The sequence below is a fragment of the Merdimmobilis hominis genome (assembly GCF_900104615.1).
Lineage (GTDB): Bacteria > Bacillota > Clostridia > Oscillospirales > Ruminococcaceae > Merdimmobilis > Merdimmobilis hominis.
This window is the reverse complement of the sequence record NZ_LT629939.1, coordinates 335,116-392,786: the sequence shown is the minus strand read 5'-3', so window position 1 is coordinate 392,786 and position 57,671 is coordinate 335,116. Positions and strand designations below refer to the sequence as shown.

Sequence of the window (57,671 nt, the reverse complement as noted above, 5' to 3'; positions counted from 1 at the left end):
CTTCACCTGGGGGAGGAGGGGCTTTCCCTCCGACCAGGCGACCAGTTGATGACCCAGGGGGCCTACATCTATTACCAGCTGACCGGACAAGCTGTGGAATCGGTTTCCATGGCCTCGGGCAGCGGGTTTTTAAACCTCCACAGCCGCACCTGGGATGGGGAGCTGCTGGAGAGGGCCTCCCTGGGGGAGGAGAATTTCCCCCGGCTGGAGGAGCACACCTACACCTCCTCTTTACGGGGGGATATGGCCGGCATCCTCGGCTTGCAAGCGGGAATACCGGTCATCCCCGCCCACCCGGACGGTGCCCTCAACCAGGTGGGCAGCGGCGCTTTGGGGGATGGGGTCATGACTCTTTCTGCCGGTACCAGCGGGGCAATCCGCATGGCCTTTGACCGGCCTTACCTGCCGGTGCACCCATCCATCTGGTGCTACTGCGCCCCGGGAAAGTATCTGGCTGGAGCCGCTACCAGCGGCTGCACCAACTGCTTGGACTGGTTTGCCGGTCAGGTGTTGGGCGGGCGGTATTCCCTCCGGGAACTGGACCAGATGGCTGAGGCCAGCGGGCCGGATACTCCGGTTTTCCTACCTTTTTTGTTTGGGGAGCGATGCCCAGGCTGGCATGACAGCCGCTTGGGGGGATTTTTAGGGGTGAAGGGGAGCCATTCCCCTGGGCAGCTTTACCGGGCAATCTTAGAGGGGGCACTGTTCAACCTCTACCAGTGCTATGAGGTGCTGACCAGGGAAGCTTACTCCCCCAGGGAGATCCGCGCCTCCGGCGGCGTGATGAAGTCCCCCCTGTGGCTCCAGATGCTGGCGGACATCTTCGGCCGGGAGATCACCGTACACCCCAGCGAACAGGCCTCTATGCTGGGTGCAGCGGCCCTGGGGCTCACTGCCTTGGGAGCGATGGATTCCCCGGAACGGTTCCCGGTGGGGGAGGGGAAGGTCATCTGCCCCAACCCGGAGAACCGGGTGCTTTACCAAGAAAAGTATGCCCGCTACCGGGAAAGCTACGCCCGTGTTCTTTAAGGGGCGTTGTGTCAAACAACAGAAGGGGGGAAGGGTCTTGTGCGATCACGAGGAGCAGAACGCGCTGCGGGTGGTGACATCAGCCATCCGGAACTGCGAAAAGGTACAGCCCAAATTTGAGAAAGGGACACCCCAGCACACCCTTCTCCAAAACCGGCTGCGTGCGCTGTATCTGGCAAAATCGTTGCTGGCAGGGGAAGGCGCCGGGGCATACTCCAAGGGGGATTTGGAACAATCGCTGCCTCCAATTGCCTCCATCCTTCACAAGTGCAGCACTGCCCAGCGGAAATTTTCCGCGGACAATCCCAATTACCTGCGCCTGGAAAAGATGATCCGGGCTATGGTTGTAGTGGAGAGGTTGATCCGCGGGGAAATCGCCAAGGGAGGCGGGCAGGACCAATCATAAATGCAAGAGTATTACAGGAAAGGGGGAAAACCATGGCCGGCTTTGTGGAGATGAACCATGTGTACAAGCGCTATCAGATGGGGGAGGTGACCATCACCGCCCTGTCTGATGTGAATTTCTCCATCCAACAGGGGGAGTTTGTGGTCATTGTAGGGCCCAGCGGCGCAGGGAAAACCACCGTCCTCAACATCCTTGGGGGCATGGACCAGTGCGACGAGGGGGAGATCCTGGTGGATGGGGCCAAAATCAACGAGTACCGGCCCAAACAGCTGATCGGCTACCGCCGGTATGACATTGGGTTTGTGTTCCAGTTTTACAACCTGATCCCCAACTTGACCGCCAAGGAGAATGTGGAGCTGGCTTCCCAGATCTGCAAGAACCCTCTAGACGCCAAAGAGGTGCTGACCCAGGTGGGCCTGGGGGAGAGGATGGACAACTTCCCCTCCCAGCTCTCCGGCGGGGAACAGCAGCGAGTTGCCATCGCCCGGGCCTTGGCCAAGAGCCCCAAATTGCTGCTCTGCGACGAGCCCACCGGCGCTTTGGACTACAACACCGGCAAAAATATTCTGAAACTGCTGCAGGACACCTGCCGCCGGGATGGGATGACGGTGATTGTCATCACCCACAACTCAGCCCTGGCCCCCATGGCCGACCGGGTGATCCAGTTTAAAAACGGCCGGGTGGATAAAGTGGAGCTCAACCCCCATCCCACCCTGGTGGAAGATATTGAATGGTAGTCCCCCGGCATGGGTTCCCTCTAGGGTTTGGGGAAGAGGTGTCTAAGGAAAAATCCCCTATCCCCATATGCCATGGGGCCAGGAAAGGAGGAAAGGGTTATGAAATCCGCGCTGTATAAAGACATTTGGCGGGAGATCCGCCGGACCAAAAACCGCTTTCTCTCCATCTTCGCCATTGTGGCCCTGGGGACCGGGTTCTTTGCGGGCATCAAATCCACCTGCCCAGATATGCTGCTCACTGCCGACCAGTATTTTGCCGTCCAGCAGCTGATGGATGTCAAGATCCTCTCCACCTACGGCTTTGATGAAAAGGACGTCGCCGCCGTCCGGGAGAGCGGCCAGGCTCACGGCTTTTATGCAGGGTACTCCGCTGATTTGTTCCTCAAAACCGCTGGGCAGCCGGATGTGATCGCCAAAGTTTACTCCCTCCCCAGGCAGCGGGAGGGGAAGGATTTCCTCAACCAGCCCGTCTTGCTGGAGGGCCGGATGCCGGAAGCTCCCGGCGAATGCCTGGTGGAAAACAACATGCCCATGGATTATGCCTTCTCCCTAGGGCAGACGGTCACCTTAGCCTCCGGCGACCCAGAGGAACCGGTTTCCGACCGCCTCGATCGGGATACCTACACGGTGGTAGGCATTGTCCGCAGCCCCCTGTACCTCAATTTTGAGCGGGGTTCCGCCAGCATTGGCAACGGCGCGGCGGACTGTTTTGTCCTCATTCCAGAGGAGAATTTCAACCTGGAGGTCTACACCGACCTGTACCTCACCTTGGAAGGGGCCCAGGGCCTTTCCGCCTTCTCCCAGGAATATAAAGACCTGGTGAAGGAACAGATGGATTCCCTGGAAGAATTGGCAGACCGCCGGGAGGAGGAACGGTTCCAGGAAATTCTGGAGGAGGCTTACGGGGAGCTAAACGACGCCAAGGAGGAACTCCGGGATGGGGAGGAAACCCAGCGCCGGGAACTTGCCGACGCCCAGGCGGAATTGGAGGATGCCTGGCAGAAGATCCTGGATGGCCGGACAGAGCTGGAGGATGGCCGCCGGGAATTTGAGGAAAAGATTGCCGAGGCACAGGAGGAGATTGCCAAGGCGGAAGAGGAGCTGGCCGATGGCGAATCGGAGTATTTGGCGGGGTATCGGGAATATCGGGAAAACCGCCCCGACGCCATCCAGGAGCTGATCGACGGCCACGAACAGATCAAACAGGCCGAGGTGGACATCCGCAACAACACCTACACATTGGAACAAACCGAACAGACCTTGATTGCCGCCCGCACCCAGTTGGAAATGGGAAAAGGGGAGTTGGCCCAGAAGGAAGAGGAGCTCCAAGCCGCCCAGACGCTGGTTTCCGGCGCCTTGGGCGTAGCCACCGGGCAGATCCCGCCGGAAGCTCTGACCCCTGAACTGGTTGCCCAGCTCTCCGCCGGCCTTTGGGAACTGGATGAGAACCTGGGCCTCTTGTTTGATGAGGCGATGGCCGGGAACCAGGAAGCTTCCGCCCAGCTTGTCCCCCTCCTTCTGGGGCAGCAGCAAGCCCTTTTGGAAGCCGGGGCAGCGCTGGAACAGGCCAAACAGACCCTCGCCCAGCAGGAACAGGAGCTGATCGCTGGGGAGAAAGCCCTTGCCGATGGAAAAGTACAGCTCTCCCAGGGGGTTCTCGCCCTGGAAAAGGCCAAGCGGGATTGGGAAGATGGCAAAGAGGAGCTTTTGGAGGCCCAAAAGGAGTTGAGCCGAGCCCGCAAGCGATTGGACAGAGGATACAAGGCATTGGACGAAGCCGTCGCGGAACTGGAGGAGGAGAAAGCCAAGGGCCTCCAGGAACTGGCAGACGCGGAGCAGGAGCTGCTGGACGGGGAGCGGGAATACAATGACGGGGTGGCGGAATATTGGCAGGCCAAACGGGATTCTGACGCAGAACTGGCGGACGCCCGGCAGAAAATCGCCGACGCGGAAAAAGAGATCGCCGGCCTTAAAGCCCCGGAGTGGTATGTCTTTGACCGCTCGGTCAACCCGGGATACTCCAGTTATGAGGACGATGCCCAGCGGGTGGATGCCATCGCCAAGGTGTTCCCGGTGTTTTTCCTGTTGGTGGCGGCACTGGTCTGCCTCACCACCATGACCCGCATGGTGGAGGAGCAGCGCACCCAGATCGGCACCCTGAAGGCCCTGGGCTACAGCGAAGGGGCGATCATGCTCAAATTCCTGGTGTATGCGGCCGCAGCCAGCCTGCTGGGCAGCGCCTTGGGCTTGGGGGTGGGCTTCCAGCTGTTCCCCAGGGTCATCTATGCCGCCTATGGCATCAGCTATGTGACCCCGCCCCTTATCGCCCCTTTCCGGGCAGATTATGCGGTCTGGGTCACCTTGGCCGCCCTCGCCTGCACCTTGAGCGCCGCTTTCTTTGCCTGCCGGCAGGAGTTGCGGTCCCAGCCCTCCCAGCTGATGCGCCCCAAAGCCCCCAAATCGGGGAAACGGGTGCTGCTGGAGCGGATTCCCCCATTGTGGGATCGCCTCTCCTTTTTGCAAAAGGTGACGGTGCGAAACCTGTTCCGGTATAAAAAGCGGATTGTCATGACGGTGCTGGGAATCTCCGGCTGCACGGCTCTGATGCTCACTGGCTTTGGGCTCAAGGAGTCGATCTCCACCATCGTCCTCAAGCAGTTTGACGACATCTTCACCTATGACGCCCTGGTGGTGGTGGACGACACATCCAGCCGGGAGGAACTGCTGGCGGTGGAAGAATCCCTTGGGGAGAGCCCTCAAATCCTGGGGTGGATGCCGGTGCGCCAGCAGACTATGGACGCCGGGGGAGAAGGCCGTTGGCAGCAGGTGTACCTTTTTGTCCCCCAGTCGGTGGAGGAGATGGGGGAATACGTCAGCCTGCGCACCCGCGGGGAGGAGACGCCGGTCCCTCTGACCGATGAGGGAGCGGTGATCACCGAGAAGTTCGCCAAACTGGCGGGGCTCTCTGTCGGGGACAGCCTCTCCCTGCGGGACAGCGATAACCAGATGGTGGAGGTCCCGGTCACCGGCATCACCGAGAACTACGCCATGCATTATGTATACCTCTCCCCCAGGGCCTATGAGCGATTGTATGGAGGGCCGCCGGTGTACAACGCCTACACGTTGCAGTTAGCCCAACTGGACAAGGAGGGGAAGAACCATCTCTCCACCCAGCTGACCGCTTGGGATCCGGTGTTGGCGGTCAGCTACTCCCAGGACAGCAAGGACAATTTTTCAGATGTCATCAGCAGCCTCAACTATGTGGTGCTGGTGCTGATCTTCTGCTCTGGGGCGCTGGCTTTTGTGGTTCTGTACAACCTGACCAACATCAACATCACTGAGCGCATCCGGGAGATTGCCACCATCAAGGTGCTGGGGTTCTACGACCAGGAGGTCTCCGCCTATGTCTACCGGGAAAATCTCATCCTCACAGTGTTGGGGGCGTTGGCTGGGTTGGGGCTGGGCATCCTCCTCCACGGGTTTGTCATCCAAACTGCTGAGATCGACACGGTGATGTTTGGCCGGGTGATCAGCCTGCCCAGTTACCTTCTGTCCTTCGCTCTTACCATGGTCTTTGCCGCACTGGTCAACTTCTTGATGTACTTTAAGCTGAAAACTATCAGCATGGTGGAATCGCTGAAATCCATAGAATAAGGAAAGCCCCCGGCCGCCGATTTATCCGGCGGCCGGGGGCTCTTTCTCTATGCCTATTTTGTGCCTTGGGGATATGCCACCATTTCCCGTTCGCAGGTATACCAACTGGGCAGGAGGAAAAAGGCTTGCAGGGGCAGGGCGATCAAAATGAGGTAAAATAGTTTCCACTTCATAAAAGATCCCTGCTCATCAGGAGAAAGCGGATTGCGGGTTAAGGTTGATCCGGGTGCTGATGCACCCCGAACCCATACAATACCAATAGCCCGGAAAACAACAGAAGGGAGACGGCATAGCCGGCGTAGTAAGGCAGGCTTTCCTCAAACAGCAGATCTAGCGCCCAGCAGAGGGACAGGTGTGGGATTTGCAAAGGCGGAAGCAGGTACCGGATTACGGGAATGGAAAACTCCAGCCCCAGGGCTGTCTTGACGCCCAGCAGAAGATTGGCCCCCAGCAATGCGAGGAAGAACTTCCTGTGGTACTTGCCGCTGGGGTAAGCCAGGGGAAGCCAGGTGAACAGGATCAGCGCCAGGAGCAGAAGGCAGGCCAGGATGCCAATCCAGCGAGGGAAGGTGAAACCGATCAGCCCCGCCTGGGTGATGAAGAAACACAGCACGGTCGGAAGCACCAGATAACACAAAATCACCCAAGAGATGCTCGCTTGGCTGCCGTCAAATTCACGTTGGATGTCTTGCACCATAATCTTACCCCTCAAACCCTCGATCTCTTTATTTGCCCTTGATAAAATCCAAAAGATTTTGGATGGATTTTTCCGAAAGCCGCTGGGTGCACTGCACCGAGCTGCCGGCGCACACAGGGGAGTAAATCACGTTGTCAAACCCGTCCCATTCTCCTTCGGTGCCTAGGATCCCCACATCTTCACAGATGTAGAAGTTGCCGGGCCGCCGGAGCCATTCCTTTATGGCGTCAAGGTCAAAGGTGGGGCCGATGGACATGTTGAGAAGGATTTTCCCATCCCCCAGCAGCTGGAATTCCCGCCGGCCCAGCAGGGCGGTTTTTTTGGGCAGCTGGGTGACAACCACTTCCGCCCAGGGAAGGATTTCCTCCAAGGGGCAGAGGGAGAAGCCCTCCGCTTCCGCCTCCGGTTTGGGGTGGCGGCTGTAGTAGCGGACACTGCACCCAAAGAACTGGAGGGCCTTGGCCACCAATTGGCCGGTAGTTCCCATGCCCAGCATGGCTACCTTGATGCCTCCCAATTCGTAGGGGCGTTCCCGCCACTGTTTGCCATGGAACCCGTGGAGCAGATCCACCAGGGAAGCAACGGCGAATTCATACACCCCTACATCGCCGTAATCCCGGATGCCGGTGACCACGATGCCCCATTCCCGGGCGGCGGCGATGTCCACATTGGCGCTTTTTTCATTGTAGAGAGTGCAGCACATGCCGATGTACCGCAGGTTGGGCGCAGCCTCAATGGCTTCCCGGGGGATCAAGGTGTTGTAGGAGACCATGACGCAGTCCGCATCCTGGATGCGGCGAATGACCTCGGCGGTGTCCTTGGGGAAGTCGTCGTAAAATACTACTTCCCGGGAAAGCGCCCGCAGCTGGTCTTTGGCCCAATCATTCATACCAGTGAAGTCCACCACAACTGTTTTCTGAAACATACCATCACCCTTTCCAAAAATTCTGGCAAATATTACAAAATTCTCTACTATAAGTTTATCAGATTTGGAAAGATATTACAACCCCTTTTGCTTAGATTATCACATCGGAAAAAGTAGCCCGGCTGATCGCGGCCAGATCCGCTGGGGATAGGGTGACTTGAGAGCCGATCCGGCCTCCACTGACTGTGATAGCGGGGAAGCCCTGAGCTGAAGCATCGATGACGGTGGGATAGGCTTTTTTCATCCCCACTGGGCTGCAGCCGCCCCGGATATAGCCGGTCAGCTTGTTGATCTCCTCAATTTTCACCAGCTCAATGGATTTTTCTCCCACCGAACGGGCTGCTTTTTTCAGGTCCAATTCCTTAGCTACTGGCAGCACAAAGACGTAAATCTCCCGGCTGGCGCCCCGGGTCACTAAAGTTTTGAAGACGGTATCCGGGTCCAGCCCCACCTTGCGGGCTACGCTGATCCCGTCGATCTGGCCATCGCTGTGGTCGTAGGTGTGCATCTCGTAGGGTATTTTCGCACGCTCCAGCATCCGCATCGCGTTGGTTTTGGCCTCTGCCATGGACAACTCCTCCTTATAAGGTATAGGGAAAGCCCTAAAATCTTTCCGCTTTATCCTACCTCTTTTCCCCGGAAAATGCAATTTTAACAAAAAGTTTTCTCCCTTTCTATTGCCTTTTTGGCCGCAAAAGGGTAAACTGTTTTACAGATTTGATAAATATATTATCGGAAAGGAGTTGTTTTTATGAAAATTGACAATCAAGCGGTTTTGGATCGGTTTTCCGGCATGATCCGGTTTGCCACCGTCTCCAACCCAGACCCGGAAAAGATGGATTATAAGGAGTTCTACAAATTCCACCGGTATCTGGAGGAGACTTTCCCTCTCATCCACCAGCACCTGGAGAAAGAGGTGGTCAGCCGGGCCAGCCTCCTGTACCGCTGGAAAGGGGATGGTTCCAGCAACCGGCTGCCTATCGCCCTCACCGCCCATCAGGATGTAGTCCCAGTGGGGGAGGAAAGCCAGTGGGAACATGGGCCGTTCTCCGGCGACATTGACGACACCTACATTTGGGGCCGGGGCACCCTGGACACCAAGTGCCAAATTTCCGCCCAGATGGAGGCGGTGGAACATCTGTTGGCCGAGGGTTACACCCCGCCCTGCGACGTCTATCTCTGTTATGGCCACAACGAAGAGGTGATGGGTGCGGGCATCTCCGGAGCCAAGGAGATAGTCAAACTGCTGGAGTCTAGGGGCGTGCGGCTGGGCTGCGTCATCGACGAGGGCGGTGCTGTGGTCAACGGGACCATGTTCGGCATTCCCCAGAACATTGCCACTGTGGGTTTGGCGGAAAAAGGCCACGCGGATTTTGAACTCTCGGTCACCGATGCGGGAGGCCACTCCAGCGCCCCAGGCAAGGGGACTGCTTTGGGCAAAATCTGCCGGGCGGGCGCGGCCATTGAGGCCAATCCCTTCCCCCAGCGGCTGATTGACGTAGTGGCTGGAACCGTTGCGGCCATCGGCCCGGCGATGGGGCCCCAAGTAGCGGCAATGGCAGCCGACCCTAAGACCTATGCGGGGCAGATTTTGGCCGTGTTGGATCAGGCGCCCACCACAGCGGCCATGACCCGGACCACCATGGCGCTGACTATGGCCTCGGGCAGCGCCCAGTCCAACATCCTGCCGGAGCGGGCCACCTTGACGGTGAACTGCCGCCTGCTGCCGGGGGATACCCTGGAATCGGTGAAGGCCCACATCCAGTCGGTGGTGGGGCCGGAAATCACAGTGACCCTGGTCAAAGGGAATGACCCCTCCCCGGAAAGCCCCAGCGATTCCCCGGAGTTTGCCCTGCTCAAAGAGGTGACGATGGAGAAGTTCCCCGGTGCCATCTTCGCCCCCTATCTGATGGTAGGCGGCTCCGATTCCCGGAATTACTACCCTATCTGTGATAATGTATTCCGATTTGCCCCCTTTGTGGCGGATGACGCCACCCTGCCAACTACCCACTCAGTTAATGAGCGGATGCTGAAGGATGGGTTTGCAAACGCGGTGGAATTTTATGTGGAAATAATCCGGCGTTACGGCAGTTGCTAACAGAATAGCCAGGCCAGTAAGGCGCAGCCATGCAGCTGGCTGTGCCTTTTTGCATTTGTGTTTTCTGTGACAAGCTATCCAGTGTTTTGCCCTACAATTTCCAAATATATAGATGAAAACCCCCCTAAAAGATGCTATAATGGTACAGAAACAACGGGGAGGAGGCGCGAGAATGGCGGGAATCAACAATGCTGATATTTCTAAAGTCCAAATTACCATGTTGGGTAGCTTTGAGATTCGACGGGGCGACAAAGCTATTGGAGATAATATCAGCAGAACACATAAGATTTGGAATCTTTTGGAATACCTAATCACTTTTCGGGATAAAGATCTTTCCCAAAATGATCTGATTTCCGCATTATGGCCGGATGGCAGCAGCGATAATCCGGCAAATGCACTGAAAAACTTAATCTATCGCATTCGCACCACTTTAGCGGCAAGTGGGATTCAGACGGATGAAGAGTTTGTCACTTACCGGCGAGGTTCTTATTGTTGGAACAAAGAGATAGACTGTCAGATTGACGTCAGTCTGTTTGAGAACCTCTGTAAGGAAGCCCAGGAGGCCGGCCTGGAGGAAGAAGCCCAGATTCAAAAGTACCTCCAGGCAGTAGATATTTACAAGGGGGATTTCCTCCCCAAATCCTCCTTTGAAGAGTGGGTAGTCCCGGTCAGTACCTATTACCACACCCTTTATTTGAATGCGGTCCACCGCCTCTTGGACCTTTTAATGGACCGGCGGGATTACCAAAAGGTGGTGGAGGTCTGCGAGAAGGCGATCATAATCGACCGCTTTGATGAGAAGCTCCACGAGCAGCTGATCCTGGCCTTTTACAATGTGGGTTGGCAGCAGAAGGCGTTGGAGCACTACGACTATATTACCAACCTGTTCTACCGGGAGCTGGGGGTCAAGGTATCCGACCGGCTGCGCTCTATCTACCGGGATATCATCAAGACCGAAAAAAGCGTGGAGACCGACCTGGACATCATCAAAAATGACCTGCGGGAAGCTACTTCGGTGGAAGGGGCTTTCTTCTGCGAGTATGAAATCTTCAAAGATGTGTACCGCTTACAAGCCCGCTCCATTGCGCGCAATGGGCAGACTGTCTACATTGGCCTTTTGACTGTCACCGACTTCAACAGCGGCATCCCGGACTCCAAGCTGCTCAACAACGCCATGGACCATCTGGAGGGGGCCATTCGCCTTAGCCTGCGCAAAGGGGATGTGGCCGCCCGGTTCAGTGCAGCCCAGTATGTGGTGCTCCTGCCAACGGTGACCTTTGAAAGTGGGTCCAAGGTTCTGGAGCGGATCGTCAAGCGATTCTCCCGGGAACACCGCAATATCCCGGTGATTATCCACACAAAATTGCAGCCATTGGACCCTATTCCGCTGTAACAGAATAGCGGGAGGTCACAAACAAAGAGCGAAATGTGAAACTGTATTGTAATTGTTTTGAATTGTTTACCTCAGCATGACCATTTGTTGGTATATTGATTACGATTGGGAGGCGAAGCCGTGGCTGTTCCGTACTTGAAATCTACCTTTAAGGTCTGTGTGGATAATGTTCTGGAACAAGAGATTTCAGGCAGGGTGTACAACCCTTTTGTCCCCCGTATGGCAGAATTTCCCAATATCTATCTCCTTATTGATCGAATGGAAAGGATAATAAACTATCTGGGATTTCCCCAAAGCGCCCAAGATTACCGCAGTTTTGGGAAATCCAAGGCCATTGATGGCCAATCCAAGGGGAAAGGGGACTTTAATAAAATTATGGATGATGAGACCTTTGAGAATCTGATAGGGGAAAAAGCAACTTTTATCGTTCAGGTACAGTTCCGGCAAAACGCCACTTGGCAGGGATCCATTTCCTGGGTAGAGCAGAAAAAAGAGCAAAAGTTCCGCAGCGCCCTAGAAATGATTAAGTTGATGGACAGCGCCCTCAACGAATGTACAAAAGAAGAATAACTAAGTTTGAGGGCGGCACAACAGCCGCCTTCTTTCTTTTTAAGGTGAGCCGGCCGGCCTGGAAAATCCGAGGCAGGTATTGGTAAAATCAATACAAGCGCCCCGTGGGATAGAAATTACCATTGGCTAGTTGCTTGCAATGGGCTGGCAGCGAGGGGTATAATGGAGCCATGAGCAAAGGACGATCCGCCCTTTGGGCGCGATCCCATATAGGAGGAGACAAATATGACCAAACGGATTGATGCCAAAGGCAAAGCCTGCCCCATGCCGGTAATCTTGGCGAAGAAAGAAATCGACGGCGGCTGTGCTGCTTTTGTAGTGGAAGTGGACAATGAAACCGCAGTGAAGAACCTGCAGAAACTGGCAGAAAGCCAGGGCTATGCTTCGGCAGTCTCCGGTGGGGAAGGCAGCTATGAAGTGGCCTTTTCCGGCGATCCCAACGCAGTGCCGGAAGCCGCGGTGCCGGATCGGGCGGAAGCGGGCGGTTCCTGGGCTCTCTTTGTGGGCAAGGAGACCATCGGCGCCGGCAGCGATGAGTTGGGCGGCAACCTGATGCGGATGTTCTTCTACACCTTGTCCCAAGGGGATGACCTGCCCAAATCCATCCTGTTTATGAACGGCGGCGTCAAACTGCCCGCCCTGGATGAGCAGGTGGTTGGCCACCTCAAAGAATTGGAGCAAAAGGGATGTGAGATTCTGGTCTGCGGCACCTGCCTCAATTTCTTCGGCATCGCCGATCAGCTGAAAATCGGCACCGTCAGCAACATGTACGACATCACCAAGCGGATGTTCGACGCGGCAAAAGTCATCAGCTTGTAGGGATGGACGGAATTATGAATTTTGAGTATTGTTTGATTGTGTTCAATTCCACCCATGCCGCCATGGCGGCGGAAAAAGCGCTCAAAGGGAGTTTTGAAATCACCATCATGCCCACCTTGCGGGAAATTTCCCAGTCCTGTGGGATTTCGGTTCGGTTCCTGCCCGGGGATTATGATGCGGTGAAGGCTTTCCTGCCCGGTTCCCCGGTGCCGGAGGGCAGCTATACCATCTATGGGGTAGCCCGCGTGGATGGCAAGGTGATCCCCCAGCAGCTTTACCCGGAATTGGCTTAGAGACAAAGAAAAGCACCGGCAGGTTTGCCGGTGCTTTTTGCATTTTGCCATCAAGTCCGGGGAGAGGGGGATGGTTCCGCCTGTTCCAGCTGGTCCAGGTTAAGAAGGTAGATCTTCGCCGGCCGCCCCCGCAGGTTGATTTGTTCCTTGTAGGCCAGCTCCGCTGCCCCGGCGTCCACCAAATGGTTCAGGATGCGGCTGGCACTGCGTTGCTCCACCCCTAGGTAATAGGCCAGTTCTTCACTGGAGATGTGGGGGGAGCGTTTGGCGATGGAGAGGATTTTTTGCATGTTGCCGGAGGAGATGGAACACCGTTTGGCCAGGGCGCGGGCCTTGGCGCTGATGCCCCCCAGTTCCACTGACAGGGTTTCGCTTTCCAACGGAGGGGAGAGAATCCCCTTTTCATCCAGGATAAAGGCCCGGTGCTGCCGGTCGCCCCGGGACTCCAGCAGGGCCTGGGAGGCATTTTTCCGGGCGGAGGCCAGTTCACGGCCCACCCCCCAGCCCACGCAGACTTCAAACTCAAGAACCTTTTTCAGGTAGGCGGTTAGGCGGCACTCCCTGCGGCCCGCGGTCAGCTCCGAGAGGCGGGCGTTAGAGGTGGTAAGCTCAAATACCGATTGGTTCCGGCGGATGACCAGCACCATGGAGGATAGTTTGTTGAAATCCCGCAGGGCTTTGGAGAGCTGGGTTTTGCGCAGGTCGTCCAGCTCATCCAGAGCCGATACCACCCCGGAGACGGTCAGAGCCCCGTCCATCTCCACCGCTTTCAGATGGGAAAGGACGTCCAAGGCCGCCCGCTGAATGCTCTCTTGGGAGGGGTGGACGACACGGCAGGGGATACCCGCCCGCGCGAGGGGCTCCTCCAAGGCGAACAGCTGGGTGATAATCAGTTTCAGATCATCCCGGCGGCAGAGCTGGCGGTAGCGGGCGAGAATCTCTTCCTGGGACGGAAAAAGGCCGCCCTTCTCCGGCTTGGAGAGCTCGATCACCGGGCTGTGCCCTTCGGGGAAGATGCCATTCATCTTTAGGTTGAGCTGGGTTAGGCCGATGAGGACCTGGGCAAAGTCCAGTGTGGGGTACTCCACCGCCACCTGGAACAGGGTGCGGTACAAGTCGCACTCGTCGATGGAGAGGCAGCCGCAGTACCGCTCCAGCTTGGGGATGCGGTGGAGCACGGCGTGGTAAAGCAGCGGGTTGGAAAACACAAAGCCTTGGCATCCCGCCTGGTTTTCCCGGTAGAGGGCGGCGGCCTTGGCGGGGTCGGTACAGGGGAGGAAGAGAAGCTGGCAGCGGCTTGCAAGGCCGGGCCGAGCCTCCTCCAAAAGCGGGGCCAGCTGGACAGGCCCGATCCATCCAATTTGCGGCAACATCTGTGCCCCTCCTTTCCCTCAAATCTCTTTTCCCCATTATACGGGATAACAGGGGAAAATGCAAAGGGAAATGTCCGTAACCTGTCTCTAAATCGGGGCAAAATTGCCATCATCCCCCCTTCTGCCGTTGACAGCCCCTAGGGGGAATGCTACAATTAAAAACAGATTTTTGTGTGGATTTTGGTGGAAACCCCTCCGTTTTGCCGGAGTTTTCCCCCCAAGATAAATGCCATTGTCAGCCGCACTGCGGCGGAAAGAGAGGGACCCAATTATGGACAAAATGCAAGCGCTTGCTGTCATCGACGGCAAAAAAGATTGGCTCGATCATCTGGGAGACCAGGTTTGGGATTGTGCGGAAACTGCGTTCCAGGAATTTGGATCGATGAAAATCCTGTGCGACGCCTTGGCAGAAGCGGGGTTTGAAGTCGCCCAGAATGTGGGGGATGTCCCCACTGCCTTCACCGGACGGTATGGCTCCGGCAAACCGGTCATCGGCTTTTTGGGTGAGTTCGACGCCCTTTCCGGCCTGAACCAGAAGGCCTGCTGCACTTCGAAAGAGGCGTTCCAGGCCGGTGCCCCCGGACACGGATGCGGCCATAACAACTTGGGTGTGGGCTCCCTGGGCGCTGCTATTGCGGTGAAGGAGTACCTCTCTGCCAACAATCTCCCCGGCACCGTCATCTACTACGGCTGCCCCGGTGAGGAGGGCGGCTCCGGCAAAGCCTTTATGGCCCGGGAAGGCGTCTTTGACGAATTGGACATCGCCTTGACCTGGCATCCCGGCGATGTCAACTGCGTGGCTTCCGGAAGCAGCTTGGCCAACTACCAGGTCTCCTATAAATTCAAGGGCATCAGCGCCCACGCCGCCGGCTGCCCCCACCTGGGCAGAAGCGCCCTGGACGCGGTAGAGTTGATGAACGTGGCGGTCAACTTCCTGCGGGAACACGTCATCCCCGAGGCTCGGATGCACTACGCCATCACCAATTCCGGCGGGTTCTCCCCCAACGTGGTCCAGGCGGAGGCGGAGGTTCTCTACCTGCTGCGGGCCCCCAAGACCCCCCAAGTGGCAGAGATTTACGACCGGGTCAACGACATCGCCAAAGGCGCTGCTCTGATGACCAGCACCCAGCTGGAAACCCGGTTTATCAAGGCCTGCTCCAATGTGGTGCCGAACAATGTGCTGGAGCGGCTGATGCACAAAAACCTGAGTGAACTCCCCTTGCCCACCTACACGGACGAAGAGATGGCCTTTGCCAAATCCATCCGGGAGAGTGTGGAGAACCTGAGCAACACTCTGGAGAGCAAGGCCGACAAATATGGCATTGAGGGCAAACGGCTGGCCAAGGAGCACAAGGACGACATCATCAACAACTTTGTGGTCCCCTATGTGCCGGATGACACCGCCATGCCCGGTTCTACCGATGTGGGCGACGTCAGCTGGGTCTGCCCCACCGCACAGGTCAACACCGCCACCTGGGCCTCCGGTACCCCTGGACACTCCTGGCAGGTTGTTGCCCAGGGCAAGTCGGAGATCGCCCATAAGGCCACCATTCTGNAGCTTTACCCGGAATTGGCTTAGAGACAAAGAAAAGCACCGGCAGGTTTGCCGGTGCTTTTTGCATTTTGCCATCAAGTCCGGGGAGAGGGGGATGGTTCCGCCTGTTCCAGCTGGTCCAGGTTAAGAAGGTAGATCTTCGCCGGCCGCCCCCGCAGGTTGATTTGTTCCTTGTAGGCCAGCTCCGCTGCCCCGGCGTCCACCAAATGGTTCAGGATGCGGCTGGCACTGCGTTGCTCCACCCCTAGGTAATAGGCCAGTTCTTCACTGGAGATGTGGGGGGAGCGTTTGGCGATGGAGAGGATTTTTTGCATGTTGCCGGAGGAGATGGAACACCGTTTGGCCAGGGCGCGGGCCTTGGCGCTGATGCCCCCCAGTTCCACTGACAGGGTTTCGCTTTCCAACGGAGGGGAGAGAATCCCCTTTTCATCCAGGATAAAGGCCCGGTGCTGCCGGTCGCCCCGGGACTCCAGCAGGGCCTGGGAGGCATTTTTCCGGGCGGAGGCCAGTTCACGGCCCACCCCCCAGCCCACGCAGACTTCAAACTCAAGAACCTTTTTCAGGTAGGCGGTTAGGCGGCACTCCCTGCGGCCCGCGGTCAGCTCCGAGAGGCGGGCGTTAGAGGTGGTAAGCTCAAATACCGATTGGTTCCGGCGGATGACCAGCACCATGGAGGATAGTTTGTTGAAATCCCGCAGGGCTTTGGAGAGCTGGGTTTTGCGCAGGTCGTCCAGCTCATCCAGAGCCGATACCACCCCGGAGACGGTCAGAGCCCCGTCCATCTCCACCGCTTTCAGATGGGAAAGGACGTCCAAGGCCGCCCGCTGAATGCTCTCTTGGGAGGGGTGGACGACACGGCAGGGGATACCCGCCCGCGCGAGGGGCTCCTCCAAGGCGAACAGCTGGGTGATAATCAGTTTCAGATCATCCCGGCGGCAGAGCTGGCGGTAGCGGGCGAGAATCTCTTCCTGGGACGGAAAAAGGCCGCCCTTCTCCGGCTTGGAGAGCTCGATCACCGGGCTGTGCCCTTCGGGGAAGATGCCATTCATCTTTAGGTTGAGCTGGGTTAGGCCGATGAGGACCTGGGCAAAGTCCAGTGTGGGGTACTCCACCGCCACCTGGAACAGGGTGCGGTACAAGTCGCACTCGTCGATGGAGAGGCAGCCGCAGTACCGCTCCAGCTTGGGGATGCGGTGGAGCACGGCGTGGTAAAGCAGCGGGTTGGAAAACACAAAGCCTTGGCATCCCGCCTGGTTTTCCCGGTAGAGGGCGGCGGCCTTGGCGGGGTCGGTACAGGGGAGGAAGAGAAGCTGGCAGCGGCTTGCAAGGCCGGGCCGAGCCTCCTCCAAAAGCGGGGCCAGCTGGACAGGCCCGATCCATCCAATTTGCGGCAACATCTGTGCCCCTCCTTTCCCTCAAATCTCTTTTCCCCATTATACGGGATAACAGGGGAAAATGCAAAGGGAAATGTCCGTAACCTGTCTCTAAATCGGGGCAAAATTGCCATCATCCCCCCTTCTGCCGTTGACAGCCCCTAGGGGGAATGCTACAATTAAAAACAGATTTTTGTGTGGATTTTGGTGGAAACCCCTCCGTTTTGCCGGAGTTTTCCCCCCAAGATAAATGCCATTGTCAGCCGCACTGCGGCGGAAAGAGAGGGACCCAATTATGGACAAAATGCAAGCGCTTGCTGTCATCGACGGCAAAAAAGATTGGCTCGATCATCTGGGAGACCAGGTTTGGGATTGTGCGGAAACTGCGTTCCAGGAATTTGGATCGATGAAAATCCTGTGCGACGCCTTGGCAGAAGCGGGGTTTGAAGTCGCCCAGAATGTGGGGGATGTCCCCACTGCCTTCACCGGACGGTATGGCTCCGGCAAACCGGTCATCGGCTTTTTGGGTGAGTTCGACGCCCTTTCCGGCCTGAACCAGAAGGCCTGCTGCACTTCGAAAGAGGCGTTCCAGGCCGGTGCCCCCGGACACGGATGCGGCCATAACAACTTGGGTGTGGGCTCCCTGGGCGCTGCTATTGCGGTGAAGGAGTACCTCTCTGCCAACAATCTCCCCGGCACCGTCATCTACTACGGCTGCCCCGGTGAGGAGGGCGGCTCCGGCAAAGCCTTTATGGCCCGGGAAGGCGTCTTTGACGAATTGGACATCGCCTTGACCTGGCATCCCGGCGATGTCAACTGCGTGGCTTCCGGAAGCAGCTTGGCCAACTACCAGGTCTCCTATAAATTCAAGGGCATCAGCGCCCACGCCGCCGGCTGCCCCCACCTGGGCAGAAGCGCCCTGGACGCGGTAGAGTTGATGAACGTGGCGGTCAACTTCCTGCGGGAACACGTCATCCCCGAGGCTCGGATGCACTACGCCATCACCAATTCCGGCGGGTTCTCCCCCAACGTGGTCCAGGCGGAGGCGGAGGTTCTCTACCTGCTGCGGGCCCCCAAGACCCCCCAAGTGGCAGAGATTTACGACCGGGTCAACGACATCGCCAAAGGCGCTGCTCTGATGACCAGCACCCAGCTGGAAACCCGGTTTATCAAGGCCTGCTCCAATGTGGTGCCGAACAATGTGCTGGAGCGGCTGATGCACAAAAACCTGAGTGAACTCCCCTTGCCCACCTACACGGACGAAGAGATGGCCTTTGCCAAATCCATCCGGGAGAGTGTGGAGAACCTGAGCAACACTCTGGAGAGCAAGGCCGACAAATATGGCATTGAGGGCAAACGGCTGGCCAAGGAGCACAAGGACGACATCATCAACAACTTTGTGGTCCCCTATGTGCCGGATGACACCGCCATGCCCGGTTCTACCGATGTGGGCGACGTCAGCTGGGTCTGCCCCACCGCACAGGTCAACACCGCCACCTGGGCCTCCGGTACCCCTGGACACTCCTGGCAGGTTGTTGCCCAGGGCAAGTCGGAGATCGCCCATAAGGCCACCATTCTGGCAGCTAAGGTTATGGCAGGTACGGCCATCGACGCCATCCTAGACCCCTCCATCATCGAGGCGGCCAAGGAGGAACTGAACGACCGGCTGGACGGCGGCAAATACGTCTGCCCCATCCCCAAAGGGGTGAAACCCGCCGCTATCAACCCCGGCAAATAGCACAGCTGTCCGCACATTGTTTATGATGATATCCTTAGAAGGGGGCCGGCTTCCCATAGCCGGTCCCCTTTTTTATTGGCCCTGTTTGGGAGAGACAAGGGGCTTCCCTTGACTTTTCCCCCGTTCTGTACTACACTTTTTAAGAAAAAGAAGATATGTGCTTTGGGTCTTCGCTTTGCGAAGGGAAGAGGGAAGCGGGTGAAATTCCCGCACGGTCCCGCCGCTGTGTGGTGGAGCCTCCGGCAATGGGCCACTGGTTTACGGGAAGGCTGTCGGAGGCGAGGAAGCCAAGTCAGAATACCTGCCCAAAGCCCGGCTGACCGCCGGCAGAGGCGGCCCCTGCGAGAGACAGTGTGCAGCCCAAGATCTCCGGTGTTTTGCCGGGGATACGGGATTTTTTGCGCTCTCCCTGGCAAATGCTGCCGGGGAGGGCTTTTTTATTTGAAAAAGGGGAGTGAGAGGATGGGTATACCGCGCCTTATGATCGCCGGGACGGGCAGTTCCTGTGGCAAGACCACCATCACCTGCGCCCTGCTGCGGGCTCTGGCCACTCGTGGGAAACGCCTATCTGCCTTCAAATGTGGGCCGGATTACATCGACCCCATGTTCCACACCGAAGTCACCGGCGTGCCCTGCCGGAACCTGGATCTGTTCCTCATGGGGGAAGAGGGAGTCCTCGGGGCCCTTTCCCGCTCTCAGGGGGACCTGGCAGTAATAGAAGGGGTGATGGGCTATTACGACGGGGTGGGGGAGAGCTCCTTTGGCAGCGCCTGCCACCTCTCTCAAGTGACCGATACCCCCGCTGTGCTGGTTTTAGGGTGTAAAGGCATGGGACTTTCCGTCGCTGCGGTGGTGTCCGGATACCAAAATTTTCAGGAAAACAACATCTGCGGGGTGATTTTCAATCAGATTTCCCCGGGGATGTACCCCTATTACAAAAAGATTGTGGAGGAAAACACCGGCCTGCGGGCCTATGGGTTCCTCCCTCCGGACCCGTCGGTGACCCTGAAAAGCCGCCATCTGGGGCTGGTCACCGCCCACGAAACCCAGGAACTGAAATCCGTTTTGACCTGCCTGGGCAACCTTGGGGCCAGGTACCTGGATTTGGACGGCCTCCTGGAGCTGGCCCAGTCCGCGGGGGAGCTTCCCGCCTGCCCCGAGAGGGAACTCCCCTCCGGCCCCCCAGTGCGGGTCGCCGTGGCCCGGGACCGGGCATTCTCCTTTTATTATGCCGACAACCTGGAACTGCTGGAACGGCTGGGGGCAGAACTTTGCTTCTTCTCCCCTATGAAAGATGAGGAGATCCCCCAAGGCTGTCAAGGGCTCATCCTGGGGGGCGGCTACCCGGAACTCTATGGGGCGGCCCTCTCGGACAACCATCCCATGCGGTCCAGCGTCAAAAGGGCGGTGGAGGCGGGGATGCCTACCATTGCCGAATGCGGGGGGTTCCTCTATCTCCAAGAGAGCCTCACCGGGCCGGATGGCCGGGCATATCCCATGGTAGGAGCGCTGCCGGGCAGGGCCAGCATGACCAAAAAACTGGTCCGGTTTGGATACCTGACTTTGGAGGCCAAGGAGGATTCCCTGCTTTTGGCCGCTGGGGAGCGGATACCCGCCCATGAGTTCCACTATTCCGATAGCGACTGCTGCGGCGACGGGTACCTGGCACAGAAGCCCAGCGGCAAGTGCTGGGAGTGCGGCGTGGTCAACGAGAACCTCTACGCCGGATATCCCCATATCCACTTTGGGGGGAATCCCCAGGCGGCCCACCGCTTTTTAAACCGCTGCCGCAGATTTGGAGGAATGTAACATGACCCTGGAAGAAGCACTTACCCTTTTGCGGGACAAGCGCCCGGATGCCTCTGCTCAGGGGGAGGCCCAGGCCCGGCTGGACGGCATTGCCAAACCGCTGCACAGCCTGGGCCTTTTGGAGGATATGGTGGTGAAGATCGCCGGCATCACCGGGTCAGCGGAGCTGGACCTCTCTAAGAAATGCGTGGTGGTCTTCTGCGCAGACAACGGGGTGGTTGCCGAAGGAGTGACCCAGACCGGCAGCGAGATCACCGCCTTAGTGGCGGAAAACCTGTCCAAAGGGATCACCACTGTCAACCGGATGGCGGCCTGTGCCGGGGCGAAGGTTCTCCCGGTGGACATCGGCGTCGCCCGGGAGGTGAAGGGCCCCCTTTGCCGAAAAATCGCCTTTGGGACCAAAAACCTGGCTGTGGAACCGGCCATGACCCGGCAGCAAACTACCGCAGCCTTGGAAGTTGGCATCCAGCTGGCTGGGGAGCTGAAACAGGAGGGCTTTTCCATCCTTGCAACCGGGGAGATGGGCATCGGCAACACCACCACCAGCAGTGCGGTGCTGGCCGCTTTGCTGCAAATCCCGGCAAGGCAGGTCACCGGCCGGGGGGCAGGGCTCTCCACCCAGGGCTTAGAGCGGAAAATCCAGGTGATTGAGCAAGCCCTCGCCCTCCACAGGCCCGACTCCGGCGACCCGCTGGACGTCCTCTCCAAGGTGGGGGGGCTGGACATCGCCGGGATGGCCGGTCTGTTCCTGGGCGGCGGGGTGTACGGCATCCCGGTGGTGATCGACGGCTTGATCTCCGGGGTGGCGGCCCTCATCGCCCAGCGGCTCGCCCCTGGCATTGAGGCGTATATGCTCCCTTCCCACCAGTCGGCAGAGCCCGCGGGGGAGCTGGTCCTCTCCGCCCTCGGCCTGACAGCGCCTCTGCGGTGTGGCATGTGCCTTGGGGAGGGGACAGGCGCGGTGGCCTTGTTCCCCCTGCTGGACATGGTGGAGGCGGTCTACCGGGAGACCAGCACCTTTGCGGAAATCTCTATGGAGCCCTACCGGCCCCTTGTTTAGGAGGATGTTATGATCGCCCTTGTCACCGGCGGCGCCGCCAGCGGAAAATCGGAATATGCGGAGTCTCTCGCCTGCCGGTGGGGGGACGGTCCCCGCATCTACTTGGCCACCATGGAGGCGCGGGACGGGGAGAGCCTTTCCCGGGTGGACCGGCACCGGCGCGCCCGGGCAGGCAAGGGGTTTTGTACGGTGGAATGCCCCCGGGATTTGGAGAGGCTTTCCATCCCTTCCGGTTCCACTGTACTGTTGGAGTGTCTGACCAACCTACTGGCCAATGAGATGTATCCCCAAGGGGACTTTATCCCCGACCCCACAGGGAAGATCCTAGCGGAGCTGGAACACCTGCTGGAGCGGGCCGCCCACTTGGTGGTGGTTTCCGGGGAGGTGTTTTCCCAGCCGGCGCCGGAGGGGATGGAGGCTTACCTCTTTGCTTTGGGAACCCTCCACCGGGAGCTGGCCCGCCGGGCGGATCTGGTGGTGGAATCGGTCTATGGCATCCCCGTATACGGGAAATGCCCGAAAGGATGGGTGGAATGAAGGGTTTTTGGGAGACTGTCGTGGTGGCGTTTTCCCTCTATTCGGCCCTGCCTATGCCCCAAATCCCTTGGAATAAAGGGAACATGGGTTATGCCATGGCGGCTTTCCCCTTGGTGGGCCTGTTGGTGGGCGGGGCCCAGGTTTTGTGGGCATGCCTCGTCCCCCAGATGGGGTTTAGCACCCCTTGGGTCGCCGCAGCGGTGGCTGCCATCCTGCCGGTGGCAGTGACCGGGGGCATCCATCTGGACGGCTTTTGTGACGTTTCAGATGCCCTTGCCTCCCACGCCAGCCGGGAGAAAAAGCTGGAAATTATGAAGGATTCCCACGCTGGGGCCTTTGCCCTCATTGCGCTGGGGTGTTATTTTGTCCTAACCTTTGCCCTATGGGCGGAGCTGTACGCCGCCCCCTCCCGACGGGCGGAGATCCTAGTGGGCTTGGGGTACCTCCTCTCCCGGGGGATGGCCGCCTGTTCGGTGGTGTCCTTCCCTAAGGCAAAGGACAGCGGCCTTCTGCGCACCTTTTCCGACAGCGCCCAAAAACGAGGGGTATTCCTGTGGGGGATCTCCTGGTCGGCTTTGGCCGCTGTGGGTATGGTTGCCCTCCAGCCGGTGCAGGGGGGGATCGCCCTTTTGCTGGCAGCCCTTTGGTTTTGCTATTATTTCTACAAAAGCCGCCGGGAATTCGGGGGGATCACCGGGGATCTGGCCGGTTGGTTCCTGACGGTGTGCGAACTGCTCATACTGGCAGGGGTTCTCATTGGGGGGAGGATTCTGGGATGATATTGCTGATTGGCGGGGCTTTCCAGGGGAAAACCGCCCTCGCCTTAGAAAAACTGAACGGTTCTCCCACGTGGATTCTGGGGGAGGAAACCGCTTGGCAGGGGGAAGGGCAGATTGTCTCCCACCTGGAGCGGTTCATCCGCCGGGAGATGGAGGCGGGCCGGGACCCGAAAGAGGAGGTGAAGGCCCTCTTAGAGCGGTCCGATCCCCGGGTTGTCATCGCCGATGAAATCGGCTGCGGCCTGGTCCCCATCGACCCTTTTGAACGGGCTTGGCGGGAGGAAACCGGACGGATCCTCTGCGCCCTGGCCCGGGAGGCGGAGGCGGTGGTGCGGGTACACTGCGGGTTCCCCCAGGCCATCAAGGGGGAGTGGCGATGAAGGTTCTCCTGCTGCGCCACGGCGAGACCCCGGGCAATCGGCGGCGGGCCTACATCGGTTCCACCGATGAGCCCCTCTCTCCCCAAGGGCGGGAACAGGCCCAGGCTGTGGCCGTCCCGCCGGTGGAACGGGTCTATGGAAGCCCCATGCTCCGCTGCCGCCAAACAGCAGAGATTTTGTTCCCCGGGGCGGAGTATCACCCGGTTCCCGATTTGCGGGAATGTGATTTTGGAGCTTTTGAGGGCAAGTCCTATGAAGAGTTGAAGGACGACCCTGCTTACCGAAGTTGGATTGATTCCGGTGGGGAAGGGGAGATCCCAGAGGGGGAATCCGCCCCAGCATTCCGCCTCCGCTGCACAGAAGCCTTTGCCTCCCTTGTGGAGGACGCAGTCGGAAGGGGCCTTTCCTCCTGCGCTGTGGTCTGCCATGGGGGGAGCATCATGGCAATTCTCGCCCACTACAGCGGCGAGGGGGATTTTTACCGCTGGCAGGTGAAAAACGCCGCCGGCTATTTCATTCTATGGGAGGAAAGCGCCTGGCGGGAGGAAAAGCGGGTCAAGGTTTTGGGCCCCTTCCCACCGGTGCCAAAGTAACCGATGTTGTATCACACGGCTGCCTTAGCAGCGGGCTTTTTATTGGATCAGATTTTGGGAGATCCCCGCTGGATGCCCCATCCGGTGCGGGCCATGGGGTGGTGTATCCAGCGGGGGGAGGCCCTTCTGCGCCGGGCGTTCCCCCAAACGCCTGGGGGAGAGCGGTTGGCTGGGGCGGTTCTCGCCCTCTCGCTGCCAGTGGGAACCTTCTTTCTCGCCGCTGGGGCAATTTGCCTGGCGGGCTGGGTTCACCCCTTGGCCGGATTTTTGCTGGAAGCGTTTTGGTGCAACCAGATCCTGGCTGCCAAGGGCTTGCGGCAGGAGAGCGGCCTGGTGTACGACGCCCTGAAGCGGGGCGACCTGGAGGGGGCCCGCAAAGCGGTGTCAATGATCGTGGGACGGGACACCCAGCACCTGGATGAAACCGGGGTGACCAAGGCAGCGGTGGAGACGGTGGCGGAGAACACCTCCGACGGGGTGGTAGCCCCCCTCCTGTTCGCGGCCATCGGAGGGGCGCCCCTGGGCCTGGCCTACAAGGCGGTCAACACCCTGGACTCGATGATCGGCTATAAAAATGATGCGTACCTCCACTTTGGCCGCTTTGCCGCCCGGCAGGACGACCTGTGGAATTTTTTGCCGGCCCGCATCTCCGGCGTTGCCATGGTGCTGGCTGCTTATCTTTTGGGATTTGATGGGAAAAACGCTGCCAGGATCTTCTGCCGGGACCGGCTTTGCCACAAAAGCCCCAACAGCGCCCACACTGAGGCCGCCTGCGCCGGGGCGCTGGACATCCAGCTGGCTGGAGATGCCTATTACTTCGGGGTGCTTCACCACAAGCCCACCATCGGTGACCCGCTGCGCCCGGTGGAGGCGGAGGACATCCCTCGCGCCGGGCGGCTGATGAACGCCGCAGCGGTGCTGATCCTGACGGCAGTGGTGCTGATTCGAATGTGTCTCTATTTCATGTAAAGGGGGATTTTTATGGATCTGACCGCCCACGGCGGGGACATTTACACCTTGGCCCGGGAGCTGGGCCGCGCCCCGGAGGAAATTTTGGATTTTTCCGCCAACACCAACCCTTGGGGCACGCCGCCCCAGGTGAAGGAGGCCATCAAGCGGGCGGCGGAGTTCTGCTGCCCTTACCCAGACCCGGCCTGCCGGGCCCTCTGCCAGGCCATCGGGGAAAAAGAAGGGATTCCGCCGCAGGCTGTCCTCTGTGGGAATGGCGCCGCCGATCTCATCTTCCGGCTGGTTTGGGCTCTTCGGCCCCGTATAGGGCTGGTTTTGGCCCCCACCTTCAGCGAATATGAAAAGGCCCTCCGGTCGGTTGGGGCCGCCGTCCAGTATATCGGCCTGTCCCGGGAGGAGGACTTTGCCTTGGCCGGTTCCAACCTGGAAGTCCCGCTGGATGGGGTGGAGCTGGCATTCCTGTGCAACCCCAACAACCCCACCGGCCAGTGCACAACCCGGCGGGAACTCCAGCCCTTTTTGGAGCGCTGTCGAGGGCTGGGGCTCCCCGTCCTGGTGGATGAGTGCTTCCAGGACTTTCTAAAGGACGGAGCAGGCTTCACCTTAGTCCCCTTGTTGGAGGAGTTCCCCAACCTGGTGGTGCTCAAAGCTTTTACCAAGATGTATGGGATGGCTGGAGTCCGGCTGGGGTACTGCCTCTGCTCCGACCCTTCCCTCCTAGATAAGATGGCTGCTGCTGGGCAGCATTGGGGGGTCTCCACCCTGGCCCAGGAGGCGGGTTTGGCCGCCCTCTCATTGGAAGGTTATGCTCAGCGCACCGCTGGCTACGTAGCCGCAGAACGAGAAATCCTCCGCCAGGGATTGGAAAGACTGGGTTTGCGTGTCGTTCCCTCCCGGGCCAATTACCTGCTGTTTCACAGCCATGTTCCCGACCTGGATAGGAGGCTTCGGCCCCATGGCATCCTGCTGCGCAGCTGTGCCAACTACCGGGGCCTCGGGCCCGGTGATTACCGCTCGGCGGTGAAGGACCGGGAGAAGAACGGAGCCCTATTAGCCGCCCTCCAAAAGGTGCTCCTCTAACTGGAAAGAGCATTGGCTGGGGGCGGTTTTTCCCTTCGCGTTTGCAGGGGCGCATCCCTGCCAAGGCGAAGGGGAAAACCCGGACGGCGGCAAAATGCCAAGCCCTCCAGCTCCCAAAAGGCGTATGGGGGAGGGGATAAGAACCAAAAGGGGAACGGGGGATTTTTCCCGTTCCCCAGACGAAAATCGATCGATCCATCAAAGGGGGAGCAGCATGGCAAAATCCATTATGGTGTGCGGCACTATGTCCAGCGCCGGCAAGAGCTTTGTCACCGCAGGGCTGTGCCGGGTGTTCCGGCAGGACGGCCACCGGGCCGCGCCCTTTAAATCTCAGAATATGGCCCTCAATTCCTTTATCACCCAGGAGGGGCTGGAGATGGGCCGCGCCCAGGTGATGCAGGCCCAGGCGGCGGGCATCCGCCCCCGGGTGGAGATGAACCCCATCCTTCTAAAGCCAACAGGCGACCGGATGAGCCAGGTCATTGTAAACGGCGAGGTCTTTGGAACCATGGAGGCCAAAGAGTACTACACCAAAAAACAGGAGCTGATCCCCCATATCCTGGGGGCGTACCGTAAATTGGAGGAGGAGTACGACATCCTGGTCCTGGAAGGGGCGGGCAGCCCGGCGGAGATCAACCTGAAAGAGCAGGACATCGTCAACCTGGGGATGGCCAAGCTCTCCCGCAGCCCGGTGGTGCTGGTGGGGGACATCGACCGGGGCGGGGTTTTCGCCTCCCTGGCCGGCACCCTCCTTCTGCTGGATGAGGAGGAACGCAGCATGGTCAAAGGGATGGTCATCAACAAGTTCCGGGGGGATGTCTCCATCCTTGAGCCCGGCCTCAAGATGCTGGAGGAGATCACCGGGGTGCCGGTGCTGGGGGTCCTCCCCTATGGGGATATCGACCTGGACGACGAGGACAGCCTCTCCGACCGGCTCACTGCAAAGGGGAAAGGTGGGTTGGTGGACATCGCCGTGATCCGCCTGCCCCGCATCTCCAACTTTACCGATTTCAACCCCTTGCAGATGCTCCCCCAGGTGAACCTGCGGTATGTAGCCCGCCGCCAGGAACTGGGGAACCCCGACCTCATTATCCTGCCGGGCACCAAAAACACCATGGCGGACTTGAAGTGGATGCGTCAGAATGGCCTGGAAGCAGCGGTGCTCAAACACGCTGCCCGGGGCGGTGCGGTGCTGGGCATCTGCGGCGGTTATCAGATGCTGGGGAAGGCCCTCCACGACCCCGATGGGGTGGAGGAAGGGGGATCCCTTTCTGGAATGGGGCTCCTGCCGGTCACCACCCGCTTTTTGAACGAGAAGACCCGCACCCAGGTCACCGGGCAGTTCCGGCGGTTGGAAGGGGCCTTTGCAGGGCTGTCCGGCCGGGAGCTGGCAGGGTATGAAATCCATATGGGGGCTACCGAAGGGGACTTCTCGCCGGCGGTGGAGCTCACTTCCCAAACTGGGGAAAGCAAAGGGGACGGCGCCCAGGCAGGCAACGTGCTGGGCTGTTATGTCCACGGCCTGTTTGACCGGGAGGACGTAGCCCAGGGGCTGCTCCAATCCCTTTTGGCGGCCAAGGGCCTAGACCCGGAGGAGGCAAAAGCCTTTGATTTGGACTCCTACCGGGAGGAACAATACGACAAATTGGCCGATTTGGTCCGGCAAAACCTGGATCTGCCATCCATTTACCGAATTATGGAGGAGGGGATTTGATGGAGAATCAACAGGGCCTTGTCCACCTGTACTGCGGCGATGGCAAAGGAAAGACCACAGCGGCCATCGGCCTTGGGGTGCGGGCAGCGGGCCGGGGTCTAAGGGTGTTGCTGTTCCAGTTTCTCAAGGACAGCGGCACCGGAGAGCTGATCCCCCTCCAAAAGCTGGGGGTGCGGGTGCTGCCGGGGGTGGAAAAAGCGGTGTTCACCTTTCGCATGACCGACGCCCAAAAGGCGGAGAGCCGACGGTTTCACGACCATAGGCTGCGGGAGTGCATCGACCTCTGCCAGCGGGGGGAGGTGGACCTCTTGATCTTGGACGAAGCAGTGGGGGCCTACAACAAGGGCCTCCTGGACCGGGAGATGCTCCTAGCCTTTCTGGATAACCGCCCCCAGGGGTTGGAGGTGGTGCTCACCGGCCGGGACCCTGCACCGGAGCTCCTCTCCCGGGCGAATTACATCACCGAGATGAAAAAGATCCGCCATCCCTTTGAACAGGGGATCCCCGCCCGCTTGGGTATTGAAAAATAAGGGGAAGAGGGTGGGCCTTTCTTTGGCCGCCCCCCATAGACATGGATAGAATTGGAAGTTCCACTGCGCAGTGGGACAAGGAGGTTTTGCCATTGAAGATCGAACGCATCCCCCCAGGGGAGATTGAGGCTCGCAGCTTTGCCATCATTGGGGAAGAATTGGGAGGCATCCATCTCGATCCCAGGGAAGAGCCCATTATTAAACGGGTGATCCACACCACGGCGGACTTTGAGTTCGCCCGGACCTTGGCTTTCTCCCCTGGGGCGGTGGAGAAGGGGATAGAGTCCCTGCGGGCCGGGGCCGCGGTTGTCACCGACACCAACATGGCCAAAGCGGGCATCAACAAAGGCAACCTGGGCAAATTGGGCGGGGATGTCTTTTGCTTCATGTCTGACCCCGATGTGGCGTCGGAGGCCAAAAGCCGGGGTGTCACTCGGGCGGAAATCTGTATGGAGCGGGCAGCGGCCCTCCGGCGGCCGGTGATTATCGCGGTGGGCAATGCCCCCACAGCGCTGATCCGCCTTTCGGAACTGATGGAAGAGGGGAGAATTTCCCCCGCATTGGTGGTGGGGGTACCGGTGGGGTTTGTCAATGTGATTCCTGCCAAGGAGCTGATTCTGCAAAGCGCCGTCCCCCACATCGTCATCAAAGGGCGCAAGGGGGGAAGCAATATCGCCGCCGCCATTGTCAACGCATTGATGCTGCAAGCCCTCGCCCAGGGAGAGGAATCCTCCATTTTGTAAGTCGGCTGTCTTTTTGGAGAAAAATGTGGTATACTTATACATAAGGCGTGTAGTTTGGCAAATGTGAGTCCAGTTGCCAGCCTGCACGTTTTTCTTTGAGGAGCCCCCTGCGAAAAGGAGCAGAAGGGGAGCCATCCTGGAAGCAGAAACGGAAGGACTTCATGGAGGTGTGACCAGTGTTTGCAGTAGGAGATTGGATCATGTATGGGATCAGCGGTGTGTGCCGGGTGGCCAAGATCGGCAAGCCGCAGTTTGCCAGCGGCGATCACAAAAAGCTATACTACACCCTGGTTCCCGAATATGGGACTGAAACGATCTATGCGCCAGTGGATACTACCGTATTTATGCGGCCTATCTTGACCAAAAAAGAGGCGGAGGAGCTTGTCTCCAAAATCCCCGATATTCCAAAAGGCGACTGCAGCGGCCGTAGCATATCGGTGATCAAAGAGCGGTATGAATCTGCCCTCAAAGCCCACCGGTGCGAGGATCTGGTGGGGATGATCAAAAGCATCTACGCCAAAAGCCGGGAAGCGGCCCGATGCGGGCGGAAGATCGGCCAGGTGGACCAGCGCTACATGAAGCGGGCCGAGGATCTTTTGTACGGTGAACTGGCGGTCTCTTTGGGGATTGACCGGGAGGAAGTTGTGCCCTATATTGAAAAGGCGGCAGGCGTCGCCGGCGAATAACCAGTGTTTGCTGCATAAAAAGGACCTTTCCTTTTGGGGAAAGGTCCTTTTCTTTTTGCTTTTAATATTCCGCAGTGCCCACAGTCCGGGGGAAGGGAAGCACATCCCGGATGTTGGATATGCCGGTGATGTACATGATTAGCCGCTCGAAGCCCAGGCCGTAACCGGCGTGCTTAGTGCCGCCGTACCGCCGCAGATCCAAGTACCAGCTGTAGTCCTCTTCTTTGAGGCCCAGCTCCGAAATGCGGCTGGTCAGAACATCCAACCGCTCCTCACGCTGGCTTCCGCCGATGATCTCGCCAATGCCGGGGACCAGAAGGTCCATCGCGGCAACGGTTTTGCCGTCGTCGTTGAGCCGCATGTAGAAGGCTTTGATCTCCTTGGGGTAATCGGTGACAAACAGGGGCTTTTTGAACACCTGCTCGGTGAGGTAACGCTCATGCTCAGTCTGCAGGTCAATGCCCCAGGAGACAGGGTATTCAAACCGGTCGCCGGCCTGCAGCAACAGGTCGATGGCCTCGGTGTAGGTCACATGGCCAAACTCGGAATGGATGATAAAGTAGAGGCGCTCCAGCAGCTCCTTGTCGTAGAAGTCGTTGAAGAACTTCATCTCGTCAGGGCAGGTCTCCAGCACATAAGAAAGGACGTATTTCATCATGGCAGTAGCCAGCTCCATGTTGTCCTTCAGGTCGGCAAAAGCGATTTCCGGCTCAATCATCCAAAACTCGGCGGCATGGCGGGCGGTGTTGGAATTTTCTGCCCGGAAGGTGGGGCCGAAGGTGTAGACCTTGGAGAATGCCATAGCCATAGCCTCCGCTTCCAACTGTCCGGAGACGGTGAGGCTGGTGGCTTTGCCGAAGAAATCCTGGCTGAAATCCACTGAACCGTCGTCGCAAAGGGGCGGATTGACCGGATCCAGGGTGGTCACCCGGAACATCTCGCCGGCGCCTTCGCAGTCGCTGCCGGTGATCAGGGGGGTATGGGCGTAGACAAAGCCGTTTTCGTTGAAAAATTTATGGATGGCAAAGGCAGCGGCCGAGCGGACTCGGAACACAGCGCTGAAGGTGTTGGTGCGGGGGCGCAAATGGGCGATAGAGCGCAGGAACTCTAAGGAGTGGCGTTTCTTTTGCAGGGGGTAATCGGGGGTGGAAGCACCCTCAATGAAAACATCGGTGGCATGAATTTCAAAGGGCTGCTTGGCATCCGGGGTGAGGACGATATCGCCATCCACCACAATCGCCGCGCCCACATTGAGCTTGCTGATCTCTTTAAAATTGTTCAATTTATTCTCCTCAAAGACCACCTGCAAATTCTTGAAGCAGGTGCCGTCGTTGAGTTCGATGAAGCCCAGGGACTTGGACACGCGGATGGTCTTGACCCAGCCGCAGACCGTCACCGGTGCGCTTGTGTAGCTTGCAACGTCACTGAACAATTTTTTCAGTTCTGTTTTGGTCATGGTGATACCTCCAATGATTTTTCTTTGTTTCCATCCTCTTCCCAGTGGGGGAACGGAGGCGGCCGGGCGTCGCCGCAGCCTTTCTAAAGATAAGTGCGCGCTCCCTCCTGCATAAAAAAGAGTGCGCACCAACAATAGCTTGCAGAAAGCTATTGTTTATTATAGTACAAATCCGGATAGGGAACAAGGGAAAAGTGATTTTTTTCAGGGAAAAACAGGCAATCCTCTCCATTTTTTTCCGGCAATGTGACGGATATGAGCTGGTTTGCTGCAAAAAACCGGCGGCACCGGCGGATTCTCTTGATTTTTGCCCCCACAAAGCATACAATGAAGCCAAGCAGACGATTTTGGGAAGGAGAGGGAACACTATGGCATATAAGGTGCTGATCCCCGAGGAAATCGCCCCAGAGGGCAAGGAATACCTCCGGGAAAAAGGGTATGAAATCAAAATGGGCAGCGGCCTCACGGAGGATGACATTGTCCGGGATGTGGCGGACTGCGACGCCATTTTAATCCGAAATCAGCCGCTGACCCGCCGGATTATCGATGCCGCCCCAAAACTGAAGGTGGTGGGCCGCCATGGAGTGGGGGTGGATGCACTGGATATCCCCTACGCCACTGAAAAGGGGATTTGGATCACCAACGCCCCTTTGTCCAACTATAAAGCGGTGGCGGAGCACACCTTGTTTTTGATGCTGTCCTGCGCCAAATACATCCATGTAGTGGACCGGGAATTCCACGCCGGCAACTTTGAAATCCGCAACAGCTTGATGACCATTGAATTGGAGGGCAAAACCCTGGGCCTGTTGGGCCTTGGACGCATCGGCCGCTCGGTTGCGGAGAAGGCCCGGGTGTTTGGGATGAACATCGTCGGCTATGACCCCTATCTCCCCCAGGAGCTGGTGCCTTCCTATGTCAAGCGGCTCTCCACCAAGGAAGAGGTGCTGCGGGAGGCGGACTTTGTCTCGCTGCACATGCCCTCCACCGCCGAGAACCGCCATTTGATCGGGGAAAAGGAACTCTCCCTGATGAAGCCCACCGCCTTTTTGATCAACACCGCTCGGGGCGGCATTGTGGAGGAAGGGGCCCTCACCCAAGCGCTGAAGGCGGGGACCATCGCCGGGTGTGCGCTGGATGTCTTTGAGCAGGAGCCGCCGGACACCACTGCTGAGCTTTTCCAGCTGGAAAACGCCATCCTCACCCCCCACAACGCGGCCCACACCTGGGAGTCCACCGCCCGCATGGGCTTGCACGCTGCCCAGGGCATCCATGAGGTGCTTTCGGGGCAAGAGCCCACCTGGCCGGTGAACCATCCCCAAAAATAGTTTTTTAAAGGTTCGTTCTTTCGCGGAACGGGCCTTTCTTCGGATTTTCTAGAAATTTATCGGCCCTATTTGCAGGTTTTAAAATATTATCCTGCATATTGCAATTTGACTGGAGAGCCAGTATAATGGAACAAAGACAAAGAAACACCACGGTTAGGAGGAACACTATGACCTATCAAGAATGTTCCAAAGAGGAGCTTGCTTCCCTTTTGGAAGAGACCAAAGCCGCCTATGAAGCCTTAAAAGCCAAGGGGATGAAATTGGATATGTCCCGGGGCAAACCCAGCGAGGAACAGCTCAATTTCTCCAATGGGATGTTTGACTTGTTTACCAGCTCCACTGATTTTAGAGATGAAAACGGGGTAGATGTGCGCAACTACGGCAACCTGGACGCCATGCCCGAGGCCAATCGTCTGTTCGCCGCGCTCCTTGGCGTCGGGGAGGATGAGGTCATTGTGGGGGGGAGCTCCAGCCTGACCCTGATGCACGACGCCATCTCCCGGGCGGTGACCAACGGGGTTTTAGGCGGCCGGCCCTGGGGCGAGTGCAAAGACCGCAAATGGCTCTGCCCTGTGCCTGGCTATGACCGCCATTTTGATATCACCGAGTTTTTTGGCTTTGAGATGATCAACATTGAGATGGATGAAAACGGCCCGGACATCGCCAAGATCGAGGAATTGGTCTGTGCCGACCCCTCCATCAAAGGCATTTGGTGTGTTCCCCAGTACTCCAACCCGGGCGGGGTCACCTATTCCGACGAGGTGGTCCGGCGGTTGGCAGCCTTAAAGCCCGCCGCTCCGGATTTCCGCATCTTTTGGGACAACGCCTACTGCGTCCACGACATCTACCCTGAACAGAAGGAACGGGTGTTGGACATCCTAAGTGAGTGCAAAAAAGCTGGAAATCCCAATATGGTTTATCTGTTTGGCTCCACATCCAAGATCACCTTCCCGGGCAGCGGTGTGGGGGCCATGGGTGCCTCTGCTGAAAATATCCGGTTTATCAAATCCCAGATGACCGTCCCGGTGATCAGCTGGAACAAGGTCAACATGCTGATGCATGTCCGCTTTTTTAAGGATAAAGCGGGAATTGATGCCCACATGCTGCGCCACGCGGCCAGTGTCCGCCCCAAGTTTGAGGCAGTGGAAAACACATTAACACGAGAGCTGGAAGGCAAGGGGATCGCCCAGTGGAGCCACCCCAAAGGGGGCTATTTTGTCTCGGTCGACCTGATGGACGGCTGTGCCAAACGGACCTATACCCTCTGCAAGGAGGCGGGTGTCGCCCTGACCGACGTGGGGGCCACCTACCCCTATTTCAATGACCCGCGGGACCGCAATCTGCGCCTGGCTCCCACCTATCCCACCTTGGAAAATTTGCAGGCGGCTTTGGATATTTTCTGCGTGGCGGCCCGTCTTGCCTGCTTGGAAAAATTGATGGCCCAGTAAGAAGTTTTCCACATTTTTTTCACAACCTAGATTCCACAGCTAGCGTCTGGGTGGCTTTGGCCACACAGGCGCTTTTTCCAAGTAAAAATCAGTATTTTTTGTTACTTACATGAAATATTTGGAAAATGTACAAAGAATGAAATTGACTTTTGTTTCCAATTGACATATAATAGCCCCATGAATGCCGGTGGAAAAGCAGGTAGCAGACGGTTGGGAACCTTGCCTCCATCGGGAATGGAACAAGGGGGGATCGCCAGTGAAACGGGGTAAGCGCGCAGTATTCTTTGTGGTGTTGTTGTGCATCGCCGTGTTGGGTTATGCGTCGTTTTTGGGCGTCAGCAACACCTATGGCGATCTGACCCGAGTTTATGTCAAAGGGGCCGGCGACATCCAGCTGGGGATGGATCTGCGCGGTGGCGTGGAGGTGGTATTCGGTCCGCCGGAAGGGGTGGATGCCACAGAAGCGGAACTGCGCTTGGCGCAGGCCATATTGGAACGTCGGCTGCTGTCCCAGGACATCACGGATGGTGAAGTATACACCGATTTTGACCAGGCCAGAATCCTTGTCCGCTACCCGGCGGATGTGATGGAGGGTATGGAGGAAGACCTTTCATCCACAGTGGCGGAATTGGGGGAGACCGCCCAGCTGACCTTGCGGGAGGGTTCGCAGCGGGATGAAAACAACCGCCCTTCCGGCGTCACCAAAGAGACGGTGATTTTGACCAGCAAGGATGTGGTGAGCGCTTCGGTGGAGCCTTCCCAAAAGGACGTGGGGCAGTATGTGGTTCTCTTAGATTTGACCGAGGAAGGCGCCGCCAAATTTAACGAGGCGTCGGAACGGCTCTCCGGGACCGACACCACCATTTCCATCTGGCTGGATGACACGATGATTTCCGCTCCTTCTGCGGACACTCGGACGTTGGGCGGCAAGCCTGCCATCACCGGCCGGTTCACCCAGGAGAGCGCTACCCGCCTGGCGGATAAGATCAACCTCGGGCCTATGCCCTTCCGGATGCGGGTAGTCAGTTACGGCCCCATCGCTCCGGCGCTGGGGGAGGGGGCCAGGGGAATTCTTGCCAAGTGCGGCATCCTTGCCTTTGGGCTTACCGCGGCGCTGTTGGTGTTCCGCTGCCGGCTCCCCGGAGTTGTGGCCATGATCGCCCTATTCGGACAAGCAGCCCTGCTGGTGGCAGCAGTCACTGGATTTATTCCCCAATTTCCGGCCACGACCCTGTCCCTCCCCAGCATTGCCGCCATGTTGTTGGCTCTTTGGTTTGGCATTGACACCAACGTCCACGTGGCCGAGGGGATTAAAGAAGGCTTGCGAGACGGTAAAAATTTAGATGCAGCTGTGGACTTCGGGTTCCGGCAGGCATTCCCTTCCCTCTGGAATGGGTGTCTGCTCACCGCTTTGATTGCCTTTTTGCTGCTGGCGGCGTTCAGCCCGGAAAGCAGCCTGCTGGCCCGGCTCCCCTTCCTGGATTGGTTGGGCACGGCTTCCTCGACAGGGATTTCTTCTTTTGGCTTTGTGCTGTTGGCGGGGGCTCTTTCCAACCTGGCTATGAACGGATTTGCTTCCCGCCTGATGCTGAAATCCCTCTGCCGGATGAAGTCCCTGCGGGACCCGTCCCTGTACGGAGGTGGGAGAAGATGATGAATTTTTCAGCCAACCGCAAACGCTTCCTGGCAGTATCCGCCGTGTTTTTGTTTATTGCCCTGGCCGCCATCGCCTTGCTGGGGGTGCGCCGCGACCTCCCTTACCAAGATGGGTTTGTCCTCACTTACACTTACCAAGGGGAGCTGGACAGCCGTCCCTTCCAGGAAGCGGTGGAGACGGTGGTGGGCAGACGGGTGACCGTCCAGGCGAAAACCGATTGGGCGGCGGGGCTATCCAGCTATGAGGTCTCCTTCCCTGGGGACGTGGCGCTTACAACCCAGGAGCAGATGGGGCTCACCGCCACCTTGGCCAGCACCTTCCCCGAAAACGAAATTGCACTTGATTCCGCCCTTGTGCTGAAAGCTGCAGTGGGCTGGGATTTTTGGTTGAAATGCCTCCTCTGCATGGGGGTGGCCGCCGCAGTGACTGTCCTGTTTTTCTCCCTTCGTTTTCCCTCTATCGGCGGCTGGCAGGCTGGGATTCTGACAGTTGCCGCCTTTGCCCATAACCTGCTGCTGGCAGCGGGAGGATATGCCCTGTTTCGTATCCCTTTTGGTGGACAGTTCTTCGCGGTAGCCCTGGTAATCCTGTTTTTCACCTTGTACAGCGCCGCCGGGCTCTTTGGCCACATCCGGGACAACCGGAGGCTCTTGGGGAAAAAAGTCTCCCCGGCTGAGCTTGTCAACCAGAGCATTGTGCAGTACCTGCCCCGGCTGCTGACGGTTTTGGCCTGTGCTGCTATGATGTTGGCCGCCCTTTCAGTGATGGCGCTTCTGGGGCAAGCAGACGCTATCCTGAGCTTTACCTTCCCATTGTTGGTCGGGATTCTTTCCTGCGGCTATGGGGCAATCTGCTTAGCCGGTCCCCTTTGGGCTGGGTGGCAGGGGGAAAAAAACTCTGAAAAACAAGGGTAAAATGCAAAAAAGGAACACCAACTTGGTGTTCCTTTTCTCATGTACAGGGCTGGATTAGCGCTCCCTGTCCTTTTCCTGCACCAAGGCTAGGTCGCAGATCAGCCCGGCCGCCACTCCAGCGGCAAAGGACGCAGGCGCGGCTTCCAAGCAAGCGCGGCGCAGGGCGAGCATTCCAAGATAGCTCTGGGCGTGGGGAGCCAGGAACAACGCGAACTGGGCGCAGATAAAATAGGCAATCATCATGGCAAAGCCCGCTTCGATTACCCCCAGCCCAAAGGGGTGAATTTGGCAGAGCTGCCGGTAAAACTGTTTCATGGGTGCACTCCCTTTCCTGGAATGATGGTACCACGAATGGGGGAGAGGGTGCAACGGCAACTTTTTTCCAGCATGGTGGGGGTCCAGTGGGGTTCATCCGCGATGGAACGAGAAGGGGATTGTCCGCTTGGGCAATAGGAGAAAGACAAAAAATACTTTTGTTGTTCTCCACCAAGAAGAAGCGAAAAATTCTGCACAAAATCGAGAGAAAACAGAAAAAACAAGAGTAATTCTCCTCAAAAAAACCTTTGCCTAAGACAAAGGTTTACACAAAGTTTTGTCGAGGCGTGTCGACATCTTTTTGTACCCACGACCTTGAAAAAATTGGCAGATTATGTATATAATGGTACTGCTGTCAAAAAACAGTTTGGGGAGGTAAGAGCACATGGGCCTACAAGCCGGTCCAAGCATACGCTACAGCGCGTTGCGTGAGGAAGTGGAATTGGATGCGATTGGAATACGCCGGACATTTGCAATATGCGGCCATGATAATGGCGGATTTGAAGTGTTTCGCTTGGGGAATGTGACGGTGAATAGCGATTTTGCCACCTGGATAGCAGAACTGCTCACAGCCAACCAAGCTTCGGCAATACATGCAAGAGACATAATCGAAGATTTGGTGGCGGAGTACGACCCAGAATTGCCAGAGAATGACAGCACTCTTGGCAATTTATGCAGAGACTAACCCTGCACATGCAAAAATGCGGCCTTTTGCCGCGGTGGGAACAACCTAAAATCACGGCCAGAATGACCTAGTCGACGGATTCTGAATCTGCGCAGAGCGGAACTTGCACCTTTTGGTACCAAAGGATGTAAAACAAACCGCAGAGACAGCCTCATCCAATTTATTTTGGCAATATGCTGAAAATTCTTGTGTTATATGGGCACTTTATGCTATACTTGTCCTGAAAGTATCTCTCGGATTTTTCTAGAATTCCAAGCGGAAACTGCGGCGTTTCCGGGAAAAATCCCCCTTTTTGTGAAAGAGACCTGTTTGTCGAATTTTGCATAATTATGGGCAGTTTTGTATTCTTTCAAGGACTGACAAGAACGTTTTAGAACGACACGATCTGCCGGGGGACTGCTGTACACCAACTGTACTGTAGCAGATTTGACAGAGTGCTTGCGGCATCGTGTGATTGGAGTGAGCTAGAGTGAAGTGCCCGTATTGCGGTTACCAAGAAAGCAAAGTAGTTGATTCCCGCCCCACCGACGAAGGGGAGCGCATCCGCCGCAGGAGAGAATGCCTTTCCTGCGGCAAACGGTTTACCACCTATGAGGTGATTGAAACCACGCCGTTGATGGTGATCAAAAAAGACAATTCCAGGGAGCCGTTTGACCGGAACAAACTGTTGTCTGGCATGCTGCGCGCTTGTGAGAAGCGCCCGGTCTCCCTAAACCAGTTGGAGCAGGCTATTGACGAGATTGAACAATCCTGCCAAAACAGTTTGGTGCGGGAAGTCTCCTCCCAAAAATTGGGGGAGTATGCCCTTGCCAAACTAAGGGAGATCGACCAAGTCGCCTATGTGCGATTTGCATCGGTGTACCATCAATTCCAAGACATCCATTCCTTTTTAGAGGAGTTAAACAACATCCTGGACTCCAATATCCACTGACGTCTACCTCCATTTTTCCACTGGAGCCATCAATTATGGCCGGCTATGGTAAGTTACGCCTATCTGCCCCGACTGTTTTTGCACACCGGTCTGCTTCGGCAGACCGGCGCGGGATTACCTCCGGCGCGGAATGTCCCCCATAGGACAATATTTTCCTCCTAAAAAATCTATAAAATATTGCGCATCAGGGGAAGTTCCGATTCCCATAAATGCAGAATCAGATACCGAATCTGGCTGACCTCGCTGAGAAATTCAGCGGGGTCTTTGTATTTTACCAGGTAGGGGAGACGGGCCATCCGGCTGGAGATGCTGTCCAGGTCGGTGTGGCGGACATAGCGGATCAGCCGGTTCTCCTCTTCATCCCACCGGTGAAAAAGCTGTTCTGACAATTCGTGAGCCCTGTCATATTCCTTGTCCTCCACCATCTGGGTCAGCTCATCCAGGCTGGCAATCATCTCATCCTTCACCTGGGTGAGCCCATAGAGGACCACCCCGCTGCTGCCCAGCATAGCGGCCATGATGACCACGGCAATTACAAAGCGTTTCATAAGGCTATTTCTCCTTTGGGATGATGTGGTATTGGGCCTTGCGGTTGCAGGTCATCAAAAAGATGTCTTGGGGCTGATACCCATTTTCTGACAGTACTTTGTGCAGCCATTCCGGTTTCAGGTTGCAAAAGCGCAGGCTGTCCTCCACCACCTCGCCGTCGCTGATCACCGCCACCGGCAGGAGGGCATCCTCCCCAGGGCTTTGCAGATTCAGCATCTGAGGGGTGACGTTGCGGGCCTCAAACCGCTGGTAAACTGAGAGTTTCCCGGTGGTTTCCACTATGGCGAAGGCCACGTCCTGGATATCGAACACATTGTTGGTGCGCAGCTGCTCCAGCAGATCATCCACCGAAAACCGCAGGTTCTGCATCTCCTGCTGATCCACTTTGCCATCCCGGATTAAGACTCTGGGATTGCCGGAGATGACCTTTCGGGCGGTTTTGCTCTTTAAGATGAGGGTGGAGATAAACACCTCAAAACACATCAATGTTAGAATGGGGATGGCTCCGCACAAGAGTGGGACGTTGGTATCCTCAATGGGCAGGGTGGCAATATTGGAGATGAGAATGGTGATGACAAACTCCGAGGGCTGTAGCTCCCCCAGCTGGCGTTTGCCCATAACCCGCAGGCTGAAGATGATTAAAATGTAAAGCAGGATGGTTCGAAACAAGACAACATACATAGGCCAGCCTCCCCAAAAAATCTAGTTGCAATCGCAGTTTAGTATGTGCCCTGTCCCATTTTTTATGCGATTTTGACGGTGTGCTGGACCATGGAAGGGGAAAAAATCCTCCCAAAACACATAAAGAGGCGCAGGAATGGCCATACTTGCCATAGAAATGGCTGCGGCGATGCCGCTGTTCTTGGGAGGGATATTCCAGTGTTTAACCTAAAAAAGTCCATGAAATCCATGGATTATGAGCCGCCGCAGGACGATGCCGCCCTGGAGGAAAAGCTGGGGGTCAACCTGCTTGACAACATCATCAAAGTGCGGGAGCTGTGTTCGGGGACCAGCGACCTCCTGGTCCGCCAGATGGAAGTCTGCGGCATTCCGGTGGCGCTTTTGATGTGCGAGGGGATGTTCAGCCTGGCCAATACCACCGAATTGATCATCGAGCCGCTAACCCATTTGAAGCTGGAAAAAGCCAAGCCGGAGGACCTGCTTTCCTGGATGCGCCATAAGACGATTCTCTCCGGTGATACCAGCGAGTGCTATACCTACGGGGAGTTGTTCCGGTTTATTATGTCCGGCTTTGTAGTCATCCTTCTGGACGGGAAAAATGTTGGCATGGCTTTGGGGCTCCAGGGTTTCCAGTCCCGCTCCATCTCGGAACCGTCCTCAGAAACCAATGTCCGCGGCTCCCGGGAGGGGTTTGTAGAATCCCTGCGTGTCAACATGTCCATGGTGCGGCGCCGGATGAAAACCCCAAAGCTCAAACTGGAACTTTCCACTGTGGGGGAGAAGAGCAAAACCGATATCTGCCTGGTGTACCGCACCGATATGGTATCTTCAGAGCTTTTAAAAGAGGTGAAGTACAAGCTCTCCAAGGTGAAGCTGGATGTGGTGCTGGAATCCGGCTATGTCCAGCCTTATTTAGAGCGCAAGCCCCTTTCCATCTTCTCGGAGGTGGGGGTGACCGAACGGCCGGACACCATCTGCGCCAAGGTCTCGGAGGGACGCATTGGCATTTTGTTTGACGGAACCCCCTTCGCCTTGGTGATCCCTTTTCTGTTCACCGAAAACTTCCAGAGCTTTGACGATTACGCCAACCGGCCCTATTATGCCACTTTTATCCGGTGGCTCAAATACGTGTCCTTCTTTCTGACCATCCTGTTGCCGGGGTTTTATGTCTCTATCGCCACCTTTCACCCGGAGCTTTTTCCCAACGCCCTTTTGTTCAATGTGGCGGCGTCGGAGGAATCCACCCCGTTCCCTATTATGATGGAAGCGCTGATCATCCACTTTTTCTATGAAGTGATGCGGGAGGCCGGCCTGCGGCTTCCCCGGCCGGTTGGCCACGCGGTAAGTATTGTAGGCGCCCTGGTTATTGGCGATGCAGCGGTGACTGCCGGATTGATCGGCGCACCCATGGTCATGGTGGTGGCTCTGACGGCTATCAGCTCCTTTGTGGTAGCGCCCTTGTATGAGCCGGTAACCATTCTTCGGTTCACCTTTATTTTATTAGGCGGCCTGCTGGGGATGTTCGGCATCACCTTGGGCCTCGCCGTGGTGATGGTCAACCTCTGTGCCATCAACACGATGGGAATCCCCATCACCAGTCCGGCCTCGCCCTTTGATTTGTACTCTATGCGGGACGTGCTGTTCCGCTGGGGCTGGAAGAGTCTTGGGAAAGAGGATCTCAGAGTGCAGGATCTTCCTGGCTCCCAGATCAAAGGGGGGAATAACGATGACTAAGCGCGTGGAGATTTCCGCCTCTCAGCTTGTGACCCTCCTCTTTTTAAGCCGCGCCTTCACTCTGCTGACCTACTCCACCAAGACCGACCAGATTTCCCAAAATGCCGGCATCATTTTCGCTTTGGCCTTGAGCGCGATGCTGTATGTGGCAGCGCTGATCCCCACCTTTCTGCTGGTTCGCCGAAGAAGAGATTACAGCATCATTGAATGGTCATTTGCAGTAAAACCTTGGTTTGGCAAAGGTGTGGCAGCGCTGTACTTTGCGTTTTTAGTTCTGGTGACCGCCAACACCATTAGCCACTTTGAGTTTTTCCTCACCTCCTCTATCTACCCCAACGCCTCTCCCACTTTGTTTGTAGTGCTCTTTCTCTTGGCGGTTGCCTATGCCGCTTACATGGGGCTGGAGGCGTGCGCCCGGATGAGCGGATTTGTGTTTTGGGGTGTGGCCGCAGGGACGGCATTCCTCTTTTTGTGCCTTTTTCAAAAGGCCGACCCCATCTTCCTACGAAGCCCTTTTTCCATTGATTTAAAAACCACTGTCGCCACCGGATTCAGCGGGGTAGGGGCCTCCCTGGAGATCACCACCATCCTTTTGCTGATCCCCATGGTGCGGGGCAATTTAACCAAGGCTTCGGGCGCTCTTTCCGCTATGATTATGGTCTATTATCAATTGATCAGCGTATTTGCCATCACCAGTCTGGGGGAGTACGCCCAAAGCCATCTGTTCCCCATATACAGCATGGCTGCCGTAGCTGAGTTTTCGGTGATGCAGAGGCTGGATTCCCTTTTTATGGCCATGTGGGTGTTTATCGCTTTTGTGCGCACAGCGCTGTTCTTTTACCTGGCAGTTCATATGTTGGGGTATCTGGCGCCAAAGCCGGTGGCTTCCCGCGGCATTGGCATCGTGGGGGCCCTGGTGTTGTTGCTTTCCCTCGTTTTAGCCAACAACTACCAAGCGATGCGGCTGATCCGGAGCTTTTTTGCCTCCGGTATCGCTGTGGTACTTTTCCTGCTGGTGGTGCCGGGGATCGTCCTATGCACCGCTGCCCGCAAAAAGGAGGTTTCTCAATGAGGCGATGGATGGCGGTAGTTCTCCTGTTTGCTGTTCTTTTATGCGGCTGCATGCAGAGCGTTGAACTAAAGGAGCGGGGGATTGTCCAGGCCATTGGGGTGGATTATGACGACGGATTTTACACCGTCACACTGCAGATTTTCAACCCTCAAAGCACAGGGCAAACCTCCTTTGACGCAAGTAAACTCAACAACAAGGTAATTCAGGTGCAGGGCTCCAGCATCTCTGATGCCCTGCGCCGGGCCACTTTACAAAACGGGCGGAAGATGTTCCTGGGCAACAACAAGATCATCGTCATCGGCAGGGAAACCGCTGAAGGGGGGATCTCCCGGGTGCTGGATTACTTTGATTCTGACCACGAGACCCGTCCGGGGACGGTGGTCCTCGTGGCCGACGGCCGGGCGGATGAAATTGTCTCCGCCCAAATCAACCAGGGAATCGTCCCCGCCAATGCTATTGAGATGGTAGTGGACCAGTCCCTGGAGGATGGGAGCGCGGTGAAAAGCACCTTGATGCAGATGAGCCGCGCACTGGAATCCGATCCCAAAGCAGCCTACGCCACCTACGTCAAGGCGGGCAAGGATTATAGTGGGGAGGATGCGGTTGCCATTGAAGGGACGGCGCTGTTCCTCAATGACCGTATGGTGGACACCTTTGATACAGAAGAAACCCGCGGCTTTCTCTTCCTGAAGGAGAGCCCCCAAAATACCATTTTGGTGGTGGAGAACGACCAGGTGGGCCGGGTTTCCGCCAATATCAACGAAAGCAAACGCAAGATCCAGTGCAATATAGAAAATGGAATCCCTCGGTTTACCGTAGAAATCCAAGCGTGGGGCACCTTGGAGGAATTGGTCCAGGAAGGGGAAGAGGCCCTTTCGCAGCAGGGGGAGGCAGACATTGAAAACCTGTTGGCCCGCAAAATCCTGGAGGATACCCAGCGGGCTATGATGAAAGCCCTGCGGGAGAATAAAATGGATATCTTTGACCTTTACCAGGTGGTGGACCGCAAGGACCACACATTCTGGGAGGAAAACAAAGAAAATTGGGGGGAGATGCTCACCACAGTGCCGGTGGATATTGAGGTTTCTGTCCATATCCAGCGGATCAGCACAGACAATAAGGAAAAGAAGTGAAACACCCTTCTGTGGGCTTGAACATGTGGTGCGCCGGCAGTTTGCCGGCGCCTTTCTTTATGTTAAAATTGACCAAAGAAATTGGATAAATAGCTATGACCATATAGTAAAAATCTATATGAGATTCTCAACAAAAATCTCTAAATGGAGTTTGGTTAAGGTTCTGAAAAGATCTGGGAACCATTGCTTTTCTAATTTTTAGGTGATACGATGAAACCCGTAAGATTATATAATCTTGCAAAGGAGTTGCAGCTCTCATGACCTGCCCAGGGGGAATCCTTCTTCCGCCATGCTCGAGATGGTTTCTGGGATGATGAATGGAGGGAACAACTATGTCTATGTATCTGGCTTTATTTATTGTCCTCGGCTTCTTTGCCATAGGCGACATTTTAGGTGTGGCCACCAAAGCAAAGCTTTCCTCGGTGTTTGTCGCGCTGATGCTTTTTATGATCTGTTTTATGACAGGCCTCATCCCCGGCGATATCATCGACCAGGCCAACCTAACTGGCGTCAGCAAAATGGCCAGTGCTTTTATTGTGTTTAACATGGGCACTTCGGTCAACCTGGATGAGATGAAACGGGAGTGGAAAGTCGTTGTCATGTCCATTGTCGCTATGGGTATCGCCATCGTATCGGTTCTGTGTGTGATTCCCATTATCGGCAAACAGGCGGCCATTGTCAGCATCCCCATCGTAAATGGCGGTTTGGTCGCCACAAACATCATGACCTCCGGTGCTTTGGAAAAAGGCTTTACCATGGCAGCTGCCCTTGGCACAGTGGTTTTTGCAGTGCAGAAGTTTGTGGGCACTATCCCCGCTTCCCGGTTTGGGTTGAGTGAGGCGAGAATCCTGGTGAAGAACTACCGGGATGCCCAGGCGCAGGGGATTGACCTGATGGCCAAGGAGATGGCGGAAGCCTCTGCCGGCAAGGCGCAGAAGGTGAGCTTTGCCCAGAAAAACGACAAATATTTCACCCAGTACACCTGCATTGCCATCGTCGCGTTTTTCGCTTGGATTGGATTTTTGATCGAGGAGGCCACTGGTATTTCCATGTCCATCTGGTGCCTGCTCCTAGGCATGCTTACCAACCAAATTGGCCTCATCCCCGCCAAGGTGCTGGACAAAGGCAAGGCATCTGGCTTGTTCATGGCCGCTATGTTCTGCACTTTGATTCCATCCCTTGCAAAAATCTCCATCTCCGATTTAATGGAGCTGAGCGTGCAGACGGTCACCGTATTTGCTGCGGTTCTGGCAGGTACCTTCCTTTTCATGTACATCCTGCCCCTGTGGAAGTTTGTGGGTTCCAAAAACCTGGCTATGGGCATTGCCATGAGCCAGTTGCTGGGTTTCCCCGCTACCTATTTGATTGTCAATGAGGTGGCGACCGCCGTGGCCGAAACCGAAGGGGAGAAGGATTACATCGTCAAAAAGCTGACCCCTGCCTTTGTCATCTCCGGCTTTGTGTCGGTGACGACCATTTCCATCCTGATTGCAGGCGTGTTTGTTCAGTTTATCTAAGCGGGCTTCCCGTCCGTTTTGGCATTACATAAGGAGGACACTATCCTATGAGCTTTCAATTCGATTCCCTCAAGTACAACTATCCCACCACCCGCAAGGCTGTCTTTGGGAGAAAGGGCATGGTTTGTACTTCCCAGCCGCTGGCTGCCCAAGCCGGCCTTGATATCCTGAAAAAAGGCGGCAACGCCGTCGACGCTGCCATCGCCACCGCCGCCTGCATGACGGTACTGGAACCAACCAGCAACGGCATTGGCGGAGACGGCTTCGCCCTGGTTTGGATGAAAGACAAATTATATGGCTTAAATGCCAGCGGCCCCGCCCCCATGGGCATTGACCCGGAGGAGCTGCGGGCCAAATACGGTGATACCCTCCCCAAACGGGGCTGGGTGCCGGTGACGGTTCCTGGCATTCCCTCCGCTTGGGCGAGCCTCTCCGAACGGTTTGGAAAGCTCCCCTTTGAAGAACTGCTGGAGCCCGCTATCCGCTACGCGGAGGAAGGATACCCGGTTTCCCCGGTGATCTCCCGGCTGTGGGACAACGCTTACAACGAGTTTAAACCCACCCTCAAAGACGATTATTTTAAATATTGGTTTGAAACCTTCTGCCCCAAAGACCGCGCTCCCAAGCCGGGTGAGATGGTCTACCTGAAAGATCACGCGAAAACCCTGCGGGAGCTGGCGGCCACCAAGTGCGAATCTTTCTACCGGGGCGCCATCGCTGAGAAAATCGATGCCTTCTCCCGGGAATGCGGGGCCTACCTGCGCAAAGAGGATCTGGCCGCTTTCCACGCCGAGTGGGTGGAGCCGATCAGCACCAACTACAAAGGCTATGACGTTTGGGAGATTCCCCCAAATGGCTATGGCATCACCGTGCTGATGGCGCTGAACATCCTCAAGGGATTTGAGTTCAAGGATCCCCATTCGGCGGAGACCTACCACAAACAGCTGGAAGCTATGAAGCTGGCCTTCATCGACTCCCAGAAATACGTGGCCGACCCCCGGTTTATGAAAACCACGGCGGAAAAAATGTTGGATCAGGGCTATGCGGACAGCCGCCGCGCCTTAATTGGCGACACTGCCCGGATGCCTGAGGCAGGTGACCCCAACTGCGGCGGAACCGTCTACCTCTGCGCCGCGGATGAAGAGGGCAACATGATTTCCTACATCCAGAGCAATTACAACGGCTTTGGCTCCTGCGTGGTCATCCCCGAAACCGGCATCTGCCTGCACAACCGGGGCCGGAACTTCTATCTGGATCCCGCCAGCGGCAACTGCATCGCCCCCGGTAAGAAGCCTGCCCACACCATCATCCCCGGTTTCCTCACCAAGGATGGCAAGGCAGTCGGCCCCTTTGGGGTCATGGGTGCATTTATGCAGCCTCAGGGTCAAGTCCAGGTGCTGATGAACACCATCGACTTCCATATGAATCCTCAGGAGGCGTTGGACGCCCCCCGTTGGCAGTGGACTAGCGGCATGAATGTAGAAGTGGAGCGCGCCTTCCCCTACGCGGCCACCGAGGAACTGATCCGCAGAGGGCACAAGGTCACCGTCCCCGCGGAGTCCCTGCTGTTCGGCAGAGGGCAGATCATCTGGCGGGATGAAGATGGCGTTCTTTGCGGCGGAACCGAGTCCCGGACCGACGGCACAGTTGCCGCTTGGTAGCCCTATCACACTGACTTATATTTTTAAAAAAAGAGGGCCTGTCGCCAAGTGACAGGCCCTCTTTTTTGATGGCAAAAGCCATTATTTTTGAAAAAACCGGGCAATCTAACAAGGTATACAGGCACTGTTTGATTTCGAACAGCGCCCCTGTCCCTTGGGTGTATCCGAAGTCCCAAAGGAGCGGAAGTGCTTTCATAAAAATAGGGAAAAGCCATATTTTTGCGGCACGCCGGCGAATTGGGAAAACTCCAACAAAAACATATAAAGGGCCGTGCAAGCCGGTTGCAGGGCATCCGGTTTTTGGAAACCCCCAAAAGTGGGTTTGTGCAAAATCCCCGACTTTATCGGGTAAGGGTCTCCCCCTCGGGCAATTCGTATTCGTGAAGGGGGAAGATGCGGAAGGGGACCCTTTTTTGGATGCAGAGGTTCAGCGTACCGGCGGTGCCGCGGGAGGAAAGATCCCAAAAGGCGAGGACCAGGTCCGCCCGCCCCACAATCTGCTGGTTGCGCATCATCGGCGCTTTCGCCCCGTAGCGGCTGTACTCAGGTGGGAACTCGGTGTAGATGGCCCCTAGCACCTGGGCAATGGTTTTGGCTGCGGCGTCCACACCCTTGGCCCCGCCGCTGATAATCTCCGAGCAATTGCGGGGCACCCGCTGGATCATCTGAAAAATATCCAAATTTTTGGCGTTCCTCGATCCGATGATAGCTACGCGCATGCCGTTTCCCCTTCCCTTTATCCTGCATATAAAATGAAAAAATTGGCTTGCAAACGGGCTGTATGAAGGAAAATTCCCTGTGCCTCCGCCTGTTTTCAATGGTGGCGAGTAAAAACAATTCCAATTAAGAGGAAGGACTTGCCAGGAAGGATCCCCCAAAAATCAAATTTACCTGTATTGTAGCACATTCCCGCCGGTTGTGGGAATTCTTTCCCCCGAAAAGTTTTGCTAGGCGGGGAACATTCCGCTAATAGACGGTAATTTTACATCCCATATCGGCGGCCATCGGTGGAACAGTAAGAAGGAACTTAAAATGGGGGATGCTTAAAATGAAAAGATTGTATCAAAAGTTTGCGTCGGTGACCTGCGTGGCCATCGCCGCCCTGCTGTGTTTTACCTTATATATGCAAGTGACCTTGCCCGATGATTTTTATGTGGTGGAAGGGGAACCCTTTTCCATACGGGCCGGGCGGTATATCACCGCCATGGAGCCGGCAGAAGGGTTGCCTGCCCACGCATACGATCAATCGGGGAACAGCTACCACCTGGACCTGAAAATGTTTGGCGCCATCGGCATCAAACAGGTCAACGTCCAGGTGGTGGAGCGCAACTATGTAATCCCAGGGGGAAATCCTTTCGGGCTGAAGATGTTCACCGAGGGGGTGATGGTGGTGGGCCTTTCCGACATCAATCTGGACGGCCAGGCGGTCAACCCGGCGAAAGAGGCGGGCATCGCCACCGGGGATATCATCCTCTCTATTGGCGGGAGGAAGGTCTCCTCCAATGAAGATGTTGCAGCCGCGGTCTCCGGTTCCCAGGGGAAAGCAGTCGCTGTGGAACTCCGCCGCAAAAACACCCGGATGAAGGTCAGCCTGAAGCCGGTGAAATCCCCGGATGACGGCAGCTATAAAGCTGGAATCTGGGTGCGGGACAGCTCCGCAGGCATTGGCACCATGACCTACTACAATCCCACTTCCATGGCTTATGGAGGGCTTGGACACGCCATCTGCGACGTGGATACCGGCGAATTGATGCCCCTTTCCAGCGGCGAAATTGTGGGAGTGACCATCACCGGTGTTGGAAAGGGGGTCAGTGGGAAACCTGGCGAACTGCGGGGTTCCTTCAACGGCTCCGGACGGATGGGTTCGCTGGAGATGAACAACGAAACCGGCGTTTTTGGCTTGCTGGAACGGATTCCCGTTTCTGGGGAAGCCATACCGCTGGCCGTTCGACACGAGGTACAGACAGGACCCGCAGAGATTCGCACCACCCTTTCGGGGGATAAACCACAAAACTATTCCATTGTGATTGAAAAGATCAATTTTAGCGATTCCAACCCCACCAAGAACATGGTGATTCGTGTCACAGACCCCACTCTCTTGGAAAAAACAGGGGGAATTGTTCAGGGGATGAGCGGCAGCCCCATCATCCAAAACGGCCGTTTGGTAGGGGCGGTGACCCATGTTTTTGTCAACGATCCGACACGGGGGTACGCAATTTTTGCAGAGAATATGGAAAAATCCTCGAAGATCGTCGAAAGTGGAAGCAGAAAAGTCTCGTGATAATTGACAATTTTTACCTGGAATTTTATAATGGTGTTGGAACTTCTTTTATTTGACAAACTCTTGCAATCACTTCCAAAATATGGTAATCTATAGACATGGAAAAAATTTACAATTGAGGTGCGAATATGACAAACAAAATCAAGGTCCTCATCGCAGATGACAACAAAGAGTTTTGCGCCCAATGCTCTGCACTCCTTCGGACCTATGGCTATGAGACGGTCGTGGCCCCAAAGGATGGATTCCGTGTTGTGGAGCTGGTGGAAGAAAATCAGCCGAATATTGTCCTTTTGGATGTGTTCATGCCTCGGCTGGATGCCATCGGCGTGATGAAAACCATCCGCGAATCCCAAATTTCAGTCCAGCCCTTGTTCATGATGATGTCCACCTTCGACAACCCAGTCCTGGAGCGGGAACTGCTCAACTCCGGCGCCTCTTACTACTTCCTCAAACCCTTTGACACCGACGTGCTGGTGGAGCGGATTGTCCAGATCTCCGGGTACAAAAAAGCGGACATCCTAGACCTGCCCGGCGCTGGTAAACTCCAGCCCGACCTGGAAATGATGGTGACTGAGATCATCCATCAAATCGGGGTGCCCGCCCACATCAAAGGCTACCATTACCTGCGGGAATCCATCCTGTTGGCAGTGAACAACGCCGACATCATTAACTCGGTGACCAAACAGCTGTACCCCACTGTAGCCAAAAAATTTGGCACCACCTCTTCCCGGGTGGAGCGGGCCATCCGCCACGCCATTGAAGTCGCCTGGGACCGCGGGGATGTGGACATCCTCAACTCCTACTTCGGGTATACCATCCACAACGGCAGAGGGAAGCCAACCAACAGCGAATTCATCGCGATGATCGCCGATAAGCTGCGCCTGCGCCTCAAAATCAGCTAAATTCCTATTATTATGCCAACCACAATTGAATCATACAACCGCAAAACCGCCAAAAGACAGAATTGTCCTTTGGCGGTTTTGCGTTGGGGGAGAGATTGTGGTACAATGGTCGCAAAGCGACCATTGGGGAAGAAATCCTCTCTCCATTGCTACAAGCGCTGCTTGTAACATGCGCAAAATTGCTTCCTGCCACACAGTGGCAACGCAATTTTGAGGGGCCGCCCTCCCGCCGCAAAGCGGCACCGGGATTTTTCCAGCCTGTGCGGACTTTGTGGTATCATAGCCACAACAAAGTTGTGTCATTCGAAGAATTTCTTGCAGGGCGCAGCCCTTTGCGGCGAGGGCCGCACCGCAATTTAAAAGGTTCTGAAAAATACAATCCGCAAAGCGGGCTATTGTCCACAGGTTGAGACTGCGGCCCTATTAAATATTCAACCGATCCGCGGGGAACACCCGCTCTTTTCATTTACGCCATCAGGAGGGGTGAAGATGCTGCATTTGATTTTAGGCCCGGCCGGTTCGGGAAAGACCACCCGCCTCTATGAGGAATTGGAACACTGGGTTCAAGGCGGGAAAAAAGCCATCCTCCTGGTGCCGGAACAATACTCTTTTGAAAGCGAAAAAGCTTTGTACCGCCGCCTTGGCCCCACTGGAGCTGCCCGGGTTGAGGTGCTCAGTTTTACCCGGTTGTGCGACCGCATCTTCCGGGAATACGGCGGCCTTGCGGTCAACGCCCTGACCGACACCGGCAAAGCGATGCTGATGAGCCTAGCCCTTGGGGAGGTGCGGGACACCTTGCAAATCTATGCCCGGCAGGTTGGCAGCGCCGCCTTTGTGGAGAGCTTGTGCGCCGCGGTTTCGGAATTTAAAAACGGCGGGGTCTCACCAGAGGAGCTGGCTGCTGCCGCCCGGGAGAGCGGTGATGCCCAACTGCGGGAGAAAGCAGCGGAGCTATCCACCATCTACGAGGTGTACAACGCCTTGCTGGAAAGCCGTTATACCGACACTGCCGACGATTTGCAGCGGGCCTGCCGTTTGGTAGAAGATCACCCCTTTTTTGCAGGATATGGGGTGTTTGTGGACTCCTTCATGACCTTTATGGCCTCAGAATTCCGCATGTTGGAACTGGCGATTGGGGGGGCGCCTCACTGCACCTGCGCCTTCTGCTGTGATGGCATGGCCGACCAGGAGGGGGGGAACGGGGTGTTTTCTACCGCCAAAAAAGCCATAGCCCGGCTGATCCGCGCCGCACGGCAAAGCGGGGTAGGGGTAGCTGTGCCGGAGGTGCTGGAGGGTTCCCACCGGTTTCAAAATGAAGAACTGTCCTGTTTGGAGCGCAGTTTCCTGCGGCCCCGGGTGATCCCCTGCCCCGGGACGTCCCAGTGGGTGCAGGTCGCCGCCGCCCCAAGCCCTTGGGAGGAGATCCAGTGGGTGGCGGCCAACATCGCCGGTCTCGTGCGGGAAGAAGGGTACCGCTACAGCGATGTGGCGGTGATCTGCCGAAGCTTGGAGCGGTACCGCACCCCGGTGGAGCGGATTTTCACCCGCTATGACATCCCTTGCTTCTTTGACCGCAGGGTGGAACTGGAATCCAAGCCCCTGACCGCCCTGCTGCTGTCTGCCCTGGAGGCGGTGCGGGGCAATTATTCCACCGAGGCCATCCTGCGTTTTGCCAAGAACCCAGCTCTGGGCCTTTCTGCACCGGAACTGGCCCGGCTGGAAAACTACTGCTACATTTGGGGGGTAGAGGGCCGCCACTGGCTCACCCCCTTTGAAAACCACCCCGGCGGCCTCTCGGAAGCCTTCGATGAGGCGGCGGTCCTCCAACTGGAGGAACTGAACCTTCTGCGGGCACGGGTGATCCAGCCGTTGAAAAACCTGAAGGGACAGCTGGCCCAAGGGGACGGCATCTCCTTTGCCGCAGGGCTGTTCACCCTTTTGGAGGAGGTGGAGGCCCCCCGCCACCTGGAGGATTTCGCCGCCTCCCTCCCGCCGGAGGAAGCTGCACTCTTTTTAGAAGAACAGTCCGCCCTTTGGGACGCCTTGGTGGATATATTAGATCAATTTGCCCAGATCGTGGGGGAGGCCGGCATGAGCCAGCAAAGGCTCACCGACCTGCTGCGCCTGGCCATCGGCAAAACTGACATCGGCCAGCGGCCCCAGACCTTGGACCAGGTGATGGTGGGCATGGCCGACCGCATCCGCCCAGGGGAGCCGAGGGCCACCTTTGTCATCGGTGCGGTGGAGGGGGAGTTTCCGGCGGTGGTCAATGCCGGCGGTGTGTTCACCGACCAGGAGCGAACCCGCCTTCTGGAGGCGGGGGTGGAGCTCGCCCAAAACATCGAGGAAAAATCGGTTTACGAAAAATTCTACGCCTATTTTGCGGTCACCACCCCACGGGAGCGGCTGTACATCAGCTACCCCAAAGAAGATGGAAAAGGCGGCGCCCTGGCGCCGTCGGTGATCCTCTCTCAGGCGGCGAAAATCCTGGGGTGTCGCCTGAGCCCCGCTGCCGTCGACCCCATCAAGGCGGCGGCCAACCTTCCGTCAGCGAGGGAGGCGTTCTCCTGGGTCTACCACCAGGACAGCCCCCAGCGGGCATCTCTCCAGGCGTTTTTGGAGGAGAGGGACGGGGAACTCCTGGACCGGATGGAAGCGGCCCAAAACCGGGATGGATATGCCATCCAGAGCCCGGTTCTCGCCCGGCAGCTGTTCGGCAAGCGGATGCGTCTCTCCCCCTCCCGGGTGGAGCAGTACTTCGCCTGCCCCTTTGGGTATTTCTGCGCCAGCGGCCTTCGCATCCGGCCCCGGCGCAAGGTGGAATTCTCCCCCCTGGAGTCTGGCTCGGTGATCCACTTTTTGCTGGAGCGGATGGTCTCCCGTTATGGGGGGAAGGGCCTCTCCCAGCTGACCCAGGAGCAGATGCACCGGGAGGTGGAGGAGCTTTTGACCCAATACCTCTCCCAGCGGATTGACAACATGGACGCGCTGCCCACCCGCTTCCGGTACCTGTTCAACCGGCTGGTGGCCCTGGTGACCCGGCTGCTGGAACAGTTGGGCGCGGAATTCTCCCAAAGCGCCTTTGCCCCTGTGGCCTTTGAGCTGAAAATCGGGGCGGATGGCCCGGTGAAACCTTTGGAGCTGACCACCCCCGACGGGGTCACCGTCTCGGTGGAGGGGGTTGTGGACCGGGTGGATGTGATGGAGAAGGACGGGAAGAAATACGTCCGGGTCATCGACTACAAATCCGGCTCCAAGACCTTCAACCTGTCGGATATCTTCTACGGCCTCAATATGCAGATGCTGATCTACCTCTTCTCCATCTGCCAAAATGGCACCGGGGAACTGGAGGGTGCCCTGCCCGCCGGGGTGCTTTACCTGCCGGCCAAAAATGTCATCGTCACCGCCGACCGGGGGGAGAGCGATGCATTGGTGGCCGCCCAGCAGCAGAAAAAACGGCGGATGAACGGCCTGATTTTAGAGGATAAAGACGTGGTGCTAGGCATGGAACAGGATGGCAAAGGGGTGTTTATCCCCGCAAAGCTCAAGGCGGATGGGGAGCTGGACGCCCGGTCTTCCCTGGCCAGCTTGGAAGAGATGGGTCAGCTGAAAACCAAAATCGAGGAGGAGATCCTCGCCATGGCCAAGGAGCTCTCCGCTGGGAAGGTGGAGCCGCTGCCAGTCTCTGGCCTGGGGTACGACCCTTGTGTTTACTGTGAATACCGACAGGTCTGCGGGTTTGAGGACGGCGACCGGGTGCGGACGATCGCCGAGCTGGACAAGCGGGCATTCTTTGCGGAAGGGGGAGAAGGGATTGACAAGCCGTAATTGGACAAAAGAACAGCTGGACGCCATCACTGCCCGGGGCGGGACCGTCCTGGTCTCGGCGGCGGCAGGCAGCGGAAAGACTGCCGTCCTGGTGGAACGGGTGATCCAGCGGATATTGGACCCCATCGCCCCGGTGGATGCCGACCGGCTGCTGATCGTCACCTTTTCCAAAGCCGCGGCCCAGGAGATGAAACAGCGGATCAGTCTCAAGCTCTCCCAGCTCATCGAGGAGAATCCCCAGGACGCCGCTTTGGCCCGGCAGCAATCCCTGTTGGCCCGGGCGCAGATTAGCACCATCCATTCCTTCTGCCAGGAGCTTCTGCGGCAGAATTTCCAGGCCCTGGACCTGCCGCCGGACTTCCGGGTGGGGGATGAGAAGGAGCTGGACCTGCTGCGGGCCGACGCCGCGGCGGAGGTCATCGAGGAATGTTATCAAAACCCCGAGGACAGCGCTTTTTTCAGCCTGGTGGAGCTGCTGTCCACCGGGCGGGACGACAAGCGCCTGACCCAGACAGTACTGCGCCTCTACGACTTTGTCCGCTCCCACCCCTTTTACCAGGATTGGCTGGCGGACAAGCTGGCCTTTTACGGCAGCGGCCTCCCGGTGGAGGAGACAGTCTGGGGCCAGGCGATCCTCGCCTATGGCAAAAACGCCCTGGAATATGCCGCCTTCACCTTAGAGGAAGCCCTGTGGGAGATCCGCTCCGATGAGAAGATGGAGGCGGCCTATGGCCCCGCCTACGAGAGCGACCTGCAGGGGGTGCGTGCCGCCTTAGAGCGTGTAGAAGCCGGCGACTGGGATGGGGTGAAAGCCGCCCTGGACAGTTTCAGTTTTCCCCGGCTCAAGGCCCTGCGGGGCTTTTCCAATGACCCTTTAAAAGAGCGGGTGCAGGCCGCACGCAAGCAGGTAAAAGAGCTGATCGAAACACTGGCGGAAAAGCAGTTCTGCGCAACCCGGGCCCAGTTCCGGGAGGATATCGACGACCTGCTGCCCAAAATCACCCGGCTGTTTGAGGTGACCCTGGCCTTCGACCGGCGGTTCACCGAAAAAAAGCGGGAAGGCAAGCTGGTGGATTTCTCCGACCTGGAACACCTGGCCCTCGCCCTCCTTTGGGAGAAGGAGGAAGGGGGATACCATCCCACTGCCTTGGCCAAACAGGCTTCACAGCGGTTTGAAGAGGTGTTTGTGGACGAGTACCAGGATACCAATGAAGCCCAGGACATGCTCTTCCGGGCGGTTTCCCGGGAGGAGAAAAACCTCTTTTTGGTGGGGGATGTGAAACAGAGCATCTACCGGTTCCGCCAGGCCATGCCGGAGATTTTCCTGGAAAAGAAGAGGCATTTTGCCCCATACGACGGGGAGCATTACCCGGCAAAGATCCTTCTGGGGCGCAACTTCCGCAGCCGGCCGGAGGTCACTGCGGGGATCAACTTCCTCTTTTCCATGGTGATGAGTGAGGAAATCGGCGAGATGGACTACACCGCCGAAGAGGCGCTGATCCCCGCTGCCAGCTACCCGGAGGCCCCCGGGATGGGTTGGCAGGTGCGGGTGCTGGATTCCTCCCAATTGGGGGAGGAGGACGGCGCGGCCCTGGAAGCGGAGTATGTGGCTGGACAGATCGCCCGGATGTTGGGGGAGAAGACCCTTGTAACAGATGGGGGGGAGCTTCGCCCCGTGCGGCCGGGGGATATCGCCATTCTGCTGCGCTCCACCAAAAATAAGGCGGAGAAATACCTGGAAGTCCTGCGCCGCCGGAAGATCCCCGGCTGGGCGGACAGCCAGGGGGGATTCCTCGCCCGGCGGGAGATCGCCGCGGTGGTCTCCCTCCTGCGGGCGGTGGACAACCCCCTTTTGGATGTGGATTTGACTGCCGCCATGCTTTCACCCCTCTTCGGCTTCACCGCCGATGAGCTGGCCCAGCTGCGGCTCTCTGCCCCAAAAGCTTCCATCTATGAGGCGGCCATCGCCTACAGCGGCACATCGGAGAAAACCGCCCGGTTTTTGGAGACCCTCGCCTACCTGCGGCGGGAAGCAGCGGTGCTCCCCGCCCAGGAGCTGGTGCAGAAGGTCTACGATTGCACCGGGTTTGAGCTGATCGCCGGAGCAATGCCAGGGGGCGCCCGCCGGAAAGAAAACCTGCGGGCCTTCCTGTCCTACGCGGCGGAATACGGCGGGGGAAAAGGCCTTGTCGGGTTTATCCGGTTTTTGGACCGGCTGGCACGCCAGGGGGAGGACTTGGCCCCACCCACCGGCAGCGGTGGGGAGGACGCGGTGCAGATCCTCTCCATCCACCGCTCCAAAGGGTTGGAGTTCCCGGTGGTCTTCCTCTGCGACACCGCCAAACAGTTTAACAAAGAGGACCTGCGAAGCCCTACCCTCCTCCACTCCCAGATGGGGTTTGCCTGCATGCGGCGGGATGAACAGCTGATGCGCCAATTCACCACCGTGCCCATGGAGGCGATGAAGATTGAACTGGAGCGGTCGATGCTCTCGGAGGAGCTGCGGATTTTATATGTGGCTCTCACCCGGGCCAAGGAGCGGCTGGTTGTCACCATGCAGCTCAAAAATCCGGAGAAGAAGCTCTCCGCTTTGGCGGGGGGCCTTGATAAGGGCGGCCGGGTGCCCTCCCGCCGGGTGCGGGCGGGGAGCAGCTACGCCGATTGGCTGTTGATGGCTCTTCTCCACCATCCGGATTCTGGGGAGCTCTGCCGCCTGGCCGGGTGTGAAGTCTCGGGCGGGGACGGTTCCAGCCATTTCTCCATTCAGGTGGAAAGTCTCCACCCCCGGGAAGAAGCTGGGGAAGAGGGGGGAGGCCGGTTGGAATCTCTGCCAGATCCTGGGATGGTAGAGGCCCTTCGGCGGCAGTGTGCTTTCCAGTACCCCAACCGGGCAGCGACCCTCATCCCCACCAAAATGGCGGTCTCGGCTATTTCAAAGGGGCAGGGGGAGGGAAACTATTTCATCCGGCGGCCCAAGTTCTTGATTGGAAAGGGGCTCACCGGTGCGGAGCGGGGCAACGCCGTCCACAAATTCATGCAGTTTGCCTCCTATGAAGCGGCTCGGGACAACCCCGCCGGGGAGATCGCCCGGCTGGTGGAACAGGGCTTCCTCCTCCCGACGGAGGGTGAGGCCATCCCAGTGGCCAAACTGGAGCGGTTTTTTTGCTCGGATTTGGCCCGGCGGATCTTCTGTGCCGACCAGGTGCTGCGGGAATACCGGTTTTTGGCCGAGGCGGGGGAGGAGCTTCTGGCCCCCTACCTGGACTGGGAGTTCGGGGGCAACCAAACCGCTGTCCAGGGCGTTGCCGACTGCATCTTGGTGGAAAATGGCCGGGGGACAGTCATTGATTACAAAACCGACTATGTCAAAACCCCTCAGGAGCTGACGGACCGGTACCGGGTCCAGGTGCTTCTCTATCAAAAAATATTGGAGGAGAGCTTGCATATCCCCATCGGGGCGTGTATACTATATTCATTCGCCTTGGATGAAGCCATACCGGTTTCACTGGGGGATGTCCGCGCGGACCCCACAAAGATCTTGTAAAAAGATCGTGGTAAAAGCCTTGACAAATCCCCTTTTGCCTGGTAGAATAGATTAGAAAACAAAGTAGAACAGAATTCCGTTCTCACCTATCCACGCGATAGTGGCCTGGGTCAATAGAAACACAAGGTGCGGCTAGTGGCCGTTCTTGGTTTGTATTGCAAGCGCAGACGGAATTGGTCTGCGCTTTCTTTGTTTTATCCGGCGGCTTTGCCGCCTTGTAAACCACGATTTATGGATTTTGGAGGTGCTTTACCATTAGCAACAAAGAACTGCTTATCAATGAGGAGATCCGGGATAAGGAAGTGCGTGTCATCGATGCCGACGGCAGCCAGCTGGGCGTAATCCCCACAAAGGACGCTCAGAAAATTGCCCTGGAAAAAAATCTTGACCTAGTCAAAATTGCTCCTCAGGCCACCCCTCCCGTCTGCCGGATTATGGACTATGGAAAATACCGGTTCGAGCAGGCCAAAAAGGAGAAGGAAGCAAAGAAAAATCAGA

At 57.2% G+C, this 57,671-nt stretch carries 49 protein-coding genes and 1 riboswitch (2 of these 50 only partly in view); of the genes, 39 read left to right on the top strand and 10 right to left on the bottom strand.

What is annotated here, in order from left to right:
* The 4 genes from BQ5353_RS01890 to BQ5353_RS01875 form a co-directional block, all read left to right on the top strand.
* Positions 1 to 1,029, top strand: partial view of a gluconokinase gene (locus tag BQ5353_RS01890; RefSeq protein WP_071428386.1) — the 3' portion only. Its footprint begins 393 nt before the window's first position; 1,029 of the gene's 1,422 nt are visible here — the last part of the coding sequence; the start codon falls outside the window, past its left edge; it ends in the stop codon at positions 1,027 to 1,029.
* A 37-nt stretch (positions 1,030 to 1,066) separates the two neighbouring features.
* A complete protein-coding gene (locus BQ5353_RS01885) occupies positions 1,067 to 1,435 on the top strand; it encodes a hypothetical protein (RefSeq protein ID WP_071427209.1) in 369 nt (122 codons plus the stop codon).
* A gap of 32 nt (positions 1,436 to 1,467) precedes the next feature.
* Entirely contained in the window at positions 1,468 to 2,172 is a 705-nt protein-coding gene (locus tag BQ5353_RS01880) for an ABC transporter ATP-binding protein (protein WP_054330975.1), read from the top strand.
* A gap of 99 nt (positions 2,173 to 2,271) precedes the next feature.
* Positions 2,272 to 5,826, top strand: a complete 3,555-nt coding sequence (locus BQ5353_RS01875; protein WP_083386340.1) for an FtsX-like permease family protein — start codon at positions 2,272 to 2,274, stop codon at positions 5,824 to 5,826.
* A gap of 211 nt (positions 5,827 to 6,037) precedes the next feature.
* Here BQ5353_RS01875 and BQ5353_RS01870 read toward each other — a convergent pair whose 3' ends face one another.
* The 3 genes from BQ5353_RS01870 to ybaK all read right to left on the bottom strand — a co-directional run bounded on the left by BQ5353_RS01870 (position 6,038) and on the right by ybaK (position 8,016).
* On the bottom strand, positions 6,038 to 6,523 hold the full coding sequence (locus BQ5353_RS01870) for a hypothetical protein (protein ID WP_071427207.1): 486 nt from the start codon (positions 6,521 to 6,523) through the stop codon (positions 6,038 to 6,040).
* Positions 6,524 to 6,551: 28 nt separating this feature from the next.
* The gene (locus BQ5353_RS01865; protein ID WP_071427206.1) at positions 6,552 to 7,448 is read right to left on the bottom strand and encodes an NAD(P)-dependent oxidoreductase; all 897 of its coding nucleotides are present in this window, start codon (positions 7,446 to 7,448) and stop codon (positions 6,552 to 6,554) included.
* A 91-nt stretch (positions 7,449 to 7,539) separates the two neighbouring features.
* Positions 7,540 to 8,016, bottom strand: coding sequence for a Cys-tRNA(Pro) deacylase (gene ybaK / locus BQ5353_RS01860; protein WP_054330979.1), 477 nt, complete (start codon positions 8,014 to 8,016; stop codon positions 7,540 to 7,542).
* Positions 8,017 to 8,199: 183 nt separating this feature from the next.
* On the opposite strand from ybaK, the gene BQ5353_RS01855 reads away from it, so the two are divergent.
* From BQ5353_RS01855 to BQ5353_RS01835, 5 genes are all read left to right on the top strand, one after another.
* On the top strand, positions 8,200 to 9,546 hold the full coding sequence (locus BQ5353_RS01855; RefSeq protein WP_071427205.1) for a M20/M25/M40 family metallo-hydrolase: 1,347 nt from the start codon (positions 8,200 to 8,202) through the stop codon (positions 9,544 to 9,546).
* Positions 9,547 to 9,718: 172 nt separating this feature from the next.
* Positions 9,719 to 10,939, top strand: a complete 1,221-nt coding sequence (locus tag BQ5353_RS01850; protein WP_054330981.1) for an AfsR/SARP family transcriptional regulator — start codon at positions 9,719 to 9,721, stop codon at positions 10,937 to 10,939.
* Positions 10,940 to 11,059: 120 nt separating this feature from the next.
* Entirely contained in the window at positions 11,060 to 11,509 is a 450-nt protein-coding gene (locus BQ5353_RS13225) for a hypothetical protein (protein ID WP_231358502.1), read from the top strand.
* 225 nt (positions 11,510 to 11,734) lie between these two features.
* Entirely contained in the window at positions 11,735 to 12,328 is a 594-nt protein-coding gene (gene yedF, locus BQ5353_RS01840; protein WP_054330982.1) for a sulfurtransferase-like selenium metabolism protein YedF, read from the top strand.
* Positions 12,329 to 12,342: 14 nt separating this feature from the next.
* Positions 12,343 to 12,621 (top strand): putative Se/S carrier protein, encoded by a 279-nt coding sequence (locus tag BQ5353_RS01835; RefSeq protein ID WP_054330983.1) that lies wholly within the window; start codon positions 12,343 to 12,345, stop codon positions 12,619 to 12,621.
* Positions 12,622 to 12,671: 50 nt separating this feature from the next.
* Here the strand turns inward: BQ5353_RS01835 and BQ5353_RS01830 are convergent, their stop codons facing one another.
* On the bottom strand, positions 12,672 to 13,994 hold the full coding sequence (locus BQ5353_RS01830; protein WP_071427203.1) for a cyclic nucleotide-binding domain-containing protein: 1,323 nt from the start codon (positions 13,992 to 13,994) through the stop codon (positions 12,672 to 12,674).
* Between the two features lie 226 nt (positions 13,995 to 14,220).
* Here BQ5353_RS01830 and BQ5353_RS01825 point away from each other — a divergent pair, with 226 nt between their 5' ends.
* Positions 14,221 to 15,573: a M20 family metallopeptidase gene (locus BQ5353_RS01825; RefSeq protein ID WP_083386337.1), complete on the top strand. Its 1,353-nt coding sequence runs from the start codon at positions 14,221 to 14,223 to the stop codon at positions 15,571 to 15,573.
* A 50-nt stretch (positions 15,574 to 15,623) separates the two neighbouring features.
* Here BQ5353_RS01825 and BQ5353_RS01820 read toward each other — a convergent pair whose 3' ends face one another.
* A complete protein-coding gene (locus BQ5353_RS01820) occupies positions 15,624 to 16,946 on the bottom strand; it encodes a cyclic nucleotide-binding domain-containing protein (protein ID WP_071427203.1) in 1,323 nt (440 codons plus the stop codon).
* 271 nt (positions 16,947 to 17,217) lie between these two features.
* Between BQ5353_RS01820 and BQ5353_RS01815 the strand changes: the two genes are divergently transcribed.
* The 13 genes from BQ5353_RS01815 to BQ5353_RS01755 all read left to right on the top strand — a co-directional run bounded on the left by BQ5353_RS01815 (position 17,218) and on the right by BQ5353_RS01755 (position 29,540).
* The gene (locus BQ5353_RS01815; protein ID WP_071427202.1) at positions 17,218 to 18,660 is read left to right on the top strand and encodes a M20 family metallopeptidase; all 1,443 of its coding nucleotides are present in this window, start codon (positions 17,218 to 17,220) and stop codon (positions 18,658 to 18,660) included.
* 147 nt (positions 18,661 to 18,807) lie between these two features.
* Positions 18,808 to 18,983: riboswitch (cobalamin riboswitch) on the top strand.
* A gap of 139 nt (positions 18,984 to 19,122) precedes the next feature.
* Positions 19,123 to 20,469, top strand: coding sequence for a cobyrinic acid a,c-diamide synthase CobB (locus BQ5353_RS01810; protein WP_071427201.1), 1,347 nt, complete (start codon positions 19,123 to 19,125; stop codon positions 20,467 to 20,469).
* A 1-nt stretch (position 20,470) separates the two neighbouring features.
* Positions 20,471 to 21,529: a nicotinate-nucleotide--dimethylbenzimidazole phosphoribosyltransferase gene (gene cobT / locus BQ5353_RS01805; RefSeq protein ID WP_071427200.1), complete on the top strand. Its 1,059-nt coding sequence runs from the start codon at positions 20,471 to 20,473 to the stop codon at positions 21,527 to 21,529.
* A gap of 9 nt (positions 21,530 to 21,538) precedes the next feature.
* Positions 21,539 to 22,066, top strand: coding sequence for a bifunctional adenosylcobinamide kinase/adenosylcobinamide-phosphate guanylyltransferase (locus BQ5353_RS01800; RefSeq protein WP_054330988.1), 528 nt, complete (start codon positions 21,539 to 21,541; stop codon positions 22,064 to 22,066).
* Positions 22,063 to 22,845, top strand: coding sequence for an adenosylcobinamide-GDP ribazoletransferase (locus BQ5353_RS01795; RefSeq protein ID WP_071427199.1), 783 nt, complete (start codon positions 22,063 to 22,065; stop codon positions 22,843 to 22,845). The genes BQ5353_RS01800 and BQ5353_RS01795 overlap by 4 nt, the downstream gene beginning before the upstream one ends.
* Positions 22,842 to 23,225: a bifunctional adenosylcobinamide kinase/adenosylcobinamide-phosphate guanylyltransferase gene (locus BQ5353_RS01790; protein WP_071427198.1), complete on the top strand. Its 384-nt coding sequence runs from the start codon at positions 22,842 to 22,844 to the stop codon at positions 23,223 to 23,225. The genes BQ5353_RS01795 and BQ5353_RS01790 overlap by 4 nt, the downstream gene beginning before the upstream one ends.
* Positions 23,222 to 23,818, top strand: coding sequence for a histidine phosphatase family protein (locus tag BQ5353_RS01785; protein ID WP_071427197.1), 597 nt, complete (start codon positions 23,222 to 23,224; stop codon positions 23,816 to 23,818). The genes BQ5353_RS01790 and BQ5353_RS01785 overlap by 4 nt, the downstream gene beginning before the upstream one ends.
* Before the next feature lie 3 nt (positions 23,819 to 23,821).
* Positions 23,822 to 24,787, top strand: a complete 966-nt coding sequence (gene cbiB / locus BQ5353_RS01780) for an adenosylcobinamide-phosphate synthase CbiB (protein ID WP_071427196.1) — start codon at positions 23,822 to 23,824, stop codon at positions 24,785 to 24,787.
* A gap of 12 nt (positions 24,788 to 24,799) precedes the next feature.
* Entirely contained in the window at positions 24,800 to 25,867 is a 1,068-nt protein-coding gene (cobD, locus tag BQ5353_RS01775; protein ID WP_071427195.1) for a threonine-phosphate decarboxylase CobD, read from the top strand.
* A gap of 214 nt (positions 25,868 to 26,081) precedes the next feature.
* Positions 26,082 to 27,581 carry a cobyric acid synthase gene (locus BQ5353_RS01770; protein WP_071427194.1) on the top strand — a complete coding sequence of 500 codons (1,500 nt, stop codon included), beginning with the start codon at positions 26,082 to 26,084 and terminating at the stop codon, positions 27,579 to 27,581.
* Positions 27,581 to 28,111, top strand: a complete 531-nt coding sequence (locus BQ5353_RS01765; protein ID WP_071427193.1) for a cob(I)yrinic acid a,c-diamide adenosyltransferase — start codon at positions 27,581 to 27,583, stop codon at positions 28,109 to 28,111. Before BQ5353_RS01770 ends, BQ5353_RS01765 begins: the two co-directional genes overlap by 1 nt.
* A gap of 41 nt (positions 28,112 to 28,152) precedes the next feature.
* Positions 28,153 to 28,854 (top strand): precorrin-8X methylmutase, encoded by a 702-nt coding sequence (locus BQ5353_RS01760; protein WP_071427192.1) that lies wholly within the window; start codon positions 28,153 to 28,155, stop codon positions 28,852 to 28,854.
* A gap of 176 nt (positions 28,855 to 29,030) precedes the next feature.
* Positions 29,031 to 29,540: a CarD family transcriptional regulator gene (locus BQ5353_RS01755; RefSeq protein ID WP_071427191.1), complete on the top strand. Its 510-nt coding sequence runs from the start codon at positions 29,031 to 29,033 to the stop codon at positions 29,538 to 29,540.
* Between the two features lie 61 nt (positions 29,541 to 29,601).
* On the opposite strand, the gene asnS is transcribed toward BQ5353_RS01755, so the two are convergent.
* Positions 29,602 to 30,996: an asparagine--tRNA ligase gene (gene asnS / locus BQ5353_RS01750; protein WP_054330995.1), complete on the bottom strand. Its 1,395-nt coding sequence runs from the start codon at positions 30,994 to 30,996 to the stop codon at positions 29,602 to 29,604.
* 368 nt (positions 30,997 to 31,364) lie between these two features.
* On the opposite strand from asnS, the gene BQ5353_RS01745 reads away from it, so the two are divergent.
* The 4 genes from BQ5353_RS01745 (at position 31,365) to BQ5353_RS01730 (ending at position 36,340) form a co-directional block, all read left to right on the top strand.
* The gene (locus BQ5353_RS01745; RefSeq protein WP_054330996.1) at positions 31,365 to 32,321 is read left to right on the top strand and encodes a hydroxyacid dehydrogenase; all 957 of its coding nucleotides are present in this window, start codon (positions 31,365 to 31,367) and stop codon (positions 32,319 to 32,321) included.
* Between the two features lie 167 nt (positions 32,322 to 32,488).
* Positions 32,489 to 33,769 carry an aspartate aminotransferase type Ic gene (locus BQ5353_RS01740; RefSeq protein ID WP_054330997.1) on the top strand — a complete coding sequence of 427 codons (1,281 nt, stop codon included), beginning with the start codon at positions 32,489 to 32,491 and terminating at the stop codon, positions 33,767 to 33,769.
* 256 nt (positions 33,770 to 34,025) lie between these two features.
* Positions 34,026 to 35,423 carry a preprotein translocase subunit SecD gene (locus BQ5353_RS01735; protein ID WP_071427190.1) on the top strand — a complete coding sequence of 466 codons (1,398 nt, stop codon included), beginning with the start codon at positions 34,026 to 34,028 and terminating at the stop codon, positions 35,421 to 35,423.
* The gene (locus BQ5353_RS01730) at positions 35,420 to 36,340 is read left to right on the top strand and encodes a hypothetical protein (protein ID WP_071427189.1); all 921 of its coding nucleotides are present in this window, start codon (positions 35,420 to 35,422) and stop codon (positions 36,338 to 36,340) included. The genes BQ5353_RS01735 and BQ5353_RS01730 overlap by 4 nt, the downstream gene beginning before the upstream one ends.
* 54 nt (positions 36,341 to 36,394) lie before the next feature.
* On the opposite strand, the gene BQ5353_RS01725 is transcribed toward BQ5353_RS01730, so the two are convergent.
* Complete coding sequence (locus BQ5353_RS01725; protein WP_071427188.1) at positions 36,395 to 36,655, bottom strand: hypothetical protein; 261 nt, start codon at positions 36,653 to 36,655, stop codon at positions 36,395 to 36,397.
* Between the two features lie 385 nt (positions 36,656 to 37,040).
* On the opposite strand from BQ5353_RS01725, the gene BQ5353_RS01715 reads away from it, so the two are divergent.
* On the top strand, positions 37,041 to 37,340 hold the full coding sequence (locus tag BQ5353_RS01715; RefSeq protein WP_054331003.1) for a hypothetical protein: 300 nt from the start codon (positions 37,041 to 37,043) through the stop codon (positions 37,338 to 37,340).
* 469 nt (positions 37,341 to 37,809) lie between these two features.
* On the top strand, positions 37,810 to 38,271 hold the full coding sequence (nrdR, locus tag BQ5353_RS01710) for a transcriptional regulator NrdR (RefSeq protein WP_054331004.1): 462 nt from the start codon (positions 37,810 to 37,812) through the stop codon (positions 38,269 to 38,271).
* Between the two features lie 167 nt (positions 38,272 to 38,438).
* Here the strand turns inward: nrdR and BQ5353_RS01705 are convergent, their stop codons facing one another.
* Entirely contained in the window at positions 38,439 to 38,819 is a 381-nt protein-coding gene (locus tag BQ5353_RS01705) for a DUF4363 family protein (RefSeq protein ID WP_054331005.1), read from the bottom strand.
* 4 nt (positions 38,820 to 38,823) lie between these two features.
* Positions 38,824 to 39,501: a DUF421 domain-containing protein gene (locus tag BQ5353_RS01700; protein ID WP_071427187.1), complete on the bottom strand. Its 678-nt coding sequence runs from the start codon at positions 39,499 to 39,501 to the stop codon at positions 38,824 to 38,826.
* Between the two features lie 198 nt (positions 39,502 to 39,699).
* Here BQ5353_RS01700 and BQ5353_RS01695 point away from each other — a divergent pair, with 198 nt between their 5' ends.
* From BQ5353_RS01695 to BQ5353_RS01675, 5 genes are all read left to right on the top strand, one after another.
* Positions 39,700 to 41,235, top strand: coding sequence for a spore germination protein (locus BQ5353_RS01695; protein WP_233424487.1), 1,536 nt, complete (start codon positions 39,700 to 39,702; stop codon positions 41,233 to 41,235).
* Positions 41,228 to 42,307 carry a GerAB/ArcD/ProY family transporter gene (locus tag BQ5353_RS01690; protein WP_071427186.1) on the top strand — a complete coding sequence of 360 codons (1,080 nt, stop codon included), beginning with the start codon at positions 41,228 to 41,230 and terminating at the stop codon, positions 42,305 to 42,307. Before BQ5353_RS01695 ends, BQ5353_RS01690 begins: the two co-directional genes overlap by 8 nt.
* On the top strand, positions 42,304 to 43,440 hold the full coding sequence (locus BQ5353_RS01685; RefSeq protein ID WP_162273099.1) for a Ger(x)C family spore germination protein: 1,137 nt from the start codon (positions 42,304 to 42,306) through the stop codon (positions 43,438 to 43,440). The genes BQ5353_RS01690 and BQ5353_RS01685 overlap by 4 nt, the downstream gene beginning before the upstream one ends.
* A gap of 332 nt (positions 43,441 to 43,772) precedes the next feature.
* Positions 43,773 to 44,957 carry a hypothetical protein gene (locus BQ5353_RS01680; protein ID WP_071427184.1) on the top strand — a complete coding sequence of 395 codons (1,185 nt, stop codon included), beginning with the start codon at positions 43,773 to 43,775 and terminating at the stop codon, positions 44,955 to 44,957.
* 47 nt (positions 44,958 to 45,004) lie between these two features.
* Positions 45,005 to 46,618: a gamma-glutamyltransferase family protein gene (locus BQ5353_RS01675; RefSeq protein ID WP_054331012.1), complete on the top strand. Its 1,614-nt coding sequence runs from the start codon at positions 45,005 to 45,007 to the stop codon at positions 46,616 to 46,618.
* A 341-nt stretch (positions 46,619 to 46,959) separates the two neighbouring features.
* On the opposite strand, the gene BQ5353_RS01670 is transcribed toward BQ5353_RS01675, so the two are convergent.
* Positions 46,960 to 47,298: an LOG family protein gene (locus BQ5353_RS01670; RefSeq protein WP_143117130.1), complete on the bottom strand. Its 339-nt coding sequence runs from the start codon at positions 47,296 to 47,298 to the stop codon at positions 46,960 to 46,962.
* A 368-nt stretch (positions 47,299 to 47,666) separates the two neighbouring features.
* On the opposite strand from BQ5353_RS01670, the gene spoIVB reads away from it, so the two are divergent.
* The 5 genes from spoIVB to infC all read left to right on the top strand — a co-directional run.
* A complete protein-coding gene (gene spoIVB, locus BQ5353_RS01665) occupies positions 47,667 to 48,899 on the top strand; it encodes a SpoIVB peptidase (protein ID WP_162273098.1) in 1,233 nt (410 codons plus the stop codon).
* A 128-nt stretch (positions 48,900 to 49,027) separates the two neighbouring features.
* Positions 49,028 to 49,801: a sporulation transcription factor Spo0A gene (gene spo0A, locus BQ5353_RS01660; protein WP_054331015.1), complete on the top strand. Its 774-nt coding sequence runs from the start codon at positions 49,028 to 49,030 to the stop codon at positions 49,799 to 49,801.
* 489 nt (positions 49,802 to 50,290) lie between these two features.
* Complete coding sequence (locus BQ5353_RS01655; protein WP_071427182.1) at positions 50,291 to 53,629, top strand: PD-(D/E)XK nuclease family protein; 3,339 nt, start codon at positions 50,291 to 50,293, stop codon at positions 53,627 to 53,629.
* Entirely contained in the window at positions 53,616 to 57,173 is a 3,558-nt protein-coding gene (gene addA, locus BQ5353_RS01650; RefSeq protein WP_071427181.1) for a helicase-exonuclease AddAB subunit AddA, read from the top strand. The genes BQ5353_RS01655 and addA overlap by 14 nt, the downstream gene beginning before the upstream one ends.
* 227 nt (positions 57,174 to 57,400) lie before the next feature.
* Positions 57,401 to 57,671: the 5' end (the start) of a translation initiation factor IF-3 gene (gene infC / locus BQ5353_RS01645; RefSeq protein ID WP_074026294.1), read on the top strand. 275 nt of this gene lie beyond the right edge of the window; 271 of the gene's 546 nt are visible here — the first part of the coding sequence; its start codon is at positions 57,401 to 57,403; its stop codon lies beyond the right edge, outside the window.

Bases quoted from the DNA above. Each gene is read 5' to 3' on its own strand.
- BQ5353_RS01880 (WP_054330975.1), top strand. From the start codon at position 1,468: ATGGCCGGCTTTGTGGAGATGAACCATGTGTACAAGCGCTATCAGATG.
- BQ5353_RS01875 (WP_083386340.1), top strand. From the start codon at position 2,272: ATGAAATCCGCGCTGTATAAAGACATTTGGCGGGAGATCCGCCGGACC.
- BQ5353_RS01870 (WP_071427207.1), bottom strand. From the start codon at position 6,523: ATGGTGCAAGACATCCAACGTGAATTTGACGGCAGCCAAGCGAGCATC.
- BQ5353_RS01865 (WP_071427206.1), bottom strand. From the start codon at position 7,448: ATGTTTCAGAAAACAGTTGTGGTGGACTTCACTGGTATGAATGATTGG.
- ybaK (WP_054330979.1), bottom strand. From the start codon at position 8,016: ATGGCAGAGGCCAAAACCAACGCGATGCGGATGCTGGAGCGTGCGAAA.
- BQ5353_RS01855 (WP_071427205.1), top strand. From the start codon at position 8,200: ATGAAAATTGACAATCAAGCGGTTTTGGATCGGTTTTCCGGCATGATC.
- BQ5353_RS01850 (WP_054330981.1), top strand. From the start codon at position 9,719: ATGGCGGGAATCAACAATGCTGATATTTCTAAAGTCCAAATTACCATG.
- yedF (WP_054330982.1), top strand. From the start codon at position 11,735: ATGACCAAACGGATTGATGCCAAAGGCAAAGCCTGCCCCATGCCGGTA.
- BQ5353_RS01835 (WP_054330983.1), top strand. From the start codon at position 12,343: ATGAATTTTGAGTATTGTTTGATTGTGTTCAATTCCACCCATGCCGCC.
- BQ5353_RS01830 (WP_071427203.1), bottom strand. From the start codon at position 13,994: ATGTTGCCGCAAATTGGATGGATCGGGCCTGTCCAGCTGGCCCCGCTT.
- BQ5353_RS01820 (WP_071427203.1), bottom strand. From the start codon at position 16,946: ATGTTGCCGCAAATTGGATGGATCGGGCCTGTCCAGCTGGCCCCGCTT.
- BQ5353_RS01815 (WP_071427202.1), top strand. From the start codon at position 17,218: ATGGACAAAATGCAAGCGCTTGCTGTCATCGACGGCAAAAAAGATTGG.
- BQ5353_RS01810 (WP_071427201.1), top strand. From the start codon at position 19,123: ATGGGTATACCGCGCCTTATGATCGCCGGGACGGGCAGTTCCTGTGGC.
- cobT (WP_071427200.1), top strand. From the start codon at position 20,471: ATGACCCTGGAAGAAGCACTTACCCTTTTGCGGGACAAGCGCCCGGAT.
- BQ5353_RS01800 (WP_054330988.1), top strand. From the start codon at position 21,539: ATGATCGCCCTTGTCACCGGCGGCGCCGCCAGCGGAAAATCGGAATAT.
- BQ5353_RS01795 (WP_071427199.1), top strand. From the start codon at position 22,063: ATGAAGGGTTTTTGGGAGACTGTCGTGGTGGCGTTTTCCCTCTATTCG.
- BQ5353_RS01790 (WP_071427198.1), top strand. From the start codon at position 22,842: ATGATATTGCTGATTGGCGGGGCTTTCCAGGGGAAAACCGCCCTCGCC.
- BQ5353_RS01785 (WP_071427197.1), top strand. From the start codon at position 23,222: ATGAAGGTTCTCCTGCTGCGCCACGGCGAGACCCCGGGCAATCGGCGG.
- cbiB (WP_071427196.1), top strand. From the start codon at position 23,822: ATGTTGTATCACACGGCTGCCTTAGCAGCGGGCTTTTTATTGGATCAG.
- cobD (WP_071427195.1), top strand. From the start codon at position 24,800: ATGGATCTGACCGCCCACGGCGGGGACATTTACACCTTGGCCCGGGAG.
- BQ5353_RS01770 (WP_071427194.1), top strand. From the start codon at position 26,082: ATGGCAAAATCCATTATGGTGTGCGGCACTATGTCCAGCGCCGGCAAG.
- BQ5353_RS01765 (WP_071427193.1), top strand. From the start codon at position 27,581: ATGGAGAATCAACAGGGCCTTGTCCACCTGTACTGCGGCGATGGCAAA.
- BQ5353_RS01760 (WP_071427192.1), top strand. From the start codon at position 28,153: ATGGATAGAATTGGAAGTTCCACTGCGCAGTGGGACAAGGAGGTTTTG.
- asnS (WP_054330995.1), bottom strand. From the start codon at position 30,996: ATGACCAAAACAGAACTGAAAAAATTGTTCAGTGACGTTGCAAGCTAC.
- BQ5353_RS01745 (WP_054330996.1), top strand. From the start codon at position 31,365: ATGGCATATAAGGTGCTGATCCCCGAGGAAATCGCCCCAGAGGGCAAG.
- BQ5353_RS01740 (WP_054330997.1), top strand. From the start codon at position 32,489: ATGACCTATCAAGAATGTTCCAAAGAGGAGCTTGCTTCCCTTTTGGAA.
- BQ5353_RS01730 (WP_071427189.1), top strand. From the start codon at position 35,420: ATGATGAATTTTTCAGCCAACCGCAAACGCTTCCTGGCAGTATCCGCC.
- BQ5353_RS01725 (WP_071427188.1), bottom strand. From the start codon at position 36,655: ATGAAACAGTTTTACCGGCAGCTCTGCCAAATTCACCCCTTTGGGCTG.
- BQ5353_RS01715 (WP_054331003.1), top strand. From the start codon at position 37,041: ATGGGCCTACAAGCCGGTCCAAGCATACGCTACAGCGCGTTGCGTGAG.
- BQ5353_RS01705 (WP_054331005.1), bottom strand. From the start codon at position 38,819: ATGAAACGCTTTGTAATTGCCGTGGTCATCATGGCCGCTATGCTGGGC.
- BQ5353_RS01700 (WP_071427187.1), bottom strand. From the start codon at position 39,501: ATGTATGTTGTCTTGTTTCGAACCATCCTGCTTTACATTTTAATCATC.
- BQ5353_RS01690 (WP_071427186.1), top strand. From the start codon at position 41,228: ATGACTAAGCGCGTGGAGATTTCCGCCTCTCAGCTTGTGACCCTCCTC.
- BQ5353_RS01685 (WP_162273099.1), top strand. From the start codon at position 42,304: ATGAGGCGATGGATGGCGGTAGTTCTCCTGTTTGCTGTTCTTTTATGC.
- BQ5353_RS01680 (WP_071427184.1), top strand. From the start codon at position 43,773: ATGTCTATGTATCTGGCTTTATTTATTGTCCTCGGCTTCTTTGCCATA.
- BQ5353_RS01675 (WP_054331012.1), top strand. From the start codon at position 45,005: ATGAGCTTTCAATTCGATTCCCTCAAGTACAACTATCCCACCACCCGC.
- spoIVB (WP_162273098.1), top strand. From the start codon at position 47,667: ATGAAAAGATTGTATCAAAAGTTTGCGTCGGTGACCTGCGTGGCCATC.
- spo0A (WP_054331015.1), top strand. From the start codon at position 49,028: ATGACAAACAAAATCAAGGTCCTCATCGCAGATGACAACAAAGAGTTT.
- BQ5353_RS01655 (WP_071427182.1), top strand. From the start codon at position 50,291: ATGCTGCATTTGATTTTAGGCCCGGCCGGTTCGGGAAAGACCACCCGC.